Origin of the sequence: Desulfamplus magnetovallimortis (assembly GCF_900170035.1) — a bacterium.
Lineage (GTDB): Bacteria > Desulfobacterota > Desulfobacteria > Desulfobacterales > Desulfobacteraceae > Desulfamplus > Desulfamplus magnetovallimortis.
This window is the reverse complement of record NZ_LT828549.1, coordinates 163,591-208,423: the sequence shown is the minus strand read 5'-3', so window position 1 is coordinate 208,423 and position 44,833 is coordinate 163,591. Positions and strand designations below refer to the sequence as shown.

Annotated in this window: 43 protein-coding genes; 9 read left to right on the top strand and 34 right to left on the bottom strand. The window is 41.7% G+C overall.

The features are described from left to right. Positions 1-217 precede the first annotated feature (217 nt). The 26 genes from MTBBW1_RS16855 to MTBBW1_RS16720 all read right to left on the bottom strand — a co-directional run bounded on the left by MTBBW1_RS16855 (position 218) and on the right by MTBBW1_RS16720 (position 27,836). On the bottom strand, positions 218-1,186 hold the full coding sequence (locus MTBBW1_RS16855) for an Rpn family recombination-promoting nuclease/putative transposase (RefSeq protein WP_080805095.1): 969 nt from the start codon (positions 1,184-1,186) through the stop codon (positions 218-220). Between the two features lie 33 nt (positions 1,187-1,219). Next, complete coding sequence (locus tag MTBBW1_RS16850; protein ID WP_080805093.1) at positions 1,220-1,882, bottom strand: PD-(D/E)XK nuclease family transposase; 663 nt, start codon at positions 1,880-1,882, stop codon at positions 1,220-1,222. A 131-nt stretch (positions 1,883-2,013) separates the two neighbouring features. Further along, positions 2,014-2,175: a PD-(D/E)XK nuclease family transposase gene (locus MTBBW1_RS30215; RefSeq protein ID WP_080805091.1), complete on the bottom strand. Its 162-nt coding sequence runs from the start codon at positions 2,173-2,175 to the stop codon at positions 2,014-2,016. Between the two features lie 355 nt (positions 2,176-2,530). Continuing rightward, positions 2,531-3,376: an Rpn family recombination-promoting nuclease/putative transposase gene (locus tag MTBBW1_RS16840; protein ID WP_087881788.1), complete on the bottom strand. Its 846-nt coding sequence runs from the start codon at positions 3,374-3,376 to the stop codon at positions 2,531-2,533. Between the two features lie 124 nt (positions 3,377-3,500). Continuing rightward, positions 3,501-3,803: a hypothetical protein gene (locus tag MTBBW1_RS16835; RefSeq protein WP_080805089.1), complete on the bottom strand. Its 303-nt coding sequence runs from the start codon at positions 3,801-3,803 to the stop codon at positions 3,501-3,503. A 584-nt stretch (positions 3,804-4,387) separates the two neighbouring features. Then, a complete protein-coding gene (locus MTBBW1_RS16830; RefSeq protein WP_080805087.1) occupies positions 4,388-4,615 on the bottom strand; it encodes a hypothetical protein in 228 nt (75 codons plus the stop codon). Between the two features lie 221 nt (positions 4,616-4,836). Then, the gene (locus tag MTBBW1_RS16825; protein ID WP_139786792.1) at positions 4,837-5,934 is read right to left on the bottom strand and encodes a hypothetical protein; all 1,098 of its coding nucleotides are present in this window, start codon (positions 5,932-5,934) and stop codon (positions 4,837-4,839) included. A 95-nt stretch (positions 5,935-6,029) separates the two neighbouring features. Further along, entirely contained in the window at positions 6,030-6,272 is a 243-nt protein-coding gene (locus tag MTBBW1_RS16820) for a DUF4926 domain-containing protein (RefSeq protein ID WP_080805083.1), read from the bottom strand. After that, positions 6,262-6,849: an Rpn family recombination-promoting nuclease/putative transposase gene (locus tag MTBBW1_RS16815; protein ID WP_080805081.1), complete on the bottom strand. Its 588-nt coding sequence runs from the start codon at positions 6,847-6,849 to the stop codon at positions 6,262-6,264. The genes MTBBW1_RS16820 and MTBBW1_RS16815 overlap by 11 nt, the downstream gene beginning before the upstream one ends. A 135-nt stretch (positions 6,850-6,984) precedes the next feature. After that, entirely contained in the window at positions 6,985-8,013 is a 1,029-nt protein-coding gene (locus MTBBW1_RS16805; protein ID WP_080805077.1) for a GDP-L-fucose synthase family protein, read from the bottom strand. Then, positions 8,006-9,091, bottom strand: coding sequence for a GDP-mannose 4,6-dehydratase (gmd, locus tag MTBBW1_RS16800; RefSeq protein ID WP_080805075.1), 1,086 nt, complete (start codon positions 9,089-9,091; stop codon positions 8,006-8,008). The genes MTBBW1_RS16805 and gmd overlap by 8 nt, the downstream gene beginning before the upstream one ends. Before the next feature lie 7 nt (positions 9,092-9,098). Next, positions 9,099-10,382, bottom strand: coding sequence for an MBL fold metallo-hydrolase (locus MTBBW1_RS16795; protein ID WP_245809439.1), 1,284 nt, complete (start codon positions 10,380-10,382; stop codon positions 9,099-9,101). A 196-nt stretch (positions 10,383-10,578) separates the two neighbouring features. Continuing rightward, positions 10,579-11,052, bottom strand: a complete 474-nt coding sequence (locus MTBBW1_RS16790) for a type II secretion system protein (protein WP_080805073.1) — start codon at positions 11,050-11,052, stop codon at positions 10,579-10,581. Between the two features lie 418 nt (positions 11,053-11,470). Further along, complete coding sequence (locus MTBBW1_RS16785) at positions 11,471-11,878, bottom strand: type II secretion system protein (protein ID WP_222424085.1); 408 nt, start codon at positions 11,876-11,878, stop codon at positions 11,471-11,473. Positions 11,879-11,957: 79 nt separating this feature from the next. Further along, positions 11,958-12,554 (bottom strand): type II secretion system protein, encoded by a 597-nt coding sequence (locus tag MTBBW1_RS16780; protein WP_222424084.1) that lies wholly within the window; start codon positions 12,552-12,554, stop codon positions 11,958-11,960. A 13-nt stretch (positions 12,555-12,567) separates the two neighbouring features. Further along, positions 12,568-14,400: a secretin N-terminal domain-containing protein gene (locus MTBBW1_RS16775; RefSeq protein WP_186441405.1), complete on the bottom strand. Its 1,833-nt coding sequence runs from the start codon at positions 14,398-14,400 to the stop codon at positions 12,568-12,570. Between the two features lie 289 nt (positions 14,401-14,689). Further along, a complete protein-coding gene (locus tag MTBBW1_RS16770) occupies positions 14,690-15,310 on the bottom strand; it encodes a hypothetical protein (protein ID WP_080805067.1) in 621 nt (206 codons plus the stop codon). Between the two features lie 33 nt (positions 15,311-15,343). Next, entirely contained in the window at positions 15,344-15,862 is a 519-nt protein-coding gene (pilO, locus tag MTBBW1_RS16765) for a type 4a pilus biogenesis protein PilO (RefSeq protein ID WP_080805065.1), read from the bottom strand. 7 nt (positions 15,863-15,869) lie between these two features. Beyond that, positions 15,870-16,430: a PilN domain-containing protein gene (locus tag MTBBW1_RS16760; RefSeq protein ID WP_080805063.1), complete on the bottom strand. Its 561-nt coding sequence runs from the start codon at positions 16,428-16,430 to the stop codon at positions 15,870-15,872. Then, the gene (gene pilM, locus MTBBW1_RS16755; protein ID WP_080805061.1) at positions 16,427-17,350 is read right to left on the bottom strand and encodes a type IV pilus biogenesis protein PilM; all 924 of its coding nucleotides are present in this window, start codon (positions 17,348-17,350) and stop codon (positions 16,427-16,429) included. Before pilM ends, MTBBW1_RS16760 begins: the two co-directional genes overlap by 4 nt. A 4-nt stretch (positions 17,351-17,354) precedes the next feature. Then, positions 17,355-19,085 (bottom strand): GspE/PulE family protein, encoded by a 1,731-nt coding sequence (locus tag MTBBW1_RS16750; protein WP_080805059.1) that lies wholly within the window; start codon positions 19,083-19,085, stop codon positions 17,355-17,357. Between the two features lie 29 nt (positions 19,086-19,114). Beyond that, a complete protein-coding gene (locus MTBBW1_RS16745; protein WP_080805057.1) occupies positions 19,115-20,374 on the bottom strand; it encodes a hypothetical protein in 1,260 nt (419 codons plus the stop codon). A gap of 383 nt (positions 20,375-20,757) precedes the next feature. After that, positions 20,758-21,000: a glutaredoxin family protein gene (locus tag MTBBW1_RS16740; protein WP_080805055.1), complete on the bottom strand. Its 243-nt coding sequence runs from the start codon at positions 20,998-21,000 to the stop codon at positions 20,758-20,760. 344 nt (positions 21,001-21,344) lie between these two features. Beyond that, positions 21,345-24,851, bottom strand: coding sequence for an efflux RND transporter permease subunit (locus MTBBW1_RS29640; protein ID WP_245809438.1), 3,507 nt, complete (start codon positions 24,849-24,851; stop codon positions 21,345-21,347). 2 nt (positions 24,852-24,853) lie between these two features. Next, positions 24,854-26,080 carry an efflux RND transporter periplasmic adaptor subunit gene (locus tag MTBBW1_RS16725; RefSeq protein ID WP_186441403.1) on the bottom strand — a complete coding sequence of 409 codons (1,227 nt, stop codon included), beginning with the start codon at positions 26,078-26,080 and terminating at the stop codon, positions 24,854-24,856. Positions 26,081-26,225: 145 nt separating this feature from the next. After that, the gene (locus tag MTBBW1_RS16720; protein ID WP_186441401.1) at positions 26,226-27,836 is read right to left on the bottom strand and encodes a TolC family protein; all 1,611 of its coding nucleotides are present in this window, start codon (positions 27,834-27,836) and stop codon (positions 26,226-26,228) included. 572 nt (positions 27,837-28,408) lie between these two features. Here MTBBW1_RS16720 and MTBBW1_RS16715 point away from each other — a divergent pair. From MTBBW1_RS16715 to prxU, 4 genes are all read left to right on the top strand, one after another. Continuing rightward, on the top strand, positions 28,409-29,737 hold the full coding sequence (locus MTBBW1_RS16715) for an NAD(P)/FAD-dependent oxidoreductase (protein ID WP_080805048.1): 1,329 nt from the start codon (positions 28,409-28,411) through the stop codon (positions 29,735-29,737). Next, positions 29,737-30,315, top strand: coding sequence for a rubrerythrin (gene rbr, locus MTBBW1_RS16710; protein ID WP_080805046.1), 579 nt, complete (start codon positions 29,737-29,739; stop codon positions 30,313-30,315). The genes MTBBW1_RS16715 and rbr overlap by 1 nt, the downstream gene beginning before the upstream one ends. Positions 30,316-30,456: 141 nt before the next feature. Next, positions 30,457-30,831: a desulfoferrodoxin gene (locus MTBBW1_RS16705; RefSeq protein WP_080805044.1), complete on the top strand. Its 375-nt coding sequence runs from the start codon at positions 30,457-30,459 to the stop codon at positions 30,829-30,831. 356 nt (positions 30,832-31,187) lie between these two features. Continuing rightward, positions 31,188-31,922 (top strand): thioredoxin-dependent peroxiredoxin, encoded by a 735-nt coding sequence (gene prxU, locus MTBBW1_RS16700; protein ID WP_080805042.1) that lies wholly within the window; start codon positions 31,188-31,190, stop codon positions 31,920-31,922. 382 nt (positions 31,923-32,304) lie between these two features. Here prxU and MTBBW1_RS16695 read toward each other — a convergent pair whose 3' ends face one another. The 3 genes from MTBBW1_RS16695 to MTBBW1_RS16685 all read right to left on the bottom strand — a co-directional run bounded on the left by MTBBW1_RS16695 (position 32,305) and on the right by MTBBW1_RS16685 (position 34,524). Further along, the gene (locus MTBBW1_RS16695; protein ID WP_080805040.1) at positions 32,305-32,652 is read right to left on the bottom strand and encodes a DsrE family protein; all 348 of its coding nucleotides are present in this window, start codon (positions 32,650-32,652) and stop codon (positions 32,305-32,307) included. A 54-nt stretch (positions 32,653-32,706) separates the two neighbouring features. Continuing rightward, complete coding sequence (locus MTBBW1_RS16690; RefSeq protein WP_080805038.1) at positions 32,707-33,189, bottom strand: ferritin-like domain-containing protein; 483 nt, start codon at positions 33,187-33,189, stop codon at positions 32,707-32,709. 132 nt (positions 33,190-33,321) lie between these two features. Further along, complete coding sequence (locus tag MTBBW1_RS16685) at positions 33,322-34,524, bottom strand: FprA family A-type flavoprotein (protein ID WP_080805036.1); 1,203 nt, start codon at positions 34,522-34,524, stop codon at positions 33,322-33,324. Between the two features lie 607 nt (positions 34,525-35,131). Here MTBBW1_RS16685 and MTBBW1_RS16680 point away from each other — a divergent pair. Then, a complete protein-coding gene (locus tag MTBBW1_RS16680; RefSeq protein WP_080805034.1) occupies positions 35,132-35,467 on the top strand; it encodes a hypothetical protein in 336 nt (111 codons plus the stop codon). A gap of 670 nt (positions 35,468-36,137) precedes the next feature. On the opposite strand, the gene MTBBW1_RS16675 is transcribed toward MTBBW1_RS16680, so the two are convergent. The 5 genes from MTBBW1_RS16675 to MTBBW1_RS16655 all read right to left on the bottom strand — a co-directional run bounded on the left by MTBBW1_RS16675 (position 36,138) and on the right by MTBBW1_RS16655 (position 41,701). Continuing rightward, positions 36,138-37,151 (bottom strand): phosphotransferase enzyme family protein, encoded by a 1,014-nt coding sequence (locus MTBBW1_RS16675; protein WP_080805032.1) that lies wholly within the window; start codon positions 37,149-37,151, stop codon positions 36,138-36,140. Positions 37,152-37,154: 3 nt separating this feature from the next. Then, the gene (locus MTBBW1_RS16670; RefSeq protein ID WP_080805030.1) at positions 37,155-37,586 is read right to left on the bottom strand and encodes a flavodoxin domain-containing protein; all 432 of its coding nucleotides are present in this window, start codon (positions 37,584-37,586) and stop codon (positions 37,155-37,157) included. 108 nt (positions 37,587-37,694) lie between these two features. After that, positions 37,695-38,864, bottom strand: coding sequence for an alpha-hydroxy-acid oxidizing protein (locus MTBBW1_RS16665; protein ID WP_080805028.1), 1,170 nt, complete (start codon positions 38,862-38,864; stop codon positions 37,695-37,697). Between the two features lie 220 nt (positions 38,865-39,084). Next, positions 39,085-39,933, bottom strand: coding sequence for a 2-oxoacid:ferredoxin oxidoreductase subunit beta (locus MTBBW1_RS16660; protein ID WP_080805027.1), 849 nt, complete (start codon positions 39,931-39,933; stop codon positions 39,085-39,087). 25 nt (positions 39,934-39,958) lie between these two features. Next, complete coding sequence (locus MTBBW1_RS16655) at positions 39,959-41,701, bottom strand: 2-oxoacid:acceptor oxidoreductase subunit alpha (RefSeq protein ID WP_080805025.1); 1,743 nt, start codon at positions 41,699-41,701, stop codon at positions 39,959-39,961. A 727-nt stretch (positions 41,702-42,428) separates the two neighbouring features. Between MTBBW1_RS16655 and MTBBW1_RS16650 the strand changes: the two genes are divergently transcribed. The 4 genes from MTBBW1_RS16650 to MTBBW1_RS16635 all read left to right on the top strand — a co-directional run bounded on the left by MTBBW1_RS16650 (position 42,429) and on the right by MTBBW1_RS16635 (position 44,786). Beyond that, positions 42,429-42,638, top strand: coding sequence for a hypothetical protein (locus MTBBW1_RS16650; protein ID WP_080805023.1), 210 nt, complete (start codon positions 42,429-42,431; stop codon positions 42,636-42,638). A gap of 2 nt (positions 42,639-42,640) precedes the next feature. Continuing rightward, a complete protein-coding gene (locus MTBBW1_RS16645) occupies positions 42,641-42,913 on the top strand; it encodes a glutaredoxin family protein (RefSeq protein WP_080805021.1) in 273 nt (90 codons plus the stop codon). Positions 42,914-42,915: 2 nt separating this feature from the next. After that, positions 42,916-43,245 carry a ferredoxin-thioredoxin reductase catalytic domain-containing protein gene (locus tag MTBBW1_RS16640; protein ID WP_080805019.1) on the top strand — a complete coding sequence of 110 codons (330 nt, stop codon included), beginning with the start codon at positions 42,916-42,918 and terminating at the stop codon, positions 43,243-43,245. A gap of 296 nt (positions 43,246-43,541) precedes the next feature. After that, on the top strand, positions 43,542-44,786 hold the full coding sequence (locus tag MTBBW1_RS16635) for a citrate/2-methylcitrate synthase (protein WP_186441399.1): 1,245 nt from the start codon (positions 43,542-43,544) through the stop codon (positions 44,784-44,786). Positions 44,787-44,833 lie beyond the last annotated feature (47 nt).

Genomic DNA, 44,833 nt, shown 5'->3' with positions numbered 1-44,833 from the left:
CAACACTGTCTGAATCAGGATACCCAGGATAAGGCAGATTATCTATCCTGAACATCCTATTCATATTGGTTATCCTGATTCAGACAAATTCAATAACTACCAAAAAAGCCATCAAGTTGTCGATTTTGAGTATCTTATCCTGAACACCCTTTTCTTCTGTTATTCTGATTCAAACAATTGACATAAGAGTACTAAGTACCAGAAATCTTTATCAATATTATCTTTCCTTCCACTTCTTTTCCAGAGATTCAAGCATTGCTTTCAAAATTTCAATGGGATTATCTTTTAATTCATCCCTTGATACAACCGGAAGCCCTGACATTTCATGAAGCAATTGAATTTTACCGATTATCTCCCCTTTTTCAATGCCGATTGCCTCGCCTTCTTCTCTCCCTTCTTCTCTCCCTTCTTCTCTGCCTTCTTCTCTGCCTTCCATCATCCCAACTGTCCTCCCCTCAAACCATGAGGTTCTAATGGAGCTCTCAGCAACCCTTCTATCCTCGATATAGCGCTCATACGCGGCACGCTCTTCTTTGGAGAGTTTCAGGATATCCAGCGCTTCCGATGCCTTTTTAAGGCCCTTTGCTGAAAACTCACTCTTGATCTCCGAATGCTTCAAAAAGTAGAGCCACTCATCCAGTGTGTCCTTTGCCAGACTGTCGAAATCATTTACCTTGAGAATGTAATACTCCGGAAAAATATCGGAGACCTTTTTAATGGTGTTGAACCGATTTTTCTGACTGCCGGTTAGCTCCAGAAGATCGTTGTGATGGATTCCTCTGAATTCGGTGACGCCTTTGTAAACGTAGTCGCTGCCGTGGCCGAGTTCAAAATAAACGATATTGATGGAGATGGCTCGGCGCACCATATCATAGCCATATCCAGCATAGATGTTGTCCGTGATCAATTTGGACGTGCCGTAAACCATCCGGTGGAAATAATCGTACTGGGACTCCACCTGCAGCTCGATGAGTAACAGCTCTCCTGATTCCGTCTCCGTCAGAAGATCCACACGGTTATGCTTGTCATCAGGAGCGTTTTTGTTGCTCTCGCTCTCAAGAATCTTTTCTATCTTCACTTCCTGCTTGAGAAGCTCGGTCAGAAATCCTTCCAAAATCTCGAAATTGGCTTTGTTTCTAAGCAACTTTTTCATGGCCCAGTCAAACCGGACAAGGCGTTCTTTCATGTCGGCCTCCCGCATCACCTTAATGCGTTCTCGTCAAAAAAATGGTTCAACCTCTTCCAGCGGAATATTCAAGAGTTCGGCAATCTCATCTTTAGTGCTGCCTTGCTTTTTCATGAAAAGAATGGATTTTTCTTTGATCTTAAGGGCTTCCTGTACAGAGATTTCGTGTGCTTGAAGGAGGGCTTCTTTTTCTGCTTTTTCCTTGGCCTGGGCTTGAAGGGCTGATTCCTTTTCTGCTTTTTCCTTGGCCTGGGCTTGAAGGGCCTGAGCCTGGGCTTGAAGGGCAAGTAAGGACTGTTGCCTGAATCGTTCCGATCTGGCCTGCTCGGTTCTCTGCACTCTCAAAAACTCTTCATGAAGGCGATACTGTTCCCGGAGTCGATCCTCCTTTGTAAATGTCTGAAGCATCTCATACACCTCCTTTATTGCCTGGTTATCACTCACTTTTGGATCAAGGGGCTCTCTGTTGTCCTGAATGGTTCCAAGGAAATAGCTCCATTTTTCAAGCTCAGTTCCAACTTTCAAACCCTCTCTATCACTCAAACAGGTCTGAAACTTCTTTAACTCAATATAATACAGGTGCCAGTGATTCGCCAGGGGTTTATACGTTCGGGTATTGAGCATGGCATAGTGATGAAACCACCACTTCTTATCTGCATCGCCCTTGAAGAGGGTATCTACAAGGATTCTGAACATCTGAAAATTTGCAGGAAGAGCCCATCACCGCATTCAGCAGAGATATCAACGGGCCGGTATGCTCCTGACGACCAAAAACCCATTTAAAGACAATATCATTGTACAGTTTTATTTTCATATTTGCTATTTGTTCAAAATCGACATCTTATTGCCATTTTTGCAGTTATTGAATTTGTCTTAATGTTCTCCGTGATCAATTTGGACGTGCCGTAAACCATCCGCTGGAAATAATCGTACTGGGACACCACCTGCAGCTCGATGAGCACCAGCTCCCCGGATTCCGTCTCCGTCAGGTTTTCTTCACGTGTACATCAAGATCCGAGAGCTGTACAAGAAAAAGTACAAAGTCCTTTTCAAGCAAGTAGCTGATAAAATGTGGAACTGCTACAATGCAGGCACAAAATATCCATCATCCCCACTGCATGGCCCAGTCAAACCGGACAAGGCATTCTTTCTTGTCGGCCTCTCATAAAAATTTTTTTCAGCAATCAACGATCTTTCATTTTGTATTATCACCCAACAGATGCAGTGGAATATCTATCTGCTCGTTTTTCAGGATTTTCTCCACCGATGCCACATCAATCTGTGCGATTTGGGCAATCACATCCACAGACAAACCTTGCTTTTCCGCATTTCGGATTATGGAAATTACTTTTTTCTCCCCTCTTTTTCCCCTCTTCTTTCCCCTTCTTTGCGAAGCTTTTCCGCAAGCGTCATGACATATCCCCCCTCTTTTTGTGTCAAGGCCAGTTCGACAATATTCTTTATCGATTCTGCAGAGGCATCTTCCCTCGTACCGAACAGATATCTCAAAACGATCTCCAAACAGTGTAACCCTGTCGCACTACTCATGACTTCCCTCAACAACGACAGAATTCCCGGTAGCTTATTATCCATTAAATCCGGTTCCCGGATGTGCTTGAATAACAACTGCATCACCCGAACCATGATTGTACCCCGTATTTCAACATCTGTGAAGTCCGTCAGATCATGCAGACTGAAGCTGAAGTCGGGGATGTATGCTGAAAATGTTTCCACCGGGCCTGACATCAGAGACGAAAAACGGATCCGATCCTTGGGCCATGGAGTCTCACCATGGCAAATCAACAAAGGTAATACAATGGGCAGCGGCGGTTTCTTTTTATTTTCCGGCTGCTGTTTCAGGAACAATCTCCAAATCTTCACCATATATTCCAAAAGCTGAAGATGAAGATATTTGTCGTCATAGCTCTTATGCTCGAATAGAACGTACAGGTAGCCGGAAGTCCCGGAAATTCTCACCTTATAGAGCATATCGGAATAATAGTCCTCAAGCTCTTTCTCGATGAACGAATCCTTGCAAATCTCAAGACTGGCCGGATCCATCAAAACCAATTGATCTGCCGGCAAATATTCCTGCAAAAAGCCCCGGACATTTTCCAAGTCACCCCATACTTCACGAAAAAGTTTGTCATGGGGATTGGGTACTCGGGTTAGGTTTTGTTCTTCATTCATGGAAAGAGAATATTACCCATTACCTTTCAAGCAGCTTCTCTGCTGGGTTCACTTATTTCAGGGCCAGGAAACAGCACAACAACATCAGCCTTTTGAGGTGGATCACAGTAATCGGCCTCCCGCATCACCTTAATGCGTTCTCGTCAAAAAATGGTTCAACCTCTTCCAGCGGAATATTCAAGAGTTCGGCAATCTCATCTTTAGTGCTGCCCTGCTTTTTCATGAAAAGAATGGATTTTTCTTTGATCTTAAGGGCTTCCTGTACAGAGCTTTCGTGTGCTTGAAGGAGGGCTTCTTTTTCTGCTTTTTCTCTGGCCTGGGCTTGAAGGGCTGCTTCTTTTTCTGCTTTTTCCCTGGCCTGGGCTTGAAGGGCAAGTAAGGACTGTTGCCTGAATCGTTCCGATCTGGCCTGCTCGGTTCTCTGCACTCTCAAAAACTCTTCATGAAGGCGATGTCCTTGAACAGGGTATCTACAAGGATATGGATGCCGTAGCAAGGTGTAAGCTGGTCGTAATTCACCAGTTCGTTTTTTTCCAGTTGATCACGGTATAGTCCGGCAAGATAATACTTGGAAAACGGATCCGACCTTTAGGCCATGGCCAAGAGTTTGTCATGGGGATTGGATAGTCGGGTTGCATTAACCTTGCCAAAAGCATTAAGGATCACCTCACGGGATGCCCCCTCCCCACCAGCGCATTGGTGCCTTCCGTTATGGTAATGGGCCGCTCTGTGTTCTCCCGGATGGTAAGACAGGGAATCACCAGGGCCACAGCCGATCGCCCCCTCTCCATTTATGGAGAGGGGGATGGGGGGTGAGGTTTCATGGGGGGTGATGTTTGCTGACGCCTACTTGTCATCTCCCAACAGATGCAGTGGAATCTCTATCTGCTCGTTGTTCAGGATTTTATTCACTGAATCCACATCAATCTGAGCAATTTGGGCGATCACCTCCACCGACAAGCCTTGCTTTTCCGCATTTCGGATTATGGAACATAGATAAGAATATTTGTATCAAGGTAATACATCATTCATTTCATTCATTATGTCGTCTATATCAATATCATCTGCCACATCAATTTTTTCTGCATTTTTAAAAACGCGTTCCATCATTCGTTTTGTTTCTTTTTTGTCCCTTTTGGGTGCCGGAAAAATCATTAATTCCAGTTCCCTGTCAATAAATTCTGCGGGTAAGGTAATGACAACTTGATTTGTTTTCGTATTTATTATTTCGTGAATCATTGGTCACCCCCTTTGATTTCCCCTTCCTTCTGAAGTTTTTCCGCAAGAATAAGAAATAGAGTCCTTTATCTATTGAATCATATCAAAAAATCGTTCAAATACTTCTTCTCGCAATTTATCCGGTACGTGATCCAGACGGTCAAGGGTTTCAGCGCAGCGGGTCGGCGGGTCGGGATCTGAGCGAGATAAACATCTGAATTATTAGCAAAAATATTCATTATTCAGATTTTTAGCGAAGCGACACTCTCCTCCAACTCCATGATCGCGTCTTTATCTTTGGTCAAAGCCATGACTTTACATGCCAGCCAGCGTTTCTCAAAAATCGCTCTCTTAACGTCGACATAATCACTATGATCCCCCTTGAGACAGGTCAACATTAACAATCCGACCAACAATTCCCGCTCTTCCTCTTGATCGATCCAAGCCCACGCACTTTCCGTGTAAACCGGGCTGTACTCTTCACTGAGCTTGATGATTTTCCTTTTTAAACCGGTGATGGTATCTGTAAAAAATTCTTTTTTTTCAGGATCTTCATCTTCTTTCAAAGAGGCAATATTTCGAGCAATCGCCGTTAAAATCATTTTTTGAGCTGTCGAGAACTCCATATCGGAGCTCAAGGTAAGAAACGCTTCACCATCAACGCGGTACTGATCATGGCTGTTATTTGTCACTCTATCCATGAGCTCTTTTACATCTATCCCTTTGGATTTCAAATCAAGAGATTCAATGACCCTTCCTCTGGTTTTGCTGAATTCCGCTTGAGCCTCTTTATTTTTTGGAAAAAAATAATCCAATATGGATAAGACCTCATTTTCATCAATATTGGCACGAATATTTCGTCCCTTTCCCCCGAGCACATCGAGCAGGACATTCCCAAACAAAGACCAGACACCGTGTACCTCCCCTTTTGGAAGCATCAGCATATTCAATTGCTGAACACTCTTTTGGGGTACCGATACCCAGGTCGAAGCCAGACCTTGAGCAAAATCAACTGCATTGAAGCAGGGACCGTTTTTCAGAAAGCAGGCGATCTGCACCAATCGAGACAAATCTTGATCTGCATTGAGCCAATCCGTCATTAAATCGATCGCCCCATATTGACCGGCACTTTGGTATGCTTTCAATTCTTCGGCAAACCACAGCTCAACAACCTCTCTTTCACAGGTTTTGCATAGGAATTTTAAAACATCACCTCGATCACGCCCCAAGAAAAAGGGGTCAGATTTATTTAAATCCACAAATCCGGTCAAAGAGTAAGGAATAGGTCGGGGTCGGACAGAGATAAACCTCTGAATTATCATCAAAAATACCCATTTCAAAGTCGATTTCCGCCCTTAAACGCCTCTTTTTCACCCCAAAAACAACAATTTAAGAGTTCACCTCCCAACGAATGGGCGCATTCCCATTTTTCCGGTTATGCCGCAATCAATGAACGAACAGCCAGCACTTCATTTTCGGTCAACAGATCAATTGCCGATTCAGGAACCGTTACGATAGTTATCGTATCTCCGAGTGCATTAAAGACTTCCAATGTATAGCCGTCTTTACCATCAGAAATAGGATGATGGGCGACAACCGTAGCAACATCACCCTTTTTTAAATTTTTTTCAGGTACGTCTATTACTAAAACAACTTCTTCGTATAATTTAGGTTTCATTTACTTCCAGTTTGTGCTTGAAAAGCAGTTGCATCACCCGGCCCATGATTGTACCCCGAATTTCATCATCGGTGAAGCCTGTCAGGTCATGCAAGCGGAAACTGAAATCGGGAATGTATGCCGAAAATGATGCCACCGGCCCCGACATCAGAGATGAAAAACGAATCCGCTCCTTGGGCCATGGCCTCTCTCCATGGTAAATCAGCAACGGCAAAACAATTGGTAATGGCGGTTTCTTTTTCTTTTTCGGCTGCTGTTTCAGAAACAATCGCCAGATTTTCAGCATATACTCCAGCAGCTGAAGATGAAGGTATTTATCGTCGTAGCTCTTATGCTCGAATAGAACGTACAGATAGCCGGGAGTCTCGGACAACCTCACCTTATAGAGCATATCAGAAAAATAGTCCTCAAGCTCTTTTTCGATGAAAGAATCCTTACAGATTTCAAGGCTGGACGGCTCTATCAGAGCCAATTGATCCGCCGGTAAATATTCCTGCAGGAAACCTCGAACATTTTCCAGATCACTCCAGACTTCACGAAAGAGTTTGTCATGGGGATTGGGTAGCTTCCAGCTTATGCTTTTTGGGTTCTTGGCGGATGAACTCTATGGATTGAATTTTTCCTAATTCATAAGCCTGTGGCAGTAACCACTCCAATGACTCTTTGGGAAAATCCAGAAACAGATTCTTGAAATTATGGTCGTGTGATTGATTCATCTTTTCAAAAACCATTTATAGGTCTCATGCAAACCCTCTTTTAATGAAATCCTTGCCTGCCAACCGATTTTAGCCAGAGAAGAGACATCTAATAATTTCAGCAAAGTCCCATCCGGCTTTGTTCTATCAAACACGATCCTCCCTTCATACCCCACCACATCTTGAACCATCTCTGCAAGCGCTTTGATGGTGCAATCCTTTCCCGTTCCCACATTGACGAAACAGGGTTTGGGATAGCTCAAAAGATGTTCATGCAAGATCGAATCCTCCATGCTCATCACAAATATCGATGCATCGGCCATCTCATCCACATGGAGAAACTCCCTTCTGGGAGAACCTGTTCCCCACACCACCACCTCAGATGCACCGCTTTGTTTAGCTTCATGGAACTTTCGAATCAAGGCCGGAATAACATGGGACGATTCCAGATCAAAGTTGTCATGAGGCCCGTAAAGATTGGTGGGCATGATAGCGATAAACTTTGTGCCATACTCTCGGTTATAGGCTTCGCACATCTTTATTCCGGCAATTTTGGCTAAGGCATAGGGTTCGTTTGTGGGTTCTAAAAGCCCGGTTAGAAGAGACTCCTCTTCCATGGGCTGGGGCGCATCTTTAGGGTAAATGCAGGATGAACCCAAAAACAGTAGTCGCTCCACTTTATTTTCATATGCGGCGTGGATCACATTGGTCTGAATCGCCAAATTGTCTCGGATAAACTGTGCCGGAAGGGTGTTGTTGGCATAAATACCGCCAACCTTTGCAGCAGCAAGAAAGACGTATTCTGGCTTTTCATTCTCAAAAAAAAGTTCCACCTCATGTTGACGGGTCAAATCGACATGAACAAGCCGCACCCCCGAAGGCACATCTGTAAAGCCTGGGGACAAAGTAAACAGCTCACCACTGGGGACGCGAGAGTGATAGCTTCCAACAAGATTTTGAAATCCATTTTTCAACATATTCCGGATAATTGCACTGCCCACCATGCCACCTGCACCGGCGATGAAAATTTTGCTGTTTTTATTCATTGTAATTATACACCTGGAACCCTGCTCGGTGGCACAGTTCATCTTTTTTTGCATCTTCAAGATCTGTTCTCACCATCTCAGAAACAAGCTCTTCAAAGGAGATCTTTGGCTCCCAGCCAAGATTGGTTTTAGCCTTGGTTGGATCCCCGAGAAGCGTATCCACCTCTGTTGGGCGAAAATACCTTGGATCAACGGCAACAATGATTTTTCCGTTGGCAAGGTTGATCCCTTTTTCATTCACCCCCTTTCCTTCCCATTTGATGGCAATCCCAAGCTCTTTTGCGGCACACTGGACAAATTCCCTGACAGAGTGCTGCGCACCTGTTGCAATGACATAGTCGTCCGGTGTCTCCTGCTGAAGCATGAGCCACTGCATCTCCACATAGTCTCTGGCATGTCCCCAATCCCTAAGCGCATCCATGTTGCCAAGATAGAGACAATCCTGCATGCCAAGATAAATTCGACACAACGCCCTTGTGATCTTTCTGGTGACAAAAGTCTCTCCTCGTAACGGAGATTCATGGTTGAACAGAATCCCATTACATGCATAGATGCCATAGGCTTCCCGATAATTCACCGTTATCCAATAGGCATAAAGCTTTGCACACGCATATGGGGAGCGAGGATAAAATGGGGTTTTTTCAGTCTGAGGAATCTCCTGTACCTTGCCGTAGAGTTCTGAAGTCGATGCCTGATAAAATCGTGTCTTTTTTTCAAGCCCTAAAAGCCTTATGCCCTCAAGCAGCCTCATGGTTCCCAACCCGTCTGTATCTGCCGTATATTCAGGGGATTCAAAGGATACCTGGACATGACTTTGGGCCGCCAGGTTGTACACTTCATCCGGTTGAACCTGCTGAAGAATGCCTATAAGATTGGTGGCGTCGGTCAAATCACCGTAATGCAGAATCAGATTTCTGCCGGTTTCATGGGGATCTTGGTATAGATGGTCAATGCGGTCGGTATTGAACAGGGATGCCCGGCGCTTGATGCCATGAACCTCATAACCTTTCCTCAATAGAAATTCAGCAAGATATGCTCCGTCCTGGCCGGTTATTCCTGTAATTAGTGCTTTTTTCATTTCACTCCTAACTTATTTTGCCCATTACACGATTCAACGCAGAAGACAACGCTTTTCTGGCACCATCATCTCCGTGTACCAGCCTTATCTCCTTTGGGGGTTCAGGCATTGATCTTACCCAGTTGACAAGTCCATTTTGATCTGCATGGGCGGAGTAGCCTGAAAGGGTGTAAATACCAGCCTTTACCGGAGTCCTTCCCTCTACAATACGTCGCCCTGGCGTACCTTTTGCCTGGTATCCCACAAAAATAATATCATTTTTCGGATCATCAAGACCATGCTCAAGGTGGTCAACAATGCGGCCTCCAGTACACATGCCGCTTCCGGCAATTATGATACATGGGCCTTTGATATCAAGAAGACGGCGATGATCGCGATATCTTTCAACAGAATAAAGATTTCTGAAATCAAGTGGGTGGTCACCCATTGCCTTGAGTTTTTTTGCATCCATGTCCCAGAACTCTTCAAGATCAGAGTAAATTTTTGTAATTTCAAGTCCAAGGGGAGAGTCGATAAAAACCGGAACAGCTATACCAATACGGTCAAGCTCATAGATCAGCTCCTGTGTGCGTCCAAGTGCAAATGCCGGAATATATACAATGCCATTGTCTGCAAGAACTTTTTCAAGAACACTTTCAAGGGTTTTTACCCTCTCTTTTCTGCTGGAGTGATTACGGTCTCCGTAGGTTGATTCAAGAATCAGAAGATCACAGGTGTCAGGAGTGTCAGGATCAGGAAGTATGGGGGTATCAGCACATCCAAGATCACCCGAAAAAATAACGGTATAAGGATGAGAAGCTTTTGAAGAGTCATTAAAACTGAAACGGATAAAGCAGGAGCCCAGGATGTGCCCGGCATTTCCAAGGAAAAATGTTATGCCTCTTTTCAGGGAAAAGGTCTGGCGATACTCAAAACCCCAGGAGAGTTCATCAATCATATTTTCAATTTTACGAACAGATTTTTCATCTCTGCCTGTAAAGGAGAGTGCATCATGCAGCATTGGCAGAAGAAGAGCCTTTGTAGGATGGGTGCAGATGATCTCTCCACGGAATCCTGCATCAATGAGATCCGGAACCCTGCCTATGTGGTCTATATGGGCATGGGTGATAAAAAGATAGTCAATTTTGTCAGGATGAACCGGAAATCGGCTGAATGGAAGTTCAGGATCATCTCCCTGGGCACGGCCGCAATCCACAAGTATATTAACGCCATTATCTGTTTCAATAAGATGGCAAGAGCCTGTAACGCAATTGTCAGCACCAAGGTGAGTTACTTTGATTAAATTATTCATATGAAATCCAAAAGAAAAAGAGGAGAGGCTTGAAAGGTAAAAAGTCATGGTGAGGTTTCAGGGAGACATAGCTCCGCTTCTTAAATTACATATTCACTTTGCCGGGTCTTCTTTTAATGCATAAGATAAAGTGGTAAGCATAATTTATTTATTGTTTATTTATTACATTATTTTGAAAAAAAAGAAATAGTAAATACTATTTTACCGGAGTATAAACAAATTTCCATTCTGAATATTGCACTTTATCATTAAAATGAGAGTAACGGACACTGAAGCCATTTTTTTTCAAAGGCTCACCCTGCCCTTTGCTGAAGACCCCTTTTATACGCCTGTCAGGAGTATATATCATGCCCCAATCATTGCTTCCGGTCATGGGATCAATGTAGACTTTTCTCAGATGCCGTTTAACAGCAGGAAACCTGGAATCTTTTAAAAGATCGTCAAAGGATGGTGGATAATTTCCCTTTTTTTTATCTTCTGATGCACGATAATATGACTCTATGGCTTTGCAAAACTGATCACCCCTGAAAAGAAGCTCTTTTTCTTTCTCTCTTTTTACAATTGTTGTCCATGATTTCTGGGCTGATGTTGATGCAATGCCTATAATAACCACCATGGCAAGCACAGCCGGATAGGTAAAACCTGCTGCGGAACAGATTCTGGAATACACTATAGTGCCTCCATGCAGATGGCCTTCATGCAAGTTGAACAGAAGTAAAGAGTTAATCTTAATGCCTCTCCCCTTCCTGAAAATTGAACCACATAAAGAGTTAATTCTTTTACCGTGAAAATACCCTTAACATTTTCATGGTCGGGGGTGGCAGTTGAATTCGGCCATGAAGTTTTACCGTGAAAATGACTATCATTTTTATATTTGGGGGCGATTAATACGTAATCAATCATGCCTGTTTACTCAAAATCGACATCTTATTGCTTTTTCAGAAGTTATTGCAGTTGTCTGAACCAGGATAACCAGGATGGATAGGATGCTCAGGATAGATAATCCTGCCTTATCTTGTTAATCTTGGGAATCCTGATTCAGACAGTGTTGACAAGGCTTACAAGATCATAGTGTCGACTTTGAGTGTTTACCATTCATTGTATGGAACCCCGTCAAGACTTACCTTATAGCTGCCACTATGAACATCATATATACCAGTCTCCCCTTCCTGGTCTGATAATACAGTAATCCAAGAGGTGGTTGTTTTTGTAAAGGGGTCAACAGGAAGTGTCCTGATATAATTATTTTCCACAAGGGCATCCAGTGTTTCCGGATAGTGACCATTATCTGCATTGTACTGATCAATTACATCCCTTAAAACAAAAAGGGTGTTTTTCAGGGACGCCTCTCTGCTTTGTATTATATTTTTCTGGAAACTCGGCATGGCTATGGATGCAAGAATCCCCATGATGGATACAACAATGAGCATTTCAATCAGGGTAAATCCCCTGGCTCCCTTGTTTCCTTCACACTTAAAAATGTCAGCACACTTCAAAGTGATATGAGTTCTCCATATAAAGGATGAGATCCAAATCAATTTATTATGGACATAAGTTTCAATATGTTCTGTGGTATTACCACTCTCTGTAAAGGGTTCCATCAAGGGCTGTCTTGTCGCTTTTTGAATAGACATCATAAACATCCTGACCTCCCCAGGTTGATGAATCTTGTTCATCTGCATAGGATCGCAAACCCCATGTGCCATCTTTTGTCATGGGATCCCCGGGTATTCGCCTTAAAAACTTCTTTTTATATGTTGAGCCTGCAATAGGTACACCTTCAACCAATATTTCAAGTGTTTCAGGATAACCCGAAGAGTCGGCTGAAACAGATATTTTCTTCTCATCTGCAAGGGATTTGTACTCATCAAGGGCTGTACGGATTGTTCTTAGTGCATGGCGCAACTCAATTTCCCTGCTGCGCTTGTGCGCCATCTGGGAAAGTGGAAGAATCCCTGATGCAAGAATGGAGATTATGGCCATGGTGACAACAAGCTCAATAAGAGTGACCCCTTTGAATGAAGCTCCGGAAGAGGATATTGCTGCAACATGCACAGGTGGTTCAGGCACAACCCCATTATGTGAAGATTTGCAATATTCTGCACCATCCCTTCCGCACTTTCCGGCAAATGATTGCTGCCATCTGCCAAGGGAAGGAAAAAAAGCTGCCACACAGCCCCTGATGCTATTCAGCTTTCGGCATTTCAGGGATAACGGGATCATGCTGTTCCATCTTTTTTATATAAGGTTCGGTTGTGTGGATACGCTGCCAGTTGCCGGACCAGAAGGTGCTTGTATCATCATCCGGAAGAGGCGCTCCGGAAATGATCACAGGGGTTATGGTTATAAGAAGATCGGTATTTGTATCGCCATTGCTTTCGTGGGTAAAAAGTTTTTTCAGAACAGGAATATCACCCAGCAATGGTACTGTATTGACAGTTTTACGATCTTCTTTCCTGGTCAAACCACCAATAATTACAGTGCTGCCATCCTTAACAGTCAAAACTGTATCAGCACTTCTGGTATTAATTGCATACTGTGGATCTTCCGAGGTTCCCACGTTGCTTCCAAGGGAACTCTGCTCAAGGTTTAATATTAGGCGGATCTCTTCGTTTCTGTTGACATCAGGTGTGGCAACAAGCTTAATGCCCACATCCTGATATTGATAATCATAGGTTACAGCACCATTATCCTCAACCCTTCTGTTGGATCGCAATGGAATACGTTCACCCAGAAGAATTGTGGCCTTCTGGTTATTGCTCACCCTTACGCTTGGTTTTGCAAGAATGCGTGTATCTCCGTCCTGTTTCAGAAGATTGAGCTTTACCGTGGGAATTGAAAGATAAAGCTCCCTGCTGGAAAGAGTTCCAAGATCATTAAGAGAACCAAATCCCGCAAGGCTGAATGCACTTGATGAATTAATTCCCGAACTGGTATTGCTTACACCAAATGTGATAACATCAGGATAAGAGAGACCAAGCTCTTCTTCAAGGGTGCTGCTCACCTCCAGCATCTCCACATTTAAAACCACTTCTGGTTCCGGAATGTCATTGGCTTTGATAAGCTTTGCAACAATGTCAATGGACTTGTCGCTGTCCCTTACAGTTATAGTGTTTGTTGTTTCATTGGCAATGATATCCTTGAGATTAAGCACCTTGGCAATAACCGGAAGTGTATCCTTGGCCTTAAGATAGGAAAGATAAAATGTTCTTACCTGTAAATCCTGATACTCCTTCTGCTTCTGGGGGGTGTCAGGATAGATAAGAAGGGTTTTTTTATCTGTCTGTTTTGCCGCAAGATTGTTGGTTTTAAGCAGCATTTCAAGAAAATCCATCACATAGATATCTTTTACAAAAACAGATATGTTCTGTTGACGGACATCCTTGTCAAATACAATGTTAATATCAGCAAGTTTTGAGATAATATCAAATACATCCAGAATAGCTGTCTCCTTGAATCTCAATGAAAATTTCTGATCTGATTCAATGAATATATCATACTCTGAGGATCTGAAATTCCTGTTTTTAAAATGCTCAAGAAAGCCAAGAGCTTCTCGATTTTCAGGATAGAGGGTGAGAGCCTCCTCTAAAAGCTTTTTTGCTGAATCAAAACTTTTTTGTGCAATTAAAGATTCTGCCCTGTCAACAAGCTCAAGTGATTTCTGACGATTTAAGGTTTGGATCAATAGCTGTGATGCCCTATCGTTACCTGGAAAAGCCTCAATACTTTTTGACAAAAAATCACTGGCCTGACTGAGATTGTTATCTTCAAGGTATCGGCTTCCCTGTTCCATATATAAAATGGAGAGGGTGTATTGCTCTTTTTTAAGGGCAAGTTCAATGGAGTGGCGCATGGAGGGAGGCACAGTCTCAAGTTGCTTCTGATAGCAGGCAACCCTTGCCTTAAGATCCATTGAGTCTATCTCTGTGCAGGGCAAAGGCTCCATCCTGCCGGCGCCCATACATCCCTGCAATACTAACATTGATGTCAGGAGAAAAGCCAGTATAAATAGTCTCACGCAGCCTCCAGCATTACCATTATTCATTTTTTGTTACCGTGAAAATGGCTATAATTTTTTATTTGGGGGTGATTGATAAGCAATCAACCATGCCTGTTTAATATAAAAATATCTATAACCAACTGTTTTTAAAAAACTTTCATCCATCTGATCGGAGTGTATTCTTTTTGAACTTTTCTCCCCCTCGCAACTCTGTGAGAGGGAGCTGGGGAGTTTAATGACAACAATTTACGCCAGACATTCAAAAAAGGGTACACTCATTTGATTGTGACTGGCATCCGCATGAACTCTATAAATATCTGTTTCCATTGAAATCCTTTAAGTTTATTCGGACATCTTCATCAAATTCCGGAATATTCACAAGGATATAGTCCTGGGTCAAGTCTGATACCGGATAAGTATCCTTTATTTTGGTGCCCTTTTGAATAACCGTAACTATATCTCCATCCTTGATAAAAAAGGATAGTATTCCATCTTTTATGCATGAGCCAAGTATCCGAAGGTCTGAGATCCCGTTTACAATTGCGCTTATTGCCATCTGTTTCTCCTGTTCCTTGATATCAGCATGGGATTCTTCCGGAACAATATCCTCTTCCGGTGTTTTTTCAGGAGTTTCAGGTTCTTCTGGGGTATTCAGACTTGCAACATCCTTGCTGACAGGTTTGTTAAAGGGGTCTCGAATAACAGAATAAGATTGAGGTTTGTAATCAAGAAGAGATGCAGCAACATCAAACTTGGCAGTTTTTTTGTTGTTTGCCTGTTCAGAAGATATGATATCGCCTTGTTTGTAAGTAAGCTCCCTGACAGTTGGCTGGCTGTATGGATTAAGAATCCGATATATTACGGAAACAGCCAGAAGAGCAAGGGAACCGAACAATATCTTTTTTCGGACTTTATTGTCAATGGCCACTGTTGATCCTTCCTTCCTGAAATACACCGTTGATCAATCTTTTCTACAATAGACAGCAATATCAACTTCAAGGGTAATTGACCCACTCTCCTTTTTCTCTTTATTAAAAACAACCCGTGAAATTGTATTGATACCAGGCATTGCCTGAAAACCCGCAATAAATGACTTCAGGTTCTGGTAACTTCCCTCCACTGAAAGGCTTGATGCAAATTTCCATAGGTCAAGTTTATCTGTTAGAACCGGCTTGAAAATCATCCCTGATGACACAAGGTTATTTTTCTCCAGCAGGTCATTGATATCACTTATAACATAGGGGAACTCGTGGAATTGAGGTAACGCAAGCCTTACAGAATCAAGCTGATGCCTTGCACTTTCATATGATAGATAAAGATTATCATTGGAGTTTCCCCTCTCCCGTATCTTTGAATAGTCTGAGATCAAACTGTCAATTTCACGCCCCTGTTTTTCAATCACTGTATATCTGAAGAATAGTAGAGCCACGAAAAGAACAAGGCAGAACAAAATCAGGCGTTTAAACAGATCGGGTTTCATCAGAAAATCACCATTTCTTTACATTTTCAGGATATATTGCATCTGCCTGAATTACCATCTTCATTTCAAAAGATAGCAGGGTATTCTGTCCTGATTCCTGGCTCAACTCATTTAGATGAAAAAAATTGCTGGAAGATATTGCACTTATAAAACCAGACAGTGTTGAAGCCTCAAGAGCCTTACCCTGGATATTTATGTTTTTCTTTTCCCTGTCAATCTCCACATGATTAAGAAGAAGACCTTCTCCGACAATAGACTCCAGACGATCAAGAATATCAATCCAGAGAAAAGCCCTCTGATGCAAAAGATTGTTCATGAAACTGACCTCTGCCACCACAATATCAACTTCAGAAGGGGATACTGAAGGTACACTCCTTACATCCATACCTGATGAATAACTGTTTATTTTTTCTCCATAGCCTTTAATGAGAGCCTCTTTCCGGTAAAATTCCTGAGCAGAAATTGCCGCCAAATAGACAACAGATAAAAAGAGAAAAACAAGCAAAAAAACAAATTTTCTACTGCTTTTCCTGCTGTTTTGTATGAAATTAATATTAATGGATTTCATTGGTCAACAAGACTCCAGGCAGCACCTGTGGCAGCAGCATGGCTCCATGCTGTATCAGGATCAGAAGGGTGGATGGAAATCCGGTCAGCAGGATACATTAGATGATAATCTTCAGAGTTAAATACAGTACATGAAAAAGCGCTGTTCAAATCAGAGGATGGTGTTGCACTTAAAAAATATCTGTCAATGTTTAAATCTGGATGCTCATCCATAAAATATTGAATGAGCATATCAATATTGTCTGCATCATTTTGTGCAATGAGTTTCTTCTTCATATTTTTATAAAAAAGAGGGGTACCGTTGTCGAGCACAAAAATAGAGATGCTTTCAGGAAAAAGACCAATCCATGCAACAACACCCTCTTCGGGGATATCGGGTGCATAGAAATTATAGAGGCTCATATCAGCAGAAGATATTGATCCAACTGTAAATCCAGCCATTCTGAGACTTTCTTCATATTCTCTCAAAACAGCCCCTGAAACAAGCCCGACCATTAGAACAACCGACTGCTCTCCTGCTCCAGGAAAAGCATCCCATCTTATTTCAATATCAGAAAGATCCAGCCTTGTTAATTTGCCAATTCGCCAAAGAATCATCTCCTTTATCTGTTCGTCTCCATGCGGAAGCTTTGGAAACGGATGAATCATCAATTTTGTGGTTTCACAAGGAAGGGAAACTCCAACCATACAGCTCCTCATTCTTGTCATCTTTTTTAAAGATGAAAGCGCGGCCCTGAACTCCGCAGGATCCTGGATATTTTTACGATTAAACCCAGGCTTAAGTAATCCCGCAGGCAGATCAAGCTTTAAATTTGTAATACTGTGCCATACACCATTTTTTCTTGCAACAGTTACAAATTTAATAGCTTTGACATCAATGTTGATACCAGACACTTTAATATCTGAATTCTTAAAAAACATAATATTACTCTATGAAGGTGACTCTATTTGCCTCATCCAGGCTTGTTGTGCCATGCCTGACGTCATAAAGAACCGCATCTCTGAGAAAGACAACTCCCTTTTCAAGGGCATGTTTTTTCAATATTGAAAGAGTGGCTTTCTCAAGTATCATCTCCTTTAAATTTGGGTCAAGTTCAAGATGTTCAAGGATTGCTTTTCTGCCGTCAAATCCTGTTCCGTTGCACAGGCGACAACCAGCAGGGCCAAAAAACACCATATTTTTGTACTCATCAGGATCAAGACCAGACTCAATCATCATTTTTTCTGTCACCTTATGCTCTTTTTTACATGAGCAAAGTTTTCTTACAAGACGCTGGGCAACAATGCAGTTCAAGGCAGAGACAAGGTTGAAAGTATCAATACCAAGATGCATAAAACGATTTATGACATCAAATGTTGTATTTGCATGGACAGTTGTAAAGACCTGATGGCCTGTCAATGCAGACTGTATGGCAATTTCAGCGGTCTCTCCATCCCTTATCTCCCCCACAAGAATCTTATCAGGATCGTGGCGAAGAATGGATCTTAAACCTTTGGAAAAAGTAAGGCCTTTTTTATGATTGACTGCAATCTGGGTCATTCCGGGAAGCTGATACTCAACAGGGTCTTCTATGGTGATGACCTTTATTGACTTGTCATTTACTTCTGAGAGTGCTCTGTAGAGTGTTGTAGTCTTGCCGCTTCCTGTAGGGCCTGTCATTAAAAACATTCCATAGGGAGCCTTAATCTGTCTTCGAAGTCTTAAAAGCTCCTTTTCAGGAATATCCATGTCATCCAATGAAAGAGATGCCTGTGATACGGACATTCTCTCCTGATCAAGGATACGGATAACTGCATTTTCACCAAAAACCGAAGGAAGAACAGATATCCTGAAATCTATGAATCTCCCCTTTACCTTTAGTTTGAATCGGCCATCCTGGGGAACCCTTTTTTCAGATATATCAAGGTCAGACATAACTTTGAGGCGGGATAGAACCGCACCTTGGTTTTTAAGCTCCAGAGGTTCTGCTGCCTGGTGAAGCATGCCATCAATTCGGTAGCGTATAATAAGTCCTTTTTCAGTGGACTCAATATGGATATCACTTGACTTTTTATTTATTGCATCAAGCAGAGTTGAGTCCACAAGCTTTACAACAGGACTCTCTTCAGAGCTTATGCGATCAACAGATACCTCATACTCTCCCCTGTCAGATTCTCTGATAATGGGCAGACGCATCTCATCCGAGATATCAAGCAGATCCCTTGATGATTCTATGTTTTTTAGCAGCTCAGTAAGGCGTTTTTCAGAGACAACCACAAAAGATATCTCAAGCTCTGTAACAAGGGATATATCTTCGGCAACACGCATGAAATCCAGAGGATCTGCAACAGCTATATCAAAGGTGTTATTCCAAATTCGAAATGGAAGCACCCTGTTATTTACCATATAATCAATATCAAAATGTTGAATCAGATCAGGATCATCTATCTGCTCTAAATCATCAAGGCTTGCATAGCTGCATGAATACTGGGCAGCAATAATACGGGCAAGCATCTCATAATCAAGATATCCTTCTTCAATGCAAAGCTGCCCAAGCATCCGGCGTGTGATGTTTCGTCGTGAGAGTATATTGCCGACCTGGGCATCTGTCATAAATCCCAGTTCAACAGCTATCTCGCCAAAACGTTTTCTTTTAACAGGCTTTATGGGTGACATTGATTATTTCTTTCCATAAAAAAAGGCCATCAAATATAGTGTAAAAATTCCATATCTTTGTCCTGACTGTTTTTAGTTCCAATCACAAGAACCTCAATCCTGTTGCCCTCAACATTTCTGAAATAGAGCCTTCCATTGTAGGCAAAAAGAACTTCAAAAGAAGCTGTCTTGTTTTTTTTGCCGGCAAACACCTTTCGCTTTACTGTTACACCTGATGGATCATCATTTAGCTGATGGATAACCTCTTCTGCTTTTATCTGCATATCTTCGGTCAACTCCATCATACCTGTGAGTGCCTTTTTATTCATATCAACATTTTTGTATAAATTTGTAAGACGCTTTTCAAGAACATCTATAGCCTTTCTTTTCCTTGTACCTGTTTTTCTTCGTTCAAGCCTCTCAAGCTGATCCTTAAGCTCCTCAATCTCCTGCTCTTTTTCTGCCTGGTTTGATCTGTTTTCATCCAGCTTCTTTTCAAGCCTTGCAATCTCTTCAAAAAGTTCCTCTTCTGCAATGCTTGCCTTTCTGCTCTCCTCCTGAAAATCAGATTTGGCTTCTTTAAGCTGCTCAGCAAGAAATGCCCTCTGTTTTTTCAACTCTTCAAGCTGTTCATTCTGTTGTCGCTCATCCTCCTTGAGCTTCTGAATCTCTCCGACCCTCTGGTTCTCATCTCTTTCTGCCCTTTTGATGCCTCGTTTATAAAAAAATTGAAACAGCAGAAATGAAACCATCAAATAAAGTAAAAGTATAATATTTGATAGCAGAGTGTTATGTCTTAGGGGGATAATAACTTCAACAGTGACATCAGGGGGGAAAATTCCTGATATGACATCCGGTTCTTTTAAATCAGGTGAAAAGTTAGTAGTGCCACCTGAAAGCGGACAGACATAAAGAATACTTCCATCTTTTCGATGAATGCGTATTGCAGGAAAAAGCCTTGCCTGGTTCAGGAACCAATCATGATCTATAAAACTTTTGAGCCTTACCTGAAGGATCCTTTCAAAAGAAAGAAGATCAACATCAGGATAAGCTTGCACATAATCTTCAGCAACATTACCTTGAGGCTTATCACCGTCAACCAGGGAATTGCTCTTCAATTCTTCCTGTACTGCTTGGTTACTGTCAGTCAGATCAGATGATTTATCATTCTTATTTCCAAGAAGCACCTGCTCGATTTTGTTCTGGTAAAAGATACTTAAACCCTTCTCCACCCCGACAAGGGTAGCAGTATATAACAAGGGTATGATAAATATACAGAATAGTACGGTTTTAAAAGGAAAATACTTCATTACAAGATGAGACCTCAACTCCAATTATTTACTGTAAGGGCATCCCTCATTTTCCACTTTACACTTTCCTGAACAGATCTCCGTTTATCGGGAATCTCCTCCAAAAAGGTGTAAAATACTTTCAGGATAAGATGAAGAGTGCCACTATCAGGCATATTTTTTTTGATTGTACCCTTTTTTGAATATCCGGCGTAAATTGTTGCTATAGTATTCAAGACAATTAAATTGATAATGGAAAAGTCTAACTATCTGTTATCTTGATTAATTTTTTTGAGCAAAAAATAAAATATTTTTCTGGAAAACTATATGAAACCTCACCCTGCCCCCTCTCACAGACTTGCGAGGGGGGAAGAATAGTTCAAAAAGGGTACTCTATATTTTTTTTAAGATGCCACCAAATTGTCTTGAAACCATTTAACAATATCATCTGACTCATAAAGTGCTTTTCCATCAATTAAAAGGCAGGGTACCTGTGGTTTTCCACCCTTATCGATCAACTCCTGACGATTTTCCTGTGACCAGTCACGATCCACCATTTTAATTTTAATATCATGCTTCAACATAAAATCAGTCACTTTTTTACAAAAAGGGCATGAGGGTGAATAATACAGTACAAGTTCAGGCATGCTTCAAATACTCCTTCAATTTTAATGTACTCTAAAAACTCAAAATCGACACCTATGATCTTGTAAGCCTTGTCAACACTGTCTGAATCAGGATTCCCAAGATTAACAAAGATAGGGCAGGATTATCTATCCTGAGCATCCTATCCATCCTGGTTATCTTGGTTCAGACAACTGCAATAACTTCTAAAAAAGCAATAAAATGTCGATTTTGAGTAAATAGGCATCTTGTTAATTTTATTGATATTTATTATAATTATCAAAATAAGAATGCCATAAATATCCCAATAAACATTAAGATCAATATAGTGTTCCGTCAATCTCTTCCATCAACAGTTATTCAAACTTTATGAAAATTTTCTTCTATAAACAGCAAAATATGTCACAGGAATTACCAGCAATGTAAAAAGAGTGGATGCAAACAACCCAAAAATCAGTGCCCAGGCAAGGCCTGAAAACACAGGATCAAGGGTTATGGGAAATGCTCCAATGGCAGTTGTCAGAGCTGTCAGAAGGATTGGTCTCATCCTTATTGCTCCGCTCTGCAAGATAGCCTCCTTAAAGGGGAGGCCGCCATTCATGGCATCCTGTATAAACTCAATCAGTACAAGGGAGTTTCTTATTACAATACCACCCAGCGCAATCATGCCGATCATGCTTGTTGCAGTTAAAAAGACAGGGTTCTCAAAGCCTCCAACAGGCACTGTCCCAAAAGTGTTGAGAAGAAGAAAACCCGGTAAAATACCAAGAAGTGTCAACGGAATTGCCATCATAATAAGGCCAGGCATAAGAAAAGAGCCAGACTGGATAATAAGCAGAATATATATACCGACAAGGGCAGCAGCAAAGGCAATTCCCATATCCCTGAAAACACGCAGTGTGATCTTCCATTCACCTTCACCATCCCAGTCAACCCTTACTCCATGGGGCATGGGATCGTTTTTAAGTCGGGACTGCATATCAAGAACTGCTTCGGCAGGAGCCCTGCCTGCTGTGTCTGCAAGCACATAGACCACTCTTTCAAGATTTTTATGGTAGATGGTCTGTTCGCTGCTGACAATCTTTACAGTAACAAGCTCTGCCAGAGATATCATTCTTCCTTTGGCTGACTTTACAGGAACGGCCTTAAGATCAGAAATACCAGACTTCAGTTCCCTTGGAAGAGTCACCCTTATTTTTAGGGGCTGACGCTCCCTTGGAAGATGCATGAATGCCGGAACAACACCATTCAATGCTGCACCAATTGTAGCTGTAATTGTTTTGGTGTCAATTCCGTGAAGGGCAGCTTTTTCCCGATCAATAACAAACTCCACCTGATCATGAACTTTTTCTGTCATGGCATCAATATCCACAACAAAGGGTTCATCTTTCATAACTTTCAGAAGGTGTTCTGAAGATGCCACAAGTTTTTCGTGTGGCAAATCCATGCTTCCATAAATCTCACCCACAATTGTTGAAAGTACAGGTGGCCCTGGAGGCACCTCAACAAGGCTGATTTTTGCGCCATTTGATTCTGCAATGGCTTCAAGATCTCCCCTCAGACGCAGTAAAATACCATGACTTTGCTGATCTCGCGCATCTTTGGGCAGAAGGTTTACCCTGATGTCAGCATAGTTGCTTCCCTTTCTCAAATAGTAGTGCCTCACCATGCCATTGAAATCCATGGGAGATGATTCTCCTGTAAAAGAGATAATGGAAGTAACCTCCGGCACACTCCTTAGATAATCCTCAAACACCTGAACCACAGAATCAGTATGCTCAAGTGTTGTGCCTTCATCCATATCAATTACAATCTGAAACTCATTTTTGTTATCAAAGGGCAGAAGTTTAAGAGGAACCTTTCTGAAAACAGCAAGTGAACAGGAGACTCCAAGAAGAATAACTATCATAAAAAAAAGCATAAATCTCTTGAAACCCGAGTTTAAAAAAGGCTCTACTATACTCCTGTAAATCCTGAACAGCAAAGTTTTTTCAAGGGCTGAAGATTGTGAACTGCTCTCTGGAACTTTTACCTCTGCTGCAACTTCTGCCGAAGTGCCTGATGAAATAGCTGTTGAAGTACCCGCTAAAGCACCTGCCGAAGTGCCTGATGAAGCACCTGTTGAAGTACCTGTTGAAGTAGCCGTTGAAGCACCTGTTGAAGCACCTGCTGAAGCTCCTGTTGAAGTGCCCGCTGAAGTAACTGATGAAGTAGCCGTTGAAGCACCTGATGAAATATTTGTTGATTCTTTTAGCTCTGATACCTTGCCAGAAGAGGATTTCAGCAATATGTAAGAGAGCCACGGAACAATTGTCAAAGCACACAGAGTAGAAAAGGTGACTGTCAAAGGAACATTTGCTGCCATTGGAGCCATATAAGGCCCCATCATTCCGGTTATGAAAAAAAGAGGAATAAAACAGGCAATAATGGCAAGGGTTGACATTATAACCGGGGGCAATACCTCATTGACCGCACGAAGAGTTGCCCTGAAAGGATTGAGAATGCCTTTTTGGATATGGCGCTGGATATTTTCCACATTGGTAATGGGATCATCAACCACAAGGCCAAGCGAGAGAATAAGTGCAAAAAGCGTCACTCTGTTTATGGTGTAGCCAAAAAGGTAGTTTACAAAAAGAGCCAGTGAAAAACTTATGGGAACCGCAAAGGCAACAATCAAAGCCTCTCGCCAGCCAAGGGTAAACGCCAGAAGGACAACCACGGAGGCAACAGCAAAAAGAAGTGAGCCTAATAGATCATTGACCTTTTCATGGGCAGTCTCCCCATAATTTCTTGTAATCTCAAAATAAACACCATCCGGAAGAAGCTTTGGAGCAAGTTCGTGAAAGGCAAGGATAACATCATCTGCAACAGTTACGGCATTGGTACCCCTTTTTTTGGATACTGCAAGGGTAACTGCACTATATTTGGCATTGCTCCCCATATTATTATTGCCTTTTACCCCGCCGGCATAACTGTCTGAAAAGAGAATTCTTGAGTAACTCCTGGCCTCTTCAGGGGTATCCTTTATAAGAGCAACATCCCTCAGATAAACAGGCCTTCCCATTGTGACCCCAACCACAAGGGATTCAATCTCTTCAACACTTCCCAGAAATGAACTTACCATAACAGGGTATTCATGATTGCTTCTGGAAAATGCTCCGGCTGTCAGGGAAGCATCGGCACCATACAGAACCCCCTGAACGTCCATAAATGAGACAGACATTGCCTGCATCTTCTCAGGAACCAGCTCCACTCTTATCTCCCGTGAACGCCCCCCATGTACGGTTGTCCTTGAGATATTCTCAACCTTTCCAATCCTTGCAATAACCTCTTCACCTATACGTCGCAACTCATCACTGCCATGGCTTTCAGAGTAGAGAGCAATATTTACAATGGAGACATCATCAATTTCCACAGGCTTTATGACCCATCCCTTTACAATTGATGTTACCTTGTCCATATTCATGGAGATACGGTTATGCAGTTTTACTAAGGAGTCCTCTCTGTTTTCACCCACAAAAAAACGTACTGTTACAAGAGCCATATCTTTTTTTGACATGGAATATACATATTCAACGCCATCAATCTGCCAAAGAAACTGCTCAAGGGGGGTTGCGACAAGCTGCTCCACCTCTTCGGCACTTGCCCCGGGAACACTTACATATATATCTGCAAGGGGCACAACTATCTGTGGCTCCTCTTCCTTTGGTGTCACAACAAGTGATGCAGCACCAAGGCACAAAGAGATAATCATGAGCATTATTGAGAGTTTTCCGTCAAGAAATTTTTCAACAAATGCTGTTATTATTCCCTGCTTTTCGGATTCTTCACCACCATGGTTGCAACCACTGTTTTCAAACCCTTTCTCTTCCATGATCAATTAAGCCCTCCCACACCCACAGTCTCATCCCCTGCAAGTCCGGAAAGCACCTCCACCATGTCACCTGAGTGTTTTCCTGTCTTGATGTACCGGAGTTGCCATGAATCCTTCAATTTAACCATGACAAGCTCAAGCTGGCCAGTATGGATAACTGCCTTCATGGGTAAAAGGACAACTTCCCTGTCGCCATCCGGAATCAGAAGTTTTCCATACATGCCGGGATAAAGCCCATCCATAACAGGAAGAAGTGCCTTTACAAGAAATGATCGGGTTTCCGGATCTGCATATGGAATTATCTCTTCAATCTCGGCATCACAAGTCAGTCCAAGGGTTGTTATCTCCGCTTTCAGAATCATGCCCGGACGTACTTTATGAATCAAACCTTCACGAACATGTGCCTCCATTCTGAAACCGCTTTCAGTGCGAAGGGCAACAAGGGGTTTGCCTGGCATGGCAAGATCACCGGGCTCGACCATGCAGCGTATAACCTCTCCTGTTACGGGGGAGATAACTCTGGAAAAATCAGCTCCTACCTTTACTTCAGCCACAAACTCCCTGGCCTGTCTTATACCAGAATCTGCAGCAGCAAGGGCCTCCTGTGAGCGCTTAAGTGCTGCCTTTGCCTGGATAAAACTTGACTCCGCACCTTCAAGTTCCTGCTTTGTAGCAGCATTTGAGCTATAATAACCACGGATTCTCTCATATTGAAGCTTTGCCTCATTAAAAGCTGCTTCCGCTGCTGTAACCCCCTGAATGGCCTGCTGCCTGTTGGCAATGGCACTGTTAAGGGATGCCCTTGCACCATCAAGACGGGATGCTGCCTGACGGTCATCAAGGGAAACAAGCAGGTCTCCTTTTTCCACCCTGTCTCCAGCCTGGACATGAACAGCTTTTACCTGTGCCCGAACCTCAGACTCAATGCTGGTTTCACTTTTGGGTTTTACAGTACCAACCGCTTTATAAGTCTGCACAACGGTTTCAAGGGAAGCCATAACAGTCTCGGAAGGGACATAATCATTTGCCGGCTGTGCCATAGCAGATGTCACAAAAACCAGCATAAAACAGGCATAAAAGAACCCAAGTTTCATCACGGGACCCACTTCGCCTAAGTTAACCCGAAACAGAAAAGTGGTTGAATCCCAGTTTCCACTGTTTATTAAAACCGGAAACCCCATAAAAAAAAGTTCCTTGCCTGGCACTATTTTCTCTTTTATACTTTGCATAATGACCATCTCTCCTGAATTTTGACATCTTTCATATATCTACCAAAGTAGTTTACGATTTGCTTAAGTCAAACCCTTGAAATCTGAGTGTGTTTCTCTTGAAAGTTAAAAACGGAAAATGAATCATTCCAGAATTCTGACAGCATCATTTTTCCCATATCTGTGACAGAATGCCCATGGAGACCGCAATGTCGCTCAAGGCAATCTTTTCATCATAAAATGCCGCTGTCCTGTTCATCCTACTCTTGCTTCTTGCAAGCTCCGCCTCAAGATAACGGGTCACAGACTCGGACCCACCCTCATAACGCTGTTTTACAAGAATAAGAGATTCATCAGCCATCTCAACGCTTCTTCCAGCAACATCAAGGCGGTTTTTTGCATCCTCGTGGTTTAAATATGCACGTTTAACATCCTGATAAATATTGAGCTCTGTCTTTTTAACATTTTTAATGGCAGCCTCAATACCATGGCCGGCCATGAGAAGATCCGATTCCGTTGATTGGCCTGTGTAGAAATCCCAATTCATTATCATTGCAGCAGTATAGTTGTTATCACTTCCATTGAACTTTAAATCATCGCTGTCAAGATACCAGCGGGCATTGAGATCCACACGGGGCAGGTAGCCTGCCCATGCTTTTTTAAGATCAAGCCTTGCCCTCTGAAGCATCTCCCTTGCAGTTATCATTTCAGGGCGCTTTTCCATGGCAACAACAACAGCTTCCTGGTATGATCCCGGAAAAACAATGGGACATTCACAGGATTTTGCAAGGTAAATATCACTGTCAGGTTTTCTTCCCATTATAACGTTAAGGGCGGTTAAGGTAGTTGCGTGGATATTGCGGCTGTGGACAAGATCCTTTCCTGCTTCTGCAAGCCTTACTTCAAGTGAAAGAAGGTCAGATTTAAGAACACCTCCTCCTTTGAATCTGACAGTCATGATTCTGAGCTGTTCTTTAATGGTCTCAACTGACTGTCTTGCAATCTCAATATATTCATTTGCCTTTAATACAGAAAAAAATAGATGAATCACAGAAGATACTATCCTGTTCTCCATCTGTTTGGTCATTGCTCTTTTTTCCCTGATATCAGATTCCGCCACTCTTACAGCTACAGAGTCAACACCTCCGTTATAGATATTCAAATGCAACTGAACGCCGGTCTCAATATTGTTAAATGTGCCTGGATCGTTAAACACAACATCGTTGGGAAGATCACGCTGATCAATGGATTTAAAAAGATAGGCAGAAGGTGCGTCCCCAGTTGAAAACTCTGTAAACAGTGACATATGGGGGCGGAAAAGAGAATCAGTTCTCTCAAGTGCCTCGGAAGCAATATTGAGTCTATCCCTTGCAATTCCAATATCTGGATTCTGAACAAGAGCAATTTTAATGGCGTCTTCTACGGTGAGGGTCTCTCCATCTGACAATGAAAGAGAAGAGGATTTAGATGCAGTTTCATCATCAGGTGCAAGCTTATCATTGGCGGCATAAAGGTTTGAAGAAGACAAAAAAATAAAAAGTATAAATATCAAAAAGAAAAACTCCACAAAACTGCTATTTATAAAAAGAGAAGTATTTTTTAGCTTAAGCTGCGGCAGCTTTAAAGCGACAGAATCTCTCACTATTTCAACATTTCCAGAATTTTCCTGCTTACCATAAAGAGCACATGGAGGATCTTCATGCAAAGTCTTTATCATGCTCTTCAAAAATTCTGAAACATGGTGCAACTCTTTTGGAACATTTTGTAAAAAGATCATTATATTATCTCCTTGATATATCTTGTGTCCGCCCTTGACGCACGATTTTCTATCCATAAATTTAAAACAACAAATGAAAGGGACAGTATTTTCAATATAAACCGTCATGACAGTAGAGACAAGACATGCCTTGTCTCTACTGCCGCCCCTGATTATGAAAAATGATAGGTAATAGGGTTTAATTAACTTACCCAAACTCCCCCTCTACATTCATGGAGAGGGGGGTGAGATAAACGGGTAAGTTATTTAATACAAATTCATAGGGGGTATTTGCACGGTAAACGGTCATGGCTGCCATCCAGCCTCCCCCGAATATGAAAATTTGTATCTATTTCCACGGTAAAAAAGTGCCATATAGCTTTGACCATATTCTTGAAATATGATTTAAACATAGCATAGAGCTAAATGTCAATTGCCTGTATATAAAAGAGTACCCCTTTTTTAATACATATCTGTATCACACCATTAATCAAAAGTGTTTCAGAATAATGAAACAGCATGTCGCGGAAAAAACCGACATGATGAGGTCAAAAAAACAATTAATCTGAAAATCAAGAGAGCAAAAACCTGACATGAAACAGTACCTTATCATTGGAAATGGAACAGCAGGAACAACTGCTTCGGAAAATATTAGAAAAATTGATCAAAATTGCAAAATAACGCTGATCACAAGTGAAAATTTTCCAATATACAGCCGTATAAGACTCCCTGAATATCTTTGTGGAAAAGTTGAAAAAGAACGCCTTATAATAAAATCAAAGGAGTGGCATACACGCAACAATATTGAACTTATTACAGACACGACCATAAAACAAATTGATTTTACAAATAAAAAGGCTTTGGCATCAAACGGAAAATTTTTTAATTATGACAAAGTATTAATATCAACAGGCAGCACACCTTTTATCCCGCCTGTGAAAGGAGGAGAAACAGAGGGTATATTGACCCTCAGAAATATTGAAGATGCAGATAAAATAGTGCAGATTTGTCAAGAACCATTAAATATTGTAGTTATTGGTGGAGGGCTTCTTGGCATTGAGACTGCCTCTTCACTTGGGCTCTCAGGACATAAGGTTACTGTGGTGGAGTTCTTTGAAAGACTTCTTCCACGCCAACTTGATAAAGAGGGAGCTTGCCGACTCCAGAGACTTCTTGAGAAAAACGGTTTGACATTTATGCTCGGAGAGGTGACTGAAGAGATCAAAGAGAAATATCCCAAAAACTCAAAAGCATCAGAAAACAGGGAGTATGACCATTCTGCGCCACCAAAGCTTGTAAAACTTAAATCCGGCCATATATTACAGGCTGATCTTGTTATATTCTCATCAGGTGTAAGAGCGGATATCACCCTTGCAAAAGGGCCTGACACAAATAAGCACGACGCAAAAGAGTCAGAAAAAAATGAATACAGCACAAAAAAATCAGACATAGATATATGCAGCACAAAAGAATCTGAAATAAATGGATATAACTCCAAAAAGTCCGGAGACAATCAATATGCTGTTAAAACAGATAAAGGCATTGTGGTAAATGAACGGATGGAGACATCACTGCCTTCTGTTTATGCTGCCGGAGATGTGGCAGAGTTTATGGGAGTCAACTTTTCCATCTGGCCGGAAGCCACAGAACAGGGAAGGGTTGCTGGCATCAACATGGCCGGAGGAAGTGCTGTTTACAAAAACATCCCTCCGTCCAATGTCCTGAAAGTTGCTGGCATATCTCTTGCATCCGCAGGAGAGATAGATGTTGACGGAAAAATGGAGTGCAATATAACTTCAACTGATACCGTCTATAAAAAAATCGTCAAGGATCACAATGGGAAAATCATCGGCTGCATAATGGTTGGTGATACCACAGATTTTAATAAAATTGTAAAAACGATCAAAGGAGAATCACAGTAATGCCTGAATTAAAGGGAAGCAAAACCGAAAAAAACATACTGATGGCCTTTGCAGGTGAGTCCCAGGCCAGAAACAGATACACCTATTTTGCAAGCGTGGCAAAAAAAGAAGGTTATGTTCAGATGGCAGATATCTTTGAAGAGACTGCCAACCAGGAGAAAGAACATGCCAAAAGGCTGTTCAAGTTCCTGACAACTGGTGAAGAGATTGAGATAACAGCCGCCTTTCCTGCTGGAAACATAGGGACAACTGTGGATAATCTTGCAGCATCTGCCGCAGGAGAACACCATGAACATACCAGCATGTATCCGGAATTTGCAACAACAGCAAAAGAAGAGGGATTCAACGACATTGCAGCAGTATTCATGGCAATTGCCGTGGCTGAAAAACAGCATGAAAAAAGATTCCTTGACCTGAAAGCCAATATAGAGAATGATAGAGTTTTCAAACGTAGCCAAGGTGTTACATGGCGATGCAGAAACTGCGGCTATACACATGAAGGTGATTCTGCACCAGTGGAGTGTCCTGCATGCGCACATCCCCAGGCACACTTCGAGTTACTTGGTGAAAACTATTAATTAATTATTCGGCATCCTTCATCTACCGAAGTTTTCACACTCTTTATTAAAATTCCCATATGTCAGGAATATCCATAAGGAAAGTGACCACTTACCTTTCGGTGATACAAAGGTTGCCATAAATTCTAAGGAGATTTTCAGATGGCGGAAAAACTGGCAATTTACAAATGTGAAAAATGTGGAAACATCGCAGAGGTTCTTCATGCAGCAAAACCCCCAATGAGCTGCTGCAACCAGCCCATGACACTGCTTACTGAAAACACAGTGGATGCAGCACTTGAAAAACATGTTCCGGTAATTGAAAAAATTGAAGGTGGCTATCTTGTCAAAGTGGGCAGCGTTGCCCATCCAATGGAAGAAAAGCACCTAATCGAATGGATTGAGCTTAATGCAGAAGGCATGGTTTACAGAAAATTCCTAAAACCAGGAGATAAGCCTGAAGCCACATTTATCACAGATGCACAGAATGTCACTGCCCGTGAATTCTGCAATCTGCATGGATTCTGGAAAGCATAGGAAAGGGATTTAAGTACTCAAATTCGACATCTATGAGCTTCTGAGCCTTGTCAATATCTGAATCAGGATACCCGAGATTAACAGGATAAGACAGGATTAGCTATCCTGAACATCCTTTTCATCCTGGGTATCCTGATTCAGACAAATGCAATGAGTGCTGACAAAGCAATAAGGTGTCGATTGTAAGTTAAGCAACATACATGATGGATAACCGTCACAAATGAATGATGCCAGAAAGGCTTTTTTTTGAAACCCTTGGATCTGTTGATGTGCCATTGATAGAGAAAAGGGTTTATTTATATCAACAAATGTGAGCCATTACCCAAAAACAAACTCTTATAATCAAGGAGGCATGCATGTCTGAAGAACTGAGTGCAGGATGCCAGCGACCATCAAGCGGGCCTGCAGAACCTGAACCTTCAATAACAGATTCATCAATGGAAGAGCAAAACAAAACCCCTGAAATCAAAAAGGAGAGAAACATTATACAGGTTGGAAAAAAAGCCCCTGACTTTACTGCCGCAGGATTTCATAAAAATGCCTTTGTAAATATAAAACTATCCGAAAAACTTGGGAAATGGGTGGTTCTATGCTTTTATCCAGGTGATTTTACCTTTGTATGAGCCACTGAAATTTCAGCAGTTGCTGAAAAATACCCCGAGTTCCAGAAGCTGGGCGTTGAAGTTCTCTCAATGAGTATTGACAGCATGTTTGTCCATAAAATGTGGAACGATCATGAGCTTTCTAAAATGGTGAAAGGTGGGGTACCATTTCCCATGCTATCCGATGCAGGCGGGAAAATCGGTACTCTATACGGAGTTTATGATCCTGACGCAGGTGTGGAAAACAGGGGCAGATTTCTCATTGATCCGGACGGCATTATCCAGGGTTTTGAGGTTCTGACTCCACCTGTTGGCAGAAATGTAAGTGAGACCTTAAGACAAATCCAGGCTTACCAGCTTGTACGTGAATCTAAAGGCACCCAGGCCACACCATCCGGATGGAAGCCAGGCAAAAAGGTGTTAAAGCCAGGAATTGATCTTGTTGGAAATGTCTGGAAAGACTGGACAACAGATATGGCTTTTGACTAAATAAATAAAGAAGACCGCCCTGGTCACCCTTTATTTAACGTGAAAATGACTATCATTTTTATATTTGGGGGTGATTGATACACAATCATGCCCGTTTAATCCCAAAATCAATTTACAATTTCCGGCATCTTTCATATCAACTAAGGAATTGATTTTTAATAACTTCTCCATTCATCTTGCCCCCCAGCCACATTTTACAGACTTGCGAGGGGGAGTTTGGGTAAGTTAATTAAACCCAATTACTAAAAAGTAGTTTACACTTTTCGGAATATTTTGAACCATGATTAAAGGATTTAAGGATTAACAAGATTAAAAATCAGGATAATCCTTTAATCATGAAAATCATGGTTCAAAAAAAGTAACCCGACAAATGAAACATGCTCTAAAATGTAATAATATTGTACCCATTATTCTGATATGCTGCCATACCAGCATGACCTGACATATCAGCAAGAAGTTCCAGATTCTGGGCAACAGCATCATTGAGCGTGCCAAGTTTCTGGGCACATGCCTTGCAGACTCCTGCCACAAGATCAGCTTCAATGGTCTTTTTCCACAATGCATTCAAAGGATTACCGGATAAAACAAGCTCCGGAATAAGTTTAACTGAAGCACCCTCCAGAATAACTTTAACCTCATCTCCCTTAGAGTTCATATCAAGTGCATTTAGAAGCACATGAATAAAACACATTGAATCTCCGTTAAATACAAAAAGTGCGTTTTTTGACATCAAATTATTCCTTATTTACCGTGGGAATGGATTCAAATTTCCATCTGACACTCCTTAAATACCTATCTCGGTTGCTTTCTGGGAAAGAATACGAATGTGATCCAGCTCTTCTTTTATAATTTTGTCAACCCTGTTCTTGCCAAGCTCATCCGAAACAAGCTCGCACATTCCAAGATAAAAAATAACAGAGTCCTGTTCAGCTCTGATTGCTGAGTGAAGAATATTTTCCATGGTATCCCCTGGAGGATCCTTTTTAAAGAATATTTTTGAATCAGCAAGAGACTTAAGATACCTAACAGCTTCTCCATCCGGATCAAACATTGACTCATCCTTATCCTTTACAATGGCCTTGAACTGCTCATGCATCTTTGCAAAGGTTTTTTCATGTTTCTCTTCCATATGTGCAAGGGTTGTCAGAAACTCTTTTTCAGATTCACCCTGAACCTTTTCAGCCGCTTCTTTATAGAATTTTGCGCCATTCACCTCAATCTGTTTTGCCATTTCAAATATTTCATCTGCACTAAAATTATAGCTCATTTCCACTCCAAATTTTATGGCATCCTTTATTGATAAATTTTACCATGAAACCACCCTTCATTTTTCTTATCGCAGGGTATTTTAAGTTATTAATGTTTATTCTATCAATAAAAGAGGCTCGTTTACGTATATCTATTTATTTTCAATTCTTTCCACAATTTTAAGCCCGATCTTTTTTCCAAGCTCAAAACATTGGTCAAGATCTTCCTTCTTAGGCACGTACTGAACTTTAAATCCCTGATCCACAATTTCCATCTTCATGGCATCAAACTCCTGATTAAGAATCTTTACAGCTTCCCCGCTCCACCCATAGGAGCCAAAAGCTGCTGCCATGCGATTCTTTGGCTTTAAGCCTTTTATATAGGTCATGACATCGGCCACAACTGGAAAAATGCCATTATTCAGGGTCGGAGAGCCAACAATAAGAGCAGTTGCATCCATAACCTCGGTCATTATATCACTTCTGTGGCACTTGCGGGTATTCATCAGACGTACCTTTACATCCACAGACTCAATACCTTTTGCTATCTCCCTTGCCATCTTTGCTGTGCTGCTCCACATTGTATCAAAAAGAACAACGGCTTTCTTATCACACTCCTGGCGACTCCAGCGATCATATGCTGCAATAATCTTTCCAGGATCATCGCGCCATATCACACCGTGGTCAGGGCAGATCATCCTGATGTCAAGGCCGGACTCCTTTACGCTTTCAAGCAGATCCTGAACCCTTGACGAATAGTTAAGTAAAATATTGGCATAATACTTTGCAGCATGATCCATAACTGCATCACCTATCTCATCATCAAAGGCACAATCCCCTGCATAGTGCTGACCAAAGGCATCACTTGAAAAAAGTATGCCTTCATCCTTTATATAAGTGAACATACTGTCCGGCCAGTGAAGCATTTTTGTCTCAATAAAAGTAAGGGTGCGTTTGCCAATTGAAAGCTCCTCACCATTGTCAACCGCCTTTAAATTAAGGCTTCCGGTAAAGTGGCTTCTCAGATTTTTAAGCCCCATTTTAGAGCATAAGACAGTTTTGTCTTGCCCGATCCTTTGCATTACACCAGGAAGCGCACCTGAGTGATCCATCTCGGTGTGATTGCTTATCACAAGATCAATTTTTGCAGGATCAATGATCTTGCTTATATTATCCAGAAGTTCATCGGTAAACTCCTTTTTTACTGTATCTACAAGTACGTTCTTTTCATCCAGAATCAAAAATGCATTGTATGATGTGCCTTCATATGTGGAGTATCCATGAAAATCACGAATATCCCAGTCACGACACCCAACAGAGTAGATGCCGTCGGCAATCTGAACAGGTTTAAACATGAGACTTTTTCTCCTTTTCAATTTAAAAAAATCAACTGCCATGAAAATTTAACGGGCAGATTATCTATTTTCGCCTGCTTTGTAAACCATAAGACTTTTTTTGTTAATAAATTTATGTCAGGAGCGGGAGAGAGCCCCATCATAATATATCCTTAAATGTTTATGCGAGTTTCCTGCCAGCCATGGCACATTTCTTGATAACATAAATCAATATAAATCAAATTGATTGCCCCATACATCAACTTTGTTTCAACACAAACAATCTTTAATGAAGCACACACACTTTTTAATAAAACCTCATGATCACGAGACATCACAACAATTAATTAAAGTCTTTTTATATGAAAGTCCCCGCCGTTTCAGGACTTTCATCTCTTCGATTGTGGCGGTAATGCCGCCATGTATGTTATAAGAAAGTCCCCGTCTTTTAAGGTTTTAAGGACTTTCATGCTTCGTTGTGGCAAATATGTATGCCATGGCCGTTATATATAAACATTTTACGGAGACTTTATAATAAAAAAAACACACATTTTTTAATGAAACACGGACAAACCTTGTTGCAACATATCAACTTGATAACATCAATTCAAACCCAAGGAGACTATTAATGAAAATCAACATTGACAAAAATCTTGTGGAATTTACTCCTGAAACAGCAGATGAAAAGGTAAAACTTGAGGCCCTTTGGAAAACTATTGTTGACTGCACAAGATTTAACAAGAAACTTGTGCCAGTTGGTCAATATGTTCCTTCTCAGGATGAACTTGCAAGATTTGCAATTGAGGGAGAAGATGCTTTAAATCCTTCAAAAGATGCCTTCCCAGAAGCCTATGCCAATGAAGATTGCAGATGCTACTGCCAGACATGCAACAAATATGTTGAACTGAAAAAAGGTGACAGAATTCCACCATGCTGCGGAAAGCTCATGGAAGTTCTGGATTAAATGATTAGATTGCCCTACATCCAAAGATAGAAAAATATATCTTTTTCGGGCATATTTCATTTGCCAGTTTACACTTTTCCTAACAGAAGCCCGTTTTTAGAGGCTCCTGTTCCGGAAAGTGTAAAGTACTTTCTGTATGATATGAAGGATGCTCTTTTTCGGCATCTTTCATTTATCGGTTTACACTTTTTTTGAACCATGATTTTCTTGATTACAGGATTACCTTGATTATAATCATGTTAATCCTGTAATCCTTTTAATCATGGTTCAAAATTTTCAGAAAAATGTAAACTACTTTTGAGTCGATATGAAAGATGCCTCTTTTCCCACAGTCAACAGCCAATTTATGAAAATACAATGGCATGCTTCATTTCCCAGTTTACACTTTCCGGAGAGAAAATTCTGGGTAGCGGGAATCTCTCACAAAAAAGTGTAAAGTATCTTTGGAGTCATATGAAGGATGCCAATACAATTATGAAAAACACAAAGGGCAGACAATTTTGTCTGCCCTTTTCACTGCTTTGATCAGAAGAGATTTACAGGTAATTAAAAACATTAAGTTTTATATCGATTTTCCATAGCCCATTGATTATATTACAAACCATATTTTTAAGAGTTCAATAAAATCAAATACTTATCTAAAATTGACATAATGACTATTTTAAACTGCTTAAGAATATAATTGCTTAAGATCAGATGCGTTATCCATAAGCAGGTAGAGATAATCCATTTCAAGATCAATCATCTCCCTGTCATTTTTACGAAGCCACTCCGAAAGCCATGCAAACCTCATGGCAATCATAAACTCCACAAGATAATACCAACTTTCACATGAAAAAATATCTGCACTCTTTAAGCCTGTAATCAAAGCCTCAACAAGATCATGGTCAAGGGAACGGGGATCTTCAATACCAAGACAACCAAGAAGATTGGCAAGATCATATATTTCAGGCTTATACCCCATAAACTCCCAGTCAATAACTGCATTGATGCCATTTTCCGACCATATGATATTCAGTGGATGGAAATCGCCATGACATAATGCAACCGGAAGTGTGTCATGGATCTGCATGAATTCCCTGCCAAGAAACTCAAGTACAGGTTCAATCCTGCAGATCAAACCTGGTTCACGACGTGTTATGGTTTCTGAAAGATCATTGATATATGCAACTATGGAAAAGAGGGAGTTTTCATTAAAACAGGTATTACCTGATTTTATTATGTGAGGGCCCATCATTGGCAAATGATCTTCTTTTTTAGTATTAAATGGAAAAGATCTTCTTCGCAGTGCAATAAGAAAGTCAGACATCTCCCTGCCACGCCAATGGTCAAACACATATTGCGGTCTGTTAAGAGAAATGCCTGAAATATAGGAAGATAACTGCCAGAAAGCGCCTTGTTTACAAACAACATATGGCGACAAAGGATCGTTTTGGGAAGGGATATAGGAGAGAGCCTGGGCAAGGCCGCCTTTATTCAATGAATCCAGAATAATGGCAATCTGCCTGCGACGGGCAACAGCACCGGAAGCTATTCTTTCAAGGATAAAAAGCCTGTGGTCTTTATCTTCAACCACAAAACGCTCTTCACACCTCTCCGGACTTCCGGCAATGTTGATATCATCCCTTACAGCATAAAGATCAATCTTCCATGCTTGCAGAACTATGGAAATAAGCTGTGACACTGATTAAAGAAGTTTTGCAACAGATTTACCGTAATCCTGAGCCATGACAATACCACCTTCAAGCCAGCTTGCCTTCAGCATCAAGGGTGAACCTGTCATCTTCATCTTGTATATATTGGCCATTGTGTCAAAAATTCTCTGGGGCGCTTCTCCGCTCCAGCCAAATGCACCAAAGGAACCACCAACACGGTTTTCAAGATCAGCGCGCTCTGCAAGGAAAAGAAGTTGCTTCATGGAAGATATCATCTCTCCATGATAGGTTGAAGATCCAAAAACATAACCATCATATCCCTTAAGAGCCTCTTCATTTTTAATATCGTTGACGTTTTTGATAGTGGCCCCATGCCCTGATATTCTTATACCTTCTGCAATAAGTTCAGCTATTTTTTTTGTCTCACCTGTTCTTGATGCATATACGATTAAAATTTCACCCATTATTACCTCCTGAAAAAAGCGTTAATACCCAATCTCAAAATACCCATTCACATACCAAAATCACATACCAAATCACAAATATCTAATATTCTCAAAATCGACACCTAATTAACACAGAATTCTTTGATCAATATCCTTAACACTGCTCTGTCCGGTCATGAACATAGCTTTTTTGAAGACTTTCCTGATATGCTCCATATGAATTTTTACGCCAAGAGCGCCTGCTCCAACAGAAGCACGTATGATATCTCTTCCAAGAAGAACCACATCAGCTCCAAGGGCTATCATCTTGATCACATCATACCCTGTACGGACACCTCCGTCTGCGGTGATAAATACCTTACCCTTAAGACTTGATGCAATCTCGGGCAACACTTCTGCAACACCTGGAGTTGCATCAAGAACCCTGCCACCATGATTGGATACAGAGACAACCTTTGCTCCGGCTTCGGCACAGGCCTCGGCATCTTCTATGCACATTATACCCTTGGTTATAAAGGGAAGAGATGTAAATTCTATCAACTCTTTTAAATCTTTTACACTTTTTCTGAATACAGGCTGGCCGTGCCGTGCCATTATAGTAGAGCCGCATCCATCAAGATCAAGCCCAACTGCAGGGCAACCGGCCTCTTCAGCCATATTAATCAGTTTTTTAAGCACATCCTGTGCACGTGGCTTAAAAATCGGAATACCTCTGCCATTTTCATTTTTAAGGTTCTCCTCCCTGAGTACCTCAAGGGCAGGGTTGTTTTCCGGTGTATAAAACCAGGTGTCACCTCTCCAGCCAATGGTGCCTGCCTCCCTGCAACCTCTTACAACTGCACGACAAAAATCCTTTTCCGGCATTGCACTGTTGTACTTTTCAATTCCTGCTGTTGATGATCCCATAACAGGGAAATCAAGTTTCATGCCAAGAAAGTCAATTGATGTGTCAGGCTCGACATGTTCCCCCACCACACGCATCTTCAATTTCAGATTGAGAAGAGCCTGGGCATTATTACGAAATGATGCCCCCTGCCCTGCTCCTCCAAATCCTATTGGCTTGCCATATGCCTCTTTCTGGCAGACCTTGTCAAAGTTGCCGTCACAGGAAGGATAGGCAGCACAAAGTCCCTTTAGACGTTTTCTTGCAATATCACGAATTGCTTCAGGAGTTGAAGGTATGCCCTCTTCCATGTTTAAAACCAGTTTTTCATCAGCAAGGCATGTGGTGCAGTTTCCTGGATGCTCCTTTTGATCAAACTCTGTATGACAATTAACGCAATACCATTTTACCATATTTTAACACTCCTTTTTTCCGCTCAGGAATAGGCTTAAAAAATAGCTGCCATGGCAGATACCTGCCTCAACGAAGTATGAAAGTCATAAAAAAACAGGCTGTTGCAGAGACTTTCTAATAAACCCCCATGTTTGCTGATGCATCACAACTAAACATGAAAGTCGTTATATATCAGCATGCTATGGAGACTTTCTAACAAAAACTTGCCATTCTCATCATTTAAAAAAATGCAGCAGTGACCTTTTTCCCATCAAATGTATGGGCAATCAAAGGTTTTTCTTTCAAAACAGGCACCCGCTGATGAAATGGAACAGACTCTTTTTCATAGATTATACCTGTGGGAATTTTATCCCCCCACTCCATGGCACGCTGAAAGGCCGCTGATATATCTGAAGGATCATGTGACTCACCATCAAGATCATAAACCCTTTCCTTGTACCACTGATGGGTATTTATCTTGTTAAAAGAGACACATGGCTGCAAGATATCAATCAGAGCAAATCCTTTGTAGGCCATGCCCTTTTTTATAAGATCAACCAGTTGATCAGTCGAGCCTGAAAAACTCCTTGCAACAAATCCGGCACCTGCTGCAATGGCTGTTGCAAGGGGATTGAAAGGAGTAGAAGTTACCCCATCCTTCTGAGTCTTTGTCACCATTCCAAGAGCTGATGTGGGAGAGGCCTGACCCTTTGTAAGGCCATAAACCTGATTATTATGAACCATAAGCAAAATATCAATATTTCTTCTGACAGCGGCAAGAAAATGGTTACCGCCCTCTCCATAACAGTCTCCGTCTCCGGAATTAACCACAATATTTAAATCATGATTGGCACATTTAGCGCCTGTGGCAACAGGCAAAGCTCTTCCGTGAAGAGAGTGGAACATGTTCCCCTTCATGAAATGGGGGGTTTTGCCTGCCTGGCCTATGCCTGACACAAAAAGCATTTTCTCAGGCGGAATGTTCAATTGGGCAAAGGCCTGTTTCATGGCAGACTGGATCAAAAAATTACCGCAGCCTGGACACCACTTATTCTCAAAATCGTTATCATAATCCCTGGGTTCAACCATACAACGCTCCTATATCTTTTAAAAATCATCCGACAATCCCGGAAGCCTTCTCCACAATATATTCCGGATAAAGGGGTCTGCCATCATCTTTCAGAATTGCCTCATGGTACATAATTCCGGTCTCCTGGGCAATGAGTCTGCCCATCTGGCAGTTACTGTTCTGCTCAACCATGACAAGTTTTTTGCCGGCAAGAGAGGATTTAAGCTGCTCCGGGTCCATTGGCCAGATATCGTTAAACATTATACAACCTACATCCGCGCCTTTTTCCCTCAAAAGTTCACAAGCCTCAATAATTATCCCCCTTGATGAGCCCCAGCCTGTCAGCATGAAATGGCTTTCAGGATGCAGAATATCAGGCATCTCCATCTCCTTAACCATAAATGATAGCTTTGCATCCTTTTTACTGTTCATGCGGATTTTGTTGGCAGCATCCTCGCTTATGCCTCCCTTTTCGTCATGCTCGTTTCCGGTGACCCTTACAATGGCTTTTCCCATGCATGGCACAGCCCTTGGAGATATGCCATCCGGAGTCAACTCAAAACGTTTATAGGTTTCAGGATCCTCGAAATCATCGTCTGTTACGGTAAAAGATTCAAAAACCTTTTCAATCTCCTCTTCAATATCGGATTCCTTGCTCTCTTCCGGCTCCACAGTAAAAATATTCTCCTGGGTTACCTGGGAAGTTGCAAGGAACTGATCCAGAAGTATTATGGCAGGAACCTGATATTTATATGCAAGATTAAAGGCCTTTTTAACTGTACGGAATGTTTCGGCAGGGGTTCCGGGAGCAAACACAAATCTTGGAAAAGCGTCCTGTGAAGCATTTATAACAAAAAGCAGATCAGGCTGGGCTGTACGGGTGGGAAGCCCTGTTGCAGGCCCGGGACGCTGAGCATTAACAACAACAAGTGGTGTCTCAGTCATGGCCGCTAGCCCAAGCCCCTCAGTCATAAGGCAAAAGCCACCGCCGGATGTGGATGTCATGGCACGAACTCCTGCAAAGGATGCTCCAATTGCCATGTTGACGGCTGCAATTTCGTCTTCTGCCTGCTCCACCACCACCGGAAGCTTTCCCGCATATGGAATGACACTTGAAATAACACCTGTTGCAGGACTCATGGGATAAAAAGGAAAAAATCGGCAATCCGAAGCCAGTGCTCCAAGACCTGCTGCTTTTGCTCCGCTTATGACAACGGTTGAGGTCTCTTCGGGACTCCAGTCAAACTGTTTGTGATATCTATGCTCTCCTGCTGCATCATAGCCCTTCTGGGCAGCATTAACATTAAGGTTGATGATTTTCTCTCCCTTGGCTTTGAACTTCTTTGCCATCAGATCCTTCAACATCTCAACAGGTGTGCCAAGAAGGGAAAGCACTGCCCCTGCAGCAACGGTATTGGCAGTAATAAGGCCGCCTGCCTCCTTTGCAAGACCCTTAAGAGGTATGCTCAAAACATTGTCTTTAAAACCTGTCTCTGTGTCGGAGTTGAGAATCACCATGCTCTCTGACGGAAGTGTATCACGGTTAAGCTCCATGGTTCTTTTGTCAATTGCAACAAGAATATCAGGCAGATGCCCAGGAGCCATAACAGGCTCATTGCTTATTCTCAGAAGACTGAAGCTGTGACCACCACGGATTCTTGATTCAAAATCATCCACGGAAAAGATATAAAGCCCGGCGCAATGGCACACCTCTGCAAGCAGGGTACCAATTGTCTGAATGCCTTGCCCGGCCTCCCCTCCAATTTTTATTGTAATATCAGTTTTCATTCATCTCCCCTAAATAATTCAGGTTACAGGTTTAAAAAAATTTCAAGGTTGGGGGGTGACCAAGTACGGCCATCTTCTTTTAACAGGGACAATCAAAAATTGGGCGAAAAGAGGCTCACCCCCTGATTTTAAGGATATATGGTGAATAAGAGTATAAAAACGCAAATGAACCCTATTTGCAAGTAAAATCTGGGGCATGCTTCATTTCCCAGTTTACACTTTCCGGAAAAAAAATTCTGAGTGGCGGAAATCTTTCACAAAAAAATGTAAAGTAATTTTGCGGTCATGTGAAGGAAGCAAAATCTGGCATGAAAGTACTTTTGGAGTCATCTGAAGGATGCCAAATCTGGCACGAATATTGATTCAGGAAATTAATAATTTTTTAATTATAGGTTTTAAAACCCTTAAAATTGAGTTATCTTCTTAAGATTCAAAAGAGGGCATGCTTCATTTTTCAGTTTACACTTTCCGAAGAAAAAACACTGAATGGAAGTAATCCTTCATAAAAAAGTGTAAAGTACTTTTGGTGTCATATGAAGGATGCCCAAAAGAGAGTCAAAACTTGAAATATCAATGTATTACTTAACTTTTAGGTTGATCGTCCCGTAAAAAGTTCAATACTCCAGATCAGATGTTAATAATTTTAGCATGTTACAGCATAAAATAATCTGGAAACGGACTTTTTGCATGCTCATCAAAATTTTCTCTGCAAAAAAAGGAGTCAGACATGTCAAGACAATACAAATTAAAAACATCCTGTCCCCAGTGCGGATGCAGTGCCGTATCCCACCTTACAAAAGATGAAATCAAAAAAAGATATGGCGATATTCCCAATGTAGAGATGGAGTGCAGCGAATGTATCCTTAAATATGAAACCCCTATGAAAGATGCCTGCCCTGAGTGGGATAATGAGTGTAAAATGGAGGATGAAAAGTAAAAATGCCAGATACAGAAACCAATAACAGATGTCCTGCACAACTATATGCCCTTAGTACATGCAGCCACTGCAAGGCAGCAAAAAAATTTCTCAGCGAGTGCCATGTTGATTTTACATGCGTTGAGGTTGACTGCCTTACAGGTGATGAAAGAAAAAACACAATTGCCGATATTAAAAAGATCAATCCCAGATGCTCCTTTCCCACCATTGTTATCAACAATAAAGTGATTGTGGGTTTTCAGGAAAATGAGATAAGGGAGGCACTGGGGATATAGATATGGATGTTAAGACACTCTATGAAAACCTTAAAAAAATCCAGGAGCCAAAAGGCTATTTTTTTAACAAGGACAAGGATCTTGTATTTGAACTTCTGGACTCTCTCATAAAAAACAAGGAGAGATATGGCTACATGGCCTGTCCATGCCGCCTTGCTTCAGGAGATCGTGAATGGGACAAAGATATAACATGTCCATGTGAGTATCGTGAGGAAGATGCAAAGGAGTTTGGTGCATGCTTCTGCGGACTTTATGTTTCAAAGGATCTCCATGAAGGCAGGGTTGAAGCCAGATATATACCGGAAAGAAGACCTGTGGAAAAAATCATGTAATAACACTTCTCCGAATGACCACCGCATTAAGGAATCGGTCTTTAATAACTTGTCCATTTACCTCACCCCACATCCCCTCGCACAGAGTTGCGAGGGGTAAATCTGGAAAGTTATTTCATACTCATTCCTAAGTGCTTCTTCAAGTTTAAACTATCGGGTGACTTTTAAGACTCTTCAAAGGTTCAAGGCATTTTCTACCCGACAATCAAACCTTGAAAGAACAATAAGTTGGTTACGGCTGAAAAAATTTCATAACCGGACTTTTTAAAGTATCCTCAATTTTAGGAGTCACATATATGAATGAATGTACCCCCATACTGGATACCGGCCTCAGGGGAGCCGCTGTTGCCAGTACGCGTATAAGTGATGTCAATGGTCAACTTGGAAAACTTCTCTACCGAGGTTATCTTGTTGCTGATCTTGCTGAAAAAACAAGCTATGAAGAGATTGTGTTTCTTCTTCTTAATGAAAAACTTCCCATCAAAGATGAAGTTGAAGCTATCAGTAAATCACTGCAAAACAAACGAAAGCTGCCTGCAGAAATATTCTCCTTCCTTAAACAGATCCCAAAGGATACCGAGCCTATGGATGTGCTGCAATCATCAGTACCTCTGCTTTACAACCTTATGGAAAGAGAAACCCATAAAGAGAGCACAAGTGCAGGCAAAACATCCTCTGATAATGCATCCAGCGCAATTAAAGACCCAGCTTCTGGCCTCAATGCAGCAAAGGAGAGTGCTCTGAATCTCATTGCTGCCCTATGTGTAATCACATGTGCATGGGACAGAATCCGAAACGGCAAAGAACCTGTAATGCCCCGTGATGACCTAAGCCATGCCGGCAACTTTCTATACATGCTAAAAGGAGAGATGCCCGACAAAGAAATGATACATTTTTTTGACACAGCGCTTGTACTTCACGCAGAACACTCCCTTAATGCATCCACATTTACAGCAAGGCAGGTTGCCTCCACAAAAGCCCATATGTATGCAGCAATATCAGCGGCCATAGGGTCACTTTCTGGAGCACTTCATGGAGGCGCCAATGTAAGGGTTATGGAGATGCTTAAAAAAATTGAGACTGTGGATAAAATAGACTCATATATTGAAGATACCCTGAATGCCGGCGGCCTTATAATGGGACTTGGCCATGCAGTTTATCAGGTTGATGATCCAAGGGCACTTATACTTGCTCCCATGTCAAAACGTGTGGGAGAGATAATTGAAGATACAACATGGTACGATCTTTCAACTGAAGTTGAAAAACGCGCCAAAAAAGCATTTAAAGCCCGAAAAAATCTGGATATTTTTGTAAATGTTGATTTTTACAGCGCATCTCTTTTCTATGCAATGGGTATCCCCACTGATCTTTTCTCCCCTGTATTTGCCGTATCCAGGGTGTGCGGATGGGCAGCGCATGTAATAGAGGAGCAGTTTGCCCAGGCTGCTGCAAAACCTGCGCTCTACAGACCAGGTGCTGCCTATGTAGGAGAGTACTGCGGCCCTAATGAGTGTTCCTTTGTTGATATTGATGAGAGATAAAAAAAACAGGTGATTTCCAAATAACGTACATGCTCAAAGCCGACACC

Coding starts and splice junctions, on each gene's coding strand:
- MTBBW1_RS16855 (WP_080805095.1), bottom strand. CDS start 1,186: ATGAAAGAACGCCTTGTCCGGTTTGACTGGGCCATGAAAAAGTTGCTT.
- MTBBW1_RS16850 (WP_080805093.1), bottom strand. CDS start 1,882: ATGTTCAGAATCCTTGTAGATACCCTCTTCAAGGGCGATGCAGATAAG.
- MTBBW1_RS16840 (WP_087881788.1), bottom strand. CDS start 3,376: ATGAATGAAGAACAAAACCTAACCCGAGTACCCAATCCCCATGACAAA.
- MTBBW1_RS16830 (WP_080805087.1), bottom strand. CDS start 4,615: ATGATTCACGAAATAATAAATACGAAAACAAATCAAGTTGTCATTACC.
- MTBBW1_RS16820 (WP_080805083.1), bottom strand. CDS start 6,272: ATGAAACCTAAATTATACGAAGAAGTTGTTTTAGTAATAGACGTACCT.
- MTBBW1_RS16805 (WP_080805077.1), bottom strand. CDS start 8,013: ATGAATAAAAACAGCAAAATTTTCATCGCCGGTGCAGGTGGCATGGTG.
- gmd (WP_080805075.1), bottom strand. CDS start 9,091: ATGAAAAAAGCACTAATTACAGGAATAACCGGCCAGGACGGAGCATAT.
- MTBBW1_RS16795 (WP_245809439.1), bottom strand. CDS start 10,382: ATGAATAATTTAATCAAAGTAACTCACCTTGGTGCTGACAATTGCGTT.
- pilO (WP_080805065.1), bottom strand. CDS start 15,862: ATGAAACCCGATCTGTTTAAACGCCTGATTTTGTTCTGCCTTGTTCTT.
- MTBBW1_RS16760 (WP_080805063.1), bottom strand. CDS start 16,430: ATGAAATCCATTAATATTAATTTCATACAAAACAGCAGGAAAAGCAGT.
- pilM (WP_080805061.1), bottom strand. CDS start 17,350: ATGTTTTTTAAGAATTCAGATATTAAAGTGTCTGGTATCAACATTGAT.
- MTBBW1_RS16750 (WP_080805059.1), bottom strand. CDS start 19,085: ATGTCACCCATAAAGCCTGTTAAAAGAAAACGTTTTGGCGAGATAGCT.
- MTBBW1_RS16745 (WP_080805057.1), bottom strand. CDS start 20,374: ATGAAGTATTTTCCTTTTAAAACCGTACTATTCTGTATATTTATCATA.
- MTBBW1_RS16740 (WP_080805055.1), bottom strand. CDS start 21,000: ATGCCTGAACTTGTACTGTATTATTCACCCTCATGCCCTTTTTGTAAA.
- MTBBW1_RS29640 (WP_245809438.1), bottom strand. CDS start 24,851: ATGGAAGAGAAAGGGTTTGAAAACAGTGGTTGCAACCATGGTGGTGAA.
- MTBBW1_RS16725 (WP_186441403.1), bottom strand. CDS start 26,080: ATGCAAAGTATAAAAGAGAAAATAGTGCCAGGCAAGGAACTTTTTTTT.
- MTBBW1_RS16720 (WP_186441401.1), bottom strand. CDS start 27,836: ATGATCTTTTTACAAAATGTTCCAAAAGAGTTGCACCATGTTTCAGAA.
- MTBBW1_RS16715 (WP_080805048.1), top strand. CDS start 28,409: ATGAAACAGTACCTTATCATTGGAAATGGAACAGCAGGAACAACTGCT.
- rbr (WP_080805046.1), top strand. CDS start 29,737: ATGCCTGAATTAAAGGGAAGCAAAACCGAAAAAAACATACTGATGGCC.
- MTBBW1_RS16705 (WP_080805044.1), top strand. CDS start 30,457: ATGGCGGAAAAACTGGCAATTTACAAATGTGAAAAATGTGGAAACATC.
- MTBBW1_RS16695 (WP_080805040.1), bottom strand. CDS start 32,652: ATGTCAAAAAACGCACTTTTTGTATTTAACGGAGATTCAATGTGTTTT.
- MTBBW1_RS16690 (WP_080805038.1), bottom strand. CDS start 33,189: ATGAGCTATAATTTTAGTGCAGATGAAATATTTGAAATGGCAAAACAG.
- MTBBW1_RS16685 (WP_080805036.1), bottom strand. CDS start 34,524: ATGTTTAAACCTGTTCAGATTGCCGACGGCATCTACTCTGTTGGGTGT.
- MTBBW1_RS16680 (WP_080805034.1), top strand. CDS start 35,132: ATGAAAATCAACATTGACAAAAATCTTGTGGAATTTACTCCTGAAACA.
- MTBBW1_RS16670 (WP_080805030.1), bottom strand. CDS start 37,586: ATGGGTGAAATTTTAATCGTATATGCATCAAGAACAGGTGAGACAAAA.
- MTBBW1_RS16665 (WP_080805028.1), bottom strand. CDS start 38,864: ATGGTAAAATGGTATTGCGTTAATTGTCATACAGAGTTTGATCAAAAG.
- MTBBW1_RS16660 (WP_080805027.1), bottom strand. CDS start 39,933: ATGGTTGAACCCAGGGATTATGATAACGATTTTGAGAATAAGTGGTGT.
- MTBBW1_RS16655 (WP_080805025.1), bottom strand. CDS start 41,701: ATGAAAACTGATATTACAATAAAAATTGGAGGGGAGGCCGGGCAAGGC.
- MTBBW1_RS16650 (WP_080805023.1), top strand. CDS start 42,429: ATGTCAAGACAATACAAATTAAAAACATCCTGTCCCCAGTGCGGATGC.
- MTBBW1_RS16645 (WP_080805021.1), top strand. CDS start 42,641: ATGCCAGATACAGAAACCAATAACAGATGTCCTGCACAACTATATGCC.
- MTBBW1_RS16640 (WP_080805019.1), top strand. CDS start 42,916: ATGGATGTTAAGACACTCTATGAAAACCTTAAAAAAATCCAGGAGCCA.
- MTBBW1_RS16635 (WP_186441399.1), top strand. CDS start 43,542: ATGAATGAATGTACCCCCATACTGGATACCGGCCTCAGGGGAGCCGCT.